The organism is Sulfitobacter sp. G5_S2_6_S6 (genome assembly GCF_054968505.1).
This window is the reverse complement of the sequence record NZ_JBQKUI010000002.1, coordinates 226236-282918: the sequence shown is the minus strand read 5'-3', so window position 1 is coordinate 282918 and position 56683 is coordinate 226236. Positions and strand designations below refer to the sequence as shown.

General features: G+C 60.1%; 55 protein-coding genes (2 of these 55 only partly in view). 32 read left to right on the top strand and 23 right to left on the bottom strand.

The annotated features are described in order from the left end of the window. The 4 genes from ACTRWK_RS05410 to ACTRWK_RS05395 all read left to right on the top strand — a co-directional run. Positions 1 to 1013, top strand: partial view of a carbon-nitrogen hydrolase family protein gene (locus ACTRWK_RS05410; RefSeq protein ID WP_009825643.1) — the 3' portion only. Its footprint begins 94 nt before the window's first position; 1013 of the gene's 1107 nt are visible here — the last part of the coding sequence; its start codon lies beyond the left edge, outside the window; it ends in the stop codon at positions 1011 to 1013. An 83-nt stretch (positions 1014 to 1096) separates the two neighbouring features. Next, on the top strand, positions 1097 to 3835 hold the full coding sequence (locus ACTRWK_RS05405) for an aminotransferase class I/II-fold pyridoxal phosphate-dependent enzyme (RefSeq protein ID WP_005850610.1): 2739 nt from the start codon (positions 1097 to 1099) through the stop codon (positions 3833 to 3835). 23 nt (positions 3836 to 3858) lie between these two features. Next, positions 3859 to 5319 carry a biotin carboxylase gene (locus ACTRWK_RS05400; protein WP_005850608.1) on the top strand — a complete coding sequence of 487 codons (1461 nt, stop codon included), beginning with the start codon at positions 3859 to 3861 and terminating at the stop codon, positions 5317 to 5319. An 18-nt stretch (positions 5320 to 5337) separates the two neighbouring features. Beyond that, complete coding sequence (locus ACTRWK_RS05395) at positions 5338 to 6312, top strand: C45 family autoproteolytic acyltransferase/hydolase (RefSeq protein ID WP_037965586.1); 975 nt, start codon at positions 5338 to 5340, stop codon at positions 6310 to 6312. A gap of 66 nt (positions 6313 to 6378) precedes the next feature. Here the strand turns inward: ACTRWK_RS05395 and ACTRWK_RS05390 are convergent, their stop codons facing one another. Then, complete coding sequence (locus ACTRWK_RS05390; protein WP_064217270.1) at positions 6379 to 6939, bottom strand: type 1 glutamine amidotransferase domain-containing protein; 561 nt, start codon at positions 6937 to 6939, stop codon at positions 6379 to 6381. Between the two features lie 166 nt (positions 6940 to 7105). Here ACTRWK_RS05390 and ACTRWK_RS05385 point away from each other — a divergent pair, with 166 nt between their 5' ends. From ACTRWK_RS05385 to ACTRWK_RS05355, 7 genes are all read left to right on the top strand, one after another. After that, positions 7106 to 7753: a paraquat-inducible protein A gene (locus ACTRWK_RS05385; RefSeq protein ID WP_005850602.1), complete on the top strand. Its 648-nt coding sequence runs from the start codon at positions 7106 to 7108 to the stop codon at positions 7751 to 7753. Positions 7754 to 7764: 11 nt separating this feature from the next. Beyond that, positions 7765 to 8370, top strand: coding sequence for a paraquat-inducible protein A (locus ACTRWK_RS05380; protein WP_009825638.1), 606 nt, complete (start codon positions 7765 to 7767; stop codon positions 8368 to 8370). Continuing rightward, on the top strand, positions 8363 to 10447 hold the full coding sequence (locus ACTRWK_RS05375; RefSeq protein ID WP_235183731.1) for an MlaD family protein: 2085 nt from the start codon (positions 8363 to 8365) through the stop codon (positions 10445 to 10447). Before ACTRWK_RS05380 ends, ACTRWK_RS05375 begins: the two co-directional genes overlap by 8 nt. A 3-nt stretch (positions 10448 to 10450) precedes the next feature. Further along, a complete protein-coding gene (locus tag ACTRWK_RS05370) occupies positions 10451 to 11014 on the top strand; it encodes a PqiC family protein (protein WP_289081375.1) in 564 nt (187 codons plus the stop codon). Positions 11015 to 11233: 219 nt separating this feature from the next. Continuing rightward, on the top strand, positions 11234 to 13369 hold the full coding sequence (locus ACTRWK_RS05365; protein ID WP_289084196.1) for a GumC family protein: 2136 nt from the start codon (positions 11234 to 11236) through the stop codon (positions 13367 to 13369). A gap of 112 nt (positions 13370 to 13481) precedes the next feature. Beyond that, on the top strand, positions 13482 to 14495 hold the full coding sequence (locus tag ACTRWK_RS05360) for a hypothetical protein (protein WP_009825634.1): 1014 nt from the start codon (positions 13482 to 13484) through the stop codon (positions 14493 to 14495). An 18-nt stretch (positions 14496 to 14513) separates the two neighbouring features. Beyond that, on the top strand, positions 14514 to 16076 hold the full coding sequence (locus tag ACTRWK_RS05355; RefSeq protein WP_289081373.1) for a phosphate ABC transporter substrate-binding/OmpA family protein: 1563 nt from the start codon (positions 14514 to 14516) through the stop codon (positions 16074 to 16076). A 3-nt stretch (positions 16077 to 16079) separates the two neighbouring features. On the opposite strand, the gene ACTRWK_RS05350 is transcribed toward ACTRWK_RS05355, so the two are convergent. The 4 genes from ACTRWK_RS05350 to dnaK form a co-directional block, all read right to left on the bottom strand. Continuing rightward, positions 16080 to 16667 carry a hemerythrin domain-containing protein gene (locus ACTRWK_RS05350; protein ID WP_184583630.1) on the bottom strand — a complete coding sequence of 196 codons (588 nt, stop codon included), beginning with the start codon at positions 16665 to 16667 and terminating at the stop codon, positions 16080 to 16082. 64 nt (positions 16668 to 16731) lie between these two features. Beyond that, the gene (gene radC, locus ACTRWK_RS05345) at positions 16732 to 17493 is read right to left on the bottom strand and encodes a RadC family protein (RefSeq protein ID WP_005850587.1); all 762 of its coding nucleotides are present in this window, start codon (positions 17491 to 17493) and stop codon (positions 16732 to 16734) included. Positions 17494 to 17600: 107 nt separating this feature from the next. After that, positions 17601 to 18758 carry a molecular chaperone DnaJ gene (dnaJ, locus tag ACTRWK_RS05340; protein WP_289081372.1) on the bottom strand — a complete coding sequence of 386 codons (1158 nt, stop codon included), beginning with the start codon at positions 18756 to 18758 and terminating at the stop codon, positions 17601 to 17603. A 77-nt stretch (positions 18759 to 18835) separates the two neighbouring features. Beyond that, entirely contained in the window at positions 18836 to 20743 is a 1908-nt protein-coding gene (gene dnaK / locus ACTRWK_RS05335; protein ID WP_005850585.1) for a molecular chaperone DnaK, read from the bottom strand. A 208-nt stretch (positions 20744 to 20951) separates the two neighbouring features. Between dnaK and ACTRWK_RS05330 the strand changes: the two genes are divergently transcribed. Next, positions 20952 to 21554: an alpha-ketoglutarate-dependent dioxygenase AlkB family protein gene (locus ACTRWK_RS05330; RefSeq protein ID WP_037942528.1), complete on the top strand. Its 603-nt coding sequence runs from the start codon at positions 20952 to 20954 to the stop codon at positions 21552 to 21554. A 2-nt stretch (positions 21555 to 21556) separates the two neighbouring features. Here the strand turns inward: ACTRWK_RS05330 and ACTRWK_RS05325 are convergent, their stop codons facing one another. Further along, positions 21557 to 22381, bottom strand: coding sequence for an ABC transporter permease (locus tag ACTRWK_RS05325; protein ID WP_005850582.1), 825 nt, complete (start codon positions 22379 to 22381; stop codon positions 21557 to 21559). 112 nt (positions 22382 to 22493) lie between these two features. Here ACTRWK_RS05325 and cysQ point away from each other — a divergent pair, with 112 nt between their 5' ends. The 8 genes from cysQ (at position 22494) to ACTRWK_RS05285 (ending at position 31597) form a co-directional block, all read left to right on the top strand. Further along, positions 22494 to 23291 carry a 3'(2'),5'-bisphosphate nucleotidase CysQ gene (gene cysQ / locus ACTRWK_RS05320; protein WP_168592987.1) on the top strand — a complete coding sequence of 266 codons (798 nt, stop codon included), beginning with the start codon at positions 22494 to 22496 and terminating at the stop codon, positions 23289 to 23291. Continuing rightward, positions 23291 to 24091, top strand: a complete 801-nt coding sequence (locus ACTRWK_RS05315) for a 3-deoxy-manno-octulosonate cytidylyltransferase (RefSeq protein WP_289081371.1) — start codon at positions 23291 to 23293, stop codon at positions 24089 to 24091. The genes cysQ and ACTRWK_RS05315 overlap by 1 nt, the downstream gene beginning before the upstream one ends. A gap of 281 nt (positions 24092 to 24372) precedes the next feature. After that, positions 24373 to 25272, top strand: coding sequence for a UTP--glucose-1-phosphate uridylyltransferase GalU (galU, locus tag ACTRWK_RS05310; protein ID WP_005850578.1), 900 nt, complete (start codon positions 24373 to 24375; stop codon positions 25270 to 25272). Positions 25273 to 25296: 24 nt separating this feature from the next. Next, on the top strand, positions 25297 to 26280 hold the full coding sequence (galE, locus tag ACTRWK_RS05305; RefSeq protein WP_009825625.1) for a UDP-glucose 4-epimerase GalE: 984 nt from the start codon (positions 25297 to 25299) through the stop codon (positions 26278 to 26280). Then, positions 26277 to 27314, top strand: a complete 1038-nt coding sequence (locus ACTRWK_RS05300; protein WP_462843814.1) for a glycosyltransferase family 2 protein — start codon at positions 26277 to 26279, stop codon at positions 27312 to 27314. Before galE ends, ACTRWK_RS05300 begins: the two co-directional genes overlap by 4 nt. 172 nt (positions 27315 to 27486) lie before the next feature. After that, a complete protein-coding gene (locus ACTRWK_RS05295) occupies positions 27487 to 28473 on the top strand; it encodes a glycosyltransferase family 2 protein (RefSeq protein WP_009825623.1) in 987 nt (328 codons plus the stop codon). Continuing rightward, positions 28470 to 30167 carry a DUF5927 domain-containing protein gene (locus ACTRWK_RS05290; protein WP_340261439.1) on the top strand — a complete coding sequence of 566 codons (1698 nt, stop codon included), beginning with the start codon at positions 28470 to 28472 and terminating at the stop codon, positions 30165 to 30167. The genes ACTRWK_RS05295 and ACTRWK_RS05290 overlap by 4 nt, the downstream gene beginning before the upstream one ends. A gap of 2 nt (positions 30168 to 30169) precedes the next feature. Beyond that, a complete protein-coding gene (locus ACTRWK_RS05285; protein ID WP_289081369.1) occupies positions 30170 to 31597 on the top strand; it encodes a sulfotransferase family 2 domain-containing protein in 1428 nt (475 codons plus the stop codon). A gap of 6 nt (positions 31598 to 31603) precedes the next feature. Here the strand turns inward: ACTRWK_RS05285 and ACTRWK_RS05280 are convergent, their stop codons facing one another. The 15 genes from ACTRWK_RS05280 to pcaF all read right to left on the bottom strand — a co-directional run bounded on the left by ACTRWK_RS05280 (position 31604) and on the right by pcaF (position 44095). Further along, positions 31604 to 32068: a PTS sugar transporter subunit IIA gene (locus ACTRWK_RS05280; protein WP_005850566.1), complete on the bottom strand. Its 465-nt coding sequence runs from the start codon at positions 32066 to 32068 to the stop codon at positions 31604 to 31606. A gap of 42 nt (positions 32069 to 32110) precedes the next feature. Further along, positions 32111 to 32677 carry a ribosome hibernation-promoting factor, HPF/YfiA family gene (gene hpf, locus ACTRWK_RS05275; protein ID WP_005850565.1) on the bottom strand — a complete coding sequence of 189 codons (567 nt, stop codon included), beginning with the start codon at positions 32675 to 32677 and terminating at the stop codon, positions 32111 to 32113. A 249-nt stretch (positions 32678 to 32926) separates the two neighbouring features. Further along, positions 32927 to 33685 carry an LPS export ABC transporter ATP-binding protein gene (lptB, locus tag ACTRWK_RS05270; RefSeq protein ID WP_005850564.1) on the bottom strand — a complete coding sequence of 253 codons (759 nt, stop codon included), beginning with the start codon at positions 33683 to 33685 and terminating at the stop codon, positions 32927 to 32929. Continuing rightward, positions 33685 to 34179 (bottom strand): LptA/OstA family protein, encoded by a 495-nt coding sequence (locus ACTRWK_RS05265; protein WP_005850563.1) that lies wholly within the window; start codon positions 34177 to 34179, stop codon positions 33685 to 33687. The genes lptB and ACTRWK_RS05265 overlap by 1 nt, the downstream gene beginning before the upstream one ends. Continuing rightward, positions 34176 to 34784, bottom strand: coding sequence for an LPS export ABC transporter periplasmic protein LptC (lptC, locus tag ACTRWK_RS05260; RefSeq protein ID WP_037942544.1), 609 nt, complete (start codon positions 34782 to 34784; stop codon positions 34176 to 34178). Before lptC ends, ACTRWK_RS05265 begins: the two co-directional genes overlap by 4 nt. A gap of 6 nt (positions 34785 to 34790) precedes the next feature. Continuing rightward, positions 34791 to 35753: a KpsF/GutQ family sugar-phosphate isomerase gene (locus ACTRWK_RS05255; RefSeq protein WP_064217285.1), complete on the bottom strand. Its 963-nt coding sequence runs from the start codon at positions 35751 to 35753 to the stop codon at positions 34791 to 34793. Continuing rightward, positions 35750 to 36364, bottom strand: a complete 615-nt coding sequence (locus tag ACTRWK_RS05250; RefSeq protein WP_005850559.1) for a ribonuclease D — start codon at positions 36362 to 36364, stop codon at positions 35750 to 35752. Before ACTRWK_RS05250 ends, ACTRWK_RS05255 begins: the two co-directional genes overlap by 4 nt. Positions 36365 to 36419: 55 nt before the next feature. Beyond that, positions 36420 to 37190, bottom strand: coding sequence for a PaaX family transcriptional regulator C-terminal domain-containing protein (locus ACTRWK_RS05245; protein ID WP_037942547.1), 771 nt, complete (start codon positions 37188 to 37190; stop codon positions 36420 to 36422). After that, positions 37180 to 39204, bottom strand: a complete 2025-nt coding sequence (gene paaZ, locus ACTRWK_RS05240; protein WP_289081368.1) for a phenylacetic acid degradation bifunctional protein PaaZ — start codon at positions 39202 to 39204, stop codon at positions 37180 to 37182. The genes ACTRWK_RS05245 and paaZ overlap by 11 nt, the downstream gene beginning before the upstream one ends. Before the next feature lie 10 nt (positions 39205 to 39214). Next, entirely contained in the window at positions 39215 to 40279 is a 1065-nt protein-coding gene (locus ACTRWK_RS05235) for a 2Fe-2S iron-sulfur cluster-binding protein (RefSeq protein ID WP_462843813.1), read from the bottom strand. A 3-nt stretch (positions 40280 to 40282) separates the two neighbouring features. Continuing rightward, the gene (gene paaD / locus ACTRWK_RS05230) at positions 40283 to 40750 is read right to left on the bottom strand and encodes a 1,2-phenylacetyl-CoA epoxidase subunit PaaD (protein ID WP_462843812.1); all 468 of its coding nucleotides are present in this window, start codon (positions 40748 to 40750) and stop codon (positions 40283 to 40285) included. Beyond that, on the bottom strand, positions 40744 to 41466 hold the full coding sequence (gene paaC / locus ACTRWK_RS05225; protein ID WP_462843827.1) for a 1,2-phenylacetyl-CoA epoxidase subunit PaaC: 723 nt from the start codon (positions 41464 to 41466) through the stop codon (positions 40744 to 40746). Before paaC ends, paaD begins: the two co-directional genes overlap by 7 nt. Before the next feature lie 53 nt (positions 41467 to 41519). Then, the gene (gene paaB, locus ACTRWK_RS05220; RefSeq protein WP_005850550.1) at positions 41520 to 41864 is read right to left on the bottom strand and encodes a 1,2-phenylacetyl-CoA epoxidase subunit PaaB; all 345 of its coding nucleotides are present in this window, start codon (positions 41862 to 41864) and stop codon (positions 41520 to 41522) included. A gap of 5 nt (positions 41865 to 41869) precedes the next feature. Continuing rightward, entirely contained in the window at positions 41870 to 42862 is a 993-nt protein-coding gene (gene paaA, locus ACTRWK_RS05215) for a 1,2-phenylacetyl-CoA epoxidase subunit PaaA (protein WP_009825611.1), read from the bottom strand. Positions 42863 to 42892: 30 nt separating this feature from the next. After that, on the bottom strand, positions 42893 to 44095 hold the full coding sequence (gene pcaF, locus ACTRWK_RS05210; RefSeq protein ID WP_037965533.1) for a 3-oxoadipyl-CoA thiolase: 1203 nt from the start codon (positions 44093 to 44095) through the stop codon (positions 42893 to 42895). Between the two features lie 252 nt (positions 44096 to 44347). On the opposite strand from pcaF, the gene serB reads away from it, so the two are divergent. After that, positions 44348 to 45223 carry a phosphoserine phosphatase SerB gene (gene serB, locus ACTRWK_RS05205; RefSeq protein WP_005850546.1) on the top strand — a complete coding sequence of 292 codons (876 nt, stop codon included), beginning with the start codon at positions 44348 to 44350 and terminating at the stop codon, positions 45221 to 45223. Positions 45224 to 45285: 62 nt separating this feature from the next. Here serB and ACTRWK_RS05200 read toward each other — a convergent pair whose 3' ends face one another. Further along, positions 45286 to 46266 carry an asparaginase gene (locus tag ACTRWK_RS05200; RefSeq protein ID WP_289081365.1) on the bottom strand — a complete coding sequence of 327 codons (981 nt, stop codon included), beginning with the start codon at positions 46264 to 46266 and terminating at the stop codon, positions 45286 to 45288. 179 nt (positions 46267 to 46445) lie between these two features. Here ACTRWK_RS05200 and ACTRWK_RS05195 point away from each other — a divergent pair, with 179 nt between their 5' ends. The 3 genes from ACTRWK_RS05195 to ACTRWK_RS05185 all read left to right on the top strand — a co-directional run bounded on the left by ACTRWK_RS05195 (position 46446) and on the right by ACTRWK_RS05185 (position 48747). Then, on the top strand, positions 46446 to 46976 hold the full coding sequence (locus ACTRWK_RS05195; RefSeq protein WP_005850544.1) for an invasion associated locus B family protein: 531 nt from the start codon (positions 46446 to 46448) through the stop codon (positions 46974 to 46976). Between the two features lie 192 nt (positions 46977 to 47168). After that, positions 47169 to 48344: a dual-specificity RNA methyltransferase RlmN gene (gene rlmN, locus ACTRWK_RS05190; protein ID WP_037942562.1), complete on the top strand. Its 1176-nt coding sequence runs from the start codon at positions 47169 to 47171 to the stop codon at positions 48342 to 48344. A gap of 190 nt (positions 48345 to 48534) precedes the next feature. Continuing rightward, entirely contained in the window at positions 48535 to 48747 is a 213-nt protein-coding gene (locus tag ACTRWK_RS05185; protein WP_005850541.1) for a hypothetical protein, read from the top strand. A 15-nt stretch (positions 48748 to 48762) separates the two neighbouring features. Here ACTRWK_RS05185 and ACTRWK_RS05180 read toward each other — a convergent pair whose 3' ends face one another. Further along, a complete protein-coding gene (locus ACTRWK_RS05180; RefSeq protein WP_168593084.1) occupies positions 48763 to 49614 on the bottom strand; it encodes an LOG family protein in 852 nt (283 codons plus the stop codon). Between the two features lie 152 nt (positions 49615 to 49766). Here ACTRWK_RS05180 and dapD point away from each other — a divergent pair, with 152 nt between their 5' ends. The 8 genes from dapD to ACTRWK_RS05140 form a co-directional block, all read left to right on the top strand. Further along, on the top strand, positions 49767 to 50594 hold the full coding sequence (gene dapD, locus ACTRWK_RS05175) for a 2,3,4,5-tetrahydropyridine-2,6-dicarboxylate N-succinyltransferase (RefSeq protein ID WP_005850539.1): 828 nt from the start codon (positions 49767 to 49769) through the stop codon (positions 50592 to 50594). A 61-nt stretch (positions 50595 to 50655) separates the two neighbouring features. Further along, positions 50656 to 50910 (top strand): GlsB/YeaQ/YmgE family stress response membrane protein, encoded by a 255-nt coding sequence (locus tag ACTRWK_RS05170; RefSeq protein ID WP_005850538.1) that lies wholly within the window; start codon positions 50656 to 50658, stop codon positions 50908 to 50910. 61 nt (positions 50911 to 50971) lie between these two features. After that, the gene (locus tag ACTRWK_RS05165; protein WP_005850537.1) at positions 50972 to 51310 is read left to right on the top strand and encodes a hypothetical protein; all 339 of its coding nucleotides are present in this window, start codon (positions 50972 to 50974) and stop codon (positions 51308 to 51310) included. A gap of 139 nt (positions 51311 to 51449) precedes the next feature. Further along, entirely contained in the window at positions 51450 to 52595 is a 1146-nt protein-coding gene (dapE, locus tag ACTRWK_RS05160; RefSeq protein ID WP_289081364.1) for a succinyl-diaminopimelate desuccinylase, read from the top strand. Continuing rightward, positions 52592 to 53014, top strand: coding sequence for a GNAT family N-acetyltransferase (locus ACTRWK_RS05155; protein WP_289081363.1), 423 nt, complete (start codon positions 52592 to 52594; stop codon positions 53012 to 53014). Before dapE ends, ACTRWK_RS05155 begins: the two co-directional genes overlap by 4 nt. Continuing rightward, the gene (locus ACTRWK_RS05150; protein ID WP_289081362.1) at positions 53011 to 53613 is read left to right on the top strand and encodes a TIGR04282 family arsenosugar biosynthesis glycosyltransferase; all 603 of its coding nucleotides are present in this window, start codon (positions 53011 to 53013) and stop codon (positions 53611 to 53613) included. The genes ACTRWK_RS05155 and ACTRWK_RS05150 overlap by 4 nt, the downstream gene beginning before the upstream one ends. 3 nt (positions 53614 to 53616) lie before the next feature. Further along, positions 53617 to 55896, top strand: coding sequence for a ribonuclease R (gene rnr / locus ACTRWK_RS05145; protein ID WP_289081361.1), 2280 nt, complete (start codon positions 53617 to 53619; stop codon positions 55894 to 55896). 123 nt (positions 55897 to 56019) lie between these two features. Beyond that, a protein-coding gene (locus ACTRWK_RS05140) for a lytic murein transglycosylase (protein ID WP_289081360.1) crosses the window boundary here: on the top strand, positions 56020 to 56683 show its 5' portion. The gene runs 596 nt beyond the window's last position; 664 of the gene's 1260 nt are visible here — the first part of the coding sequence; it begins with the start codon at positions 56020 to 56022; its stop codon lies off the right edge, out of view.

Here is a 56683-nt window from a genome sequence, read left to right as displayed (position 1 = left end):
CGCGTTTTCCCTGGACCCAGATGGTCCTGTTTTCCGAGCTGGCCCCCTTTGGCCCGCTTGACCGGTTTGCATTGCCCCCCGAGAATGAAACGCTCGAGGTGTTTCAGGCCGCTGCACGCAAGCACCGTGTCTGGCTGATCCCCGGCTCCATGTTCCTCAAGAACCCCGAGGACGGGCGCGTGTACAACACTGCCGTTGTGATCAACCCCGAGGGCGAGATCATCCGCCGCTACGCCAAGATGTTCCCGTTCCGGCCCTATGAATCCGGCATCGCGGCGGGCACCGAATTCTGTGTGTTCGACGTGCCGGAAGTCGGGCGTTTCGGCTTGTCGATCTGCTATGACATGTGGTTCCCCGAAACCACGCGCCAGTTGACCAGCCAAGGCGTCGAGGTTCTGCTGACACCGGTTCTGACCGGCACCACCGACCGTGACGCAGAGCTGGCGATTGCCCGCGCGACCGCGGCGCAGTTCCAGTGCTATGTCTTTGCAGTCAACGGTCTGGGCGCAGGTGGCGTCGGTAAATCGCTGGTCGTCGATCCGACATCGATGGTCCTGCACCAGTCCGCCGGTCAGGAAGACATGTTCCCGATCGAAGTCGATCTGTCGATGGTGCGTCGTCAGCGCGAAACCGGCATGAAGGGTCTGGGGCAGGTCCTTAAATCCTTCCGCGACCGGTCTACCGACTTTTCGATCTATGACCGTTCCAGCGGGACAGACGCCTATCTGAACACGCTTGGCCCGCTTGAGGTGCCCCATCAGGGGACCCGCGCCGGTCTGCACGTCGATGTGCCCGCGCAGCGGGTGCCGGACGCGCCCGTGTTCAAAGGGCATGAAACAACGACACCTGCGGTTCAGCCGGGCTTTGCCCCCGAACCGCTACCAAATCCAACGGCGGGGACTGCCAATATCACGGCCCCTGCCGAAACACCTGTGGCTCCGGCTGCAGCGACACCAAATCCACCCGTAAAGCCCGGTGATCTGCCGGGCAGCGGGCCGACATCTAGCGGCTAGGCTGAGGCGTTCAGGTCCGGCGCTTTTCAAAAGTGCCGGACACCGGGATGCAGCAGTCGACCGCCCAAAGCGGAGTACGATTGATGCATTCTATGAACGATTATTCGTCGGCAATTCAGCTGAGGTCCGACCGATGGAGCGCGCTGCGTGAAGCGGCGAGCGGCCTGACCCGCGCCACCACAGCCAAGGAAATCGAAGCCCTGCGCAGCAAATGCGCCGCGCTGTTTGACTCCCTGTCGCTGATCGAACCCTATTGGGCCTTTCCGGGCATGGCGGCGTTCGAACACCTGCAACGGATGCTGAATAACAACAGCTTTGACGACATGGCCTTTGCGGTGAACCGCATCACGCGGGCGCTGACAACAGGGGCCTATCGCCGTCGCACCATCCCGCTGGAACGCGACAGCATCGATCACGACGAGCATGACGACGAGGCGATGCTGTCCCCCGAGGCGCGGGCGCTGACCAAACCGTATTTCGAGGTGCTGATCGTCGATGATGTGAACGACCAGCAAGAGCGCTGGCTGAAATCCAACGTCAGCCGGATGCGCCGCCCCGAAGACCCGTTCCACTACGAAGCCGTGGTGGTCAAATCCATCGAAGACGCGCTGATCGCGGTGCTGTTCAACCATAATATCCAGGCCATCGTTGTGCGCCCGGGCCTGACGCTCAAGTCCAAGATGGACGAGACGATACTGGTACGCTACCTCGCCCGCGCTGGTGGGCAGGAGGAGATCGACAAGCTCCAGCCCGAGAACTACGGCCCCGAACTTTGCCGCATGATCGCCAAGGTTCGTCCCGAGCTGGACGCCTATCTGGTGACCGAACGGTCGGTCGAGGATATCGCGGGTCTGGATCTGGGGATCTGCCGTCGGGTCTTTTATAACCAAGAAGACTTTATGGAGCTGCATCTGAACATTTTGCGCGGGGTGCAGGCGCGGAACAAATCGCCCTTCTTCACGGCGCTTGTCGAATATTCCAAACAGCCCACGGGCGTTTTCCACGCGATGCCGATCAGCCGCGGCAAGTCGATCACGCGGTCGCATTGGATTCAGGACATGGGCGCGTTCTACGGGCCGAACATCTTTTTGGCCGAAACCTCTGCCACCTCTGGCGGGCTGGACAGCTTGCTTGAACCCCACGGGCCGATCAAGGAGGCGCAAGAGCTTGCCAGTCGCGCCTTCGGGTCCAAGCAGACGTTCTTTGCCACCAATGGCACTTCGACCTGCAACAAGATCGTGGTGCAGGCTCTGGTGCGCCCCGGTGACATCGTGCTGGTCGACCGCGATTGCCACAAATCCCACCACTACGGGATGGTGCTGGCGGGGGCGCAGGTGTGCTATCTTGATAGCTATCCGCTGAATGAATATTCGATGTACGGTGCCGTGCCCCTGCGCGAGATCAAGCATCAGCTTCTGGCGCTCAAGGCCGCGGGCAAGCTGGATCAGGTGCGCATGTTGCTGCTGACAAACTGTACCTTTGACGGGCTGGTCTATAACGTCGAACGGGTGATGGAGGAATGTCTGGCGATCAAGCCCGACCTCATTTTCCTGTGGGACGAGGCGTGGTTCGCTTTTGCCCGTTTCAACCCGACCTACCGCCAGCGTACGGGCATGAACGCAGCCAATACGCTGCGCGCGCGGTTCAAGTCGGACGACCACCGCATCGCCTATGAAAAGCAGCAGGCTGAACTGAAGGATGCCGACGACGAGACGCTGCTGAACACGCGTTTGATCCCTGCGCCGGATTCGCGGGTGCGGGTCTATACCACGCAATCGACCCATAAAACGCTGACCTCCCTGCGGCAGGGATCGATGATTCACGTGAATGATCAGGACTTTAAGGGCGAGGTCGAACAAAGCTTCCACGAAGCCTATATGACCCATACCTCAACCTCGCCGAACTACCAGATCATCGCCTCGCTTGATGTGGGGCGACGACAGGTAGAGCTTGAAGGCTTCGAATTCGTGCAGCGCCAGATCGAGGCCGCTTTGTCCATGCGTCGTGCGATTGCCGACCACCCGCTGCTGAGCAAATACTTCAAGGTGCTGACAGCGGGCGACATGATCCCCGAGGAATACCGCGAAAGCGGGGTGACCAGCTATTACCATCAGGAACAGGGCTGGACCGATATGTGGGACTGCTGGGAGAAAGACCAGTTCGTCCTCGATGCCAGCCGCGTGACGCTGCTGGTCGGTGGGACGGGCTGGGACGGTGACACGTTCAAGACCGATATCCTGATGGATAAATACGGCATCCAGATCAACAAGACCTCGCGCAACACGGTCTTGTTCATGACCAATATCGGCACCACGCGGTCCAGCGTCGCCTATCTGATCGAGGTGCTGGTCGAGATCGCGAAATCGCTGGATGACCGTCTGGATGACGCCAGCAAGATGGAGCGTCGGTCTTTCGACAACCGCGTCGCCAACCTGATGGAGAACTACCCGCCGCTGCCGGACTTCAGCCGCTTTCACGAGGCCTTCCGCAACGACGATGTCACCTCCGAAGGGGATATCCGCACGGCGTTCTTCCTCGCTTATGACGAGAAGAACACCGATTACCTAGAGTTGAACGGCACGCTGAAAGAGGCGATGGACGCCAACCAGACGGTCGTGTCCGCCAGCTTTATCATCCCCTATCCCCCCGGCTTTCCCATCCTCGTCCCCGGACAGGTGGTAAGCCAGGAAATCCTGTCGTTCATGCGGAATTTGGACGTCAGCGAAATCCACGGTTACCGCCCCGATCTGGGGCTGCGCGTCTTTACGGATGCGGCGCTGAAACGGGTGCGCAAGAAAAACCTGTCGTCTTCACCTGACTAAGATTAAGCAAAGGACCAAATATCATGACAACGACTGTTCTCAAGAATATCTCGGAAATTCGCCGGTTCTTTCACCGTAACGAAGACCCTGTTTACTTTATCTCGGCCACGAACTTTAACCTTCTTGGTCTCGATGAGTGGGTGAAAAACTTTAAGTATATCTGCTACATCGACTGCTACGGCGGCAAGCACCCCAATGTGTTCTGCCCCTCGGAACAGCCCCACGCTGAATTCCAGAGCATCGAAGACATCAACAACTATCTGTTGCAGCACAAAGAAGTCATCGATTTCGTCAAGCGGCGCGGTGGCAAGCCCAAGTTCGTGTTCCTGATGTTCGACGAGGAAACCGAACGCCTGTCGAAAGAACTGGGGGCGGATGTCTGGTTCCCCAAGGCCAAGCTGCGCCAAAAGATGGACAACAAGATCGAAACCGTGCGGATCGGCAACAAGGCCGGTGTGCCGTCGGTGCCGAATGTGCTGGCCGAGGTCAAGGATTACGAAGACCTCAAGAAGACCTGCGAGAAGGCCGGGATCGGTCACGATCTGGTGCTGCAATCCGCCTTTGGTGACAGTGGCCACACGACGTTCTTTATCAAGTCCGAAGCAGACTTCCGCCGTCATGAATCCGAGATCGTCGGCGAGGGCGAGATCAAGATCATGAAGCGGATCGACTGCCGCGGTTCCGCGATCGAGGCTTGTGCCACCAAAGAAGGGACGATCGTTGGCCCCTTGATGACGGAGCTGGTCGGTTTCAAGGATCTGACGCCCTATCGCGGGGGCTGGTGTGGCAATGAAATCCTGTCGACCGCCTTCCCGCCCAAGGTCCGCCAGAAAGCGCGCGAGCTGACCTATAAGTTCGGCGAACAGCTGCGCAAGGAAGGCTATCGCGGCTATTTCGAGCTCGACTTCCTGATCGACAAAAAGACCGGTGACATCTGGCTGGGCGAGCTGAACCCGCGCATCACGGGCGCGTCGTCGATGACGAACCACGCCGCCTTTGCCCATGCGGATGCGCCCTTGTTCCTGTTCCACCTGCTGGAATTCAGCAAGAAGAAGTTCAATCTGGATGTTGAAGAGCTGAACAACCGTTGGGCCGACCCCGAGATGATCGACGGCTGGAGCCAGATGGTGATCAAACATACCGAAGACAGCGTCGATATCTGCACCGAAGCGCCCGAAACAGGCATTTACAAGATGCTGGAAGATGGCCGCGTTGTGTTCGACCGTTTCGATTATCACCGTCGCGCCGTGGAGTCCGAGAACGAAGCGTTCTTCCTGCGCATCCTGCAACCGGGTGATTACCGCTATGAAGGGGCCGATATTGGCATCCTTGTGACCCGCGGTCGGTCGATGACGAAGTCTTTCCAGTTGAATGAGCGCGCGAAAAAGTGGATTCACGGGATCAAGCAATCGGTGAACGGTCGTCCTCTGCCCGTCGCAGAGGCGGGTCCGGCGATGTCTGATCCGGCGTTCAAAATCCTCTAAGCACCGAAAGGGCAGCACATGCTGTGGCGTGCCATTTCAGAAGAACTGCCCGGTCCCAAATGGGCCGGGCTTTTCGCCGAATACTGGCCTCACTACCGTAAATGGTGGCTGAAGGAGGGCGAGCCCGCGCGCCCGACCTATGCCGAATGTCGTCGTGCGCTCAAGGCGCATATGCCCGACCTCATCCCGCTGTACGAAGATCTATGTGATCAGGCGGGCGGGGGTGATCTGGCGGCAAGGTTCCTGAGCTTTTACTGCCCGCCGCCCTATCTGTCGGGATGTAGTCAGGCGGTCTGGGGCGGCAAGGAACCTGTCATGGTGCGCAATTATGACTATAACACCAACGCTTTCGACAGTCTGGTGCTGCACACCGGCTGGAAGGGGCGCCGCGTGATGGGCACCTCTGACGGGTTGTTCGGGCTGGTGGACGGGGTGAACGACGCGGGGCTGTCGATATCGCTCACCTTTGGGGGCCGTCGTGTGGTGGGGGTGGGCTTTGGCGTGCCGCTGATCCTGCGCTATGTGCTGCAAACCTGCGAGACTGCCGAGCAAGCGGGCGAAATTCTGGCACGTGTGCCGACCCACATGAGCTATAACGTCACCGTGCTGGACCGCAAACGCAAGTATCTGACGGCGCTGATGGCACCGGACCGGCCTGCGATCATCACCAAGGCAGCGGTGGCGACCAACCATCAGGAAAACGTCGAATGGATCAGCCATGCGCGCTTTACGGCGACGGTTGAACGCGAGAGATATCTGCTGCAACGGTTGCGGTTTCACCGTGATCCGGAAGAGAAATTCATCAACACGTTCCTGAAACCGCCGCTCTATTCGCACCAGTTCAACGCAGGCTTCGGCACGCTTTATACCGCTGTCTATCGCCCCCGCAAACGCGAGATGGAGCACCGCTGGCCCGGAACCGTCTGGCATCAGAAGCTGGACGCGTTCGAGGAAGGGTCGCGCAACGTCCTGATGCCGGGGGTTGTGGCGTAACTCTATCCCTGCACACGAAAAAAGGCGGGGCACATACCCCGCCTTTGTGTTTCGCTGTAGCCTGATTCAAGCGGCTTTGCGGTTGTGTTCACCTTCTTCGACTTCCTCGACGATCTTGGCGATAAACGCATCCAGATCTTCCGGGGAGCGGCTGGTGATAATGCCTTGGTCCACGACGACTTCGCTGTCCTCGTAATGCGCACCGGCGTTTTTCACATCCGTCGCGATCGAGGCGTAGGAGGTTGCGGCGCGGCCCTTGATGATGCCAGCTTCGATCAGCAGCCAAGGGGCGTGGCAGATCGCGGCAACGGTCTTGCCTGCGTCAGCAAAGCTTTTGATCAGCGATACGGCGTCCTTGTTGGCGCGCAGCAGGTCGGGGTTGATCTGACCGCCGGGCAGGACAATCGCGTCATAGTCATCAACAGTGACATCCGACAGGGCTTTATCGGCAGCAACTGTGTTGCCCCAGTCGTCCTTGTCCCAGCCCTTGATGTCTTTGCCATCAGGGGTGGCAACATGCACCGTGGCCCCTTTGGCTTTGAGGTCATTCAACGGGCGCTCCAGCTCGGATTGCTCGAAACCATTGGTGGATAGGATCAGAATTTTCGCGTCTGTGATCTGTGTCATTAGAAAGCTCCTTTCATGTTCGCTATCTTCACCGACACAACAAAGACATTGCGCGAATGTTCCAGCGCTGGAACCTGCATTGACGGGATTCCGCCGATGCCCAGAATGAACTTTTCGTGTCCAGAATTCGATACACACGGTTTGTGATCTCCTTTATACCGAGGGGATGAAAGACACCGTCGACCCTGCACCATCCGTCAATCTGGAGGAGATCATCGTCTGCCCCCAATGCGACGCCGTGTATCACCTCAAGGTGCCCAAGGTCGGCGAGAAGGCGGTTTGCGAACGGTGCCATACCGTGTTGATCGAACCGCGCAAAAAGGCGGGGCTGAAGATCATTGCCATCGCCATTGCCACCTTTGTTCTGATCCTTGGTGCGACGTTCTTTCCGTTTCTGGATATTGATGCGGCGGGCAACAAGAACTCTGTCTCTGTGATGGACGCGGCGCTGGCGTTTTCCAGCGGGCCGCTTTTGCTGCTGTCGCTGGCGACGGCTGCCTTGATCATGCTGGTGCCCTTGGCGCGGGTGATGCTGACGCTTTATGTGCTGGTGCCCATCGTGCTGGACCTGCCGCCCGCACGCCACGCAATGCAGGCGTTCCGCCTGTCGCAAGCGTTGCAACCGTGGTCGATGGCCGAGATTTTCGCGCTTGGCTGTGCCGTGGCGCTGGTGAAGATTGCCGATCTGGCGACTGTGGGGTTTGGGCCAGCTTTCTGGATGTTTTGTGGTTTGGTTGTTCTGATTGTGGCGCAGGACAAATTCATGTGTAAATGGTCGGTATGGAATTCGCTGGAAAATCCCAAAAAATCCTAAGCGCCCGCGAAATGGGGTTGGTGGCCTGCACACGGTGTACCCGTGCGTGGCCTATCGGCACGCCTGTCTGTCAACGCTGCGGCCACAAGATGCTGTCGCGCGACTTTGGCAGTATGCAGCGGGTCTGGGCGTTCTGGGTCGTGGGGCTGATGTGCTATATCCCCGCCAATATGTACCCGATGCTGAAAACGCGGACCCTGTTTCAGGTGGATGAAAGCACCATCGTCGGCGGTGCGGTCGAACTGGCGCATCACGGCTCTTACGGTATTGCCTTTATCATCCTGCTCGCGTCGGTCGCGATCCCGCTGGCCAAGTTCTGGGCAATCGCTTATCTGGCGGTCAGCGTTAAGACGCGTAATGCGGCGGCACATCGGTCGCGCCATGTGATGTATGAAATTGTCGAGTATATCGGCCGCTGGTCTATGATCGATATCTTTGTGGTTGCGATCCTTTCGTCGCTGGTGCAACTCAAAACCCTTGCGACCATTAACCCCGGCCCTGCGAGCATGTTTTTCGCCTTGTCGGTCATTTTTACCATGCTTTCTGCACAGGCCTTCGACTCCAGACTGATCTGGGACACGAATGCTTTCGATGGGGATCCCGATCAACATGTCTGACACGCCACCCGAGGTTAAGGTTAAATCCGCGCGCAAACTGTTCCTGAGCGGCGCGTCGATCGTCTGGATCATTCCGATCCTGGCGTTGGTTGCGGCTTTGGGCGTTGCGTTCAGCAGCTATAATTCCCGCGGTCCTGTGATTTTTGTCGAATTTGACAAAGGCGCCGGCATCAAGGCGGGCGAGACCGAATTGCGTTACCGTGACGTGACCGTTGGCCGGGTCGAGGAAGTCGGCTTTACCACCGGTCTGGGCAAGGTCGTCGCGTCGATCCGCGTGGACAAGAATGTGGCCCCCTTTATCGACGCCAGCGCGTCCTTCTGGATCGTCCAGCCCGAGGTTTCGGCGCAGGGGATCTCGGGGTTGGGTACGGTGCTCAGCGGCGTCTATATCGAGGGCAGCTGGAATGACGAAGTAGGCGATTTTGCCGAACGGTTCGTCGGGTCGGATTCGCCACCGTTGATCCGCGCCGGGCAATCCGGTCTGCAAATCGCCTTCCGCACCGTTGGCAACGGCACCCTGACCGATGATGCCCCGATCCTGTATCGCGGGATCGAGGTGGGCCGTCTGGGCAAGGCAGAGATCGCCCCACGCGGGAACTTTGCCATCGTAGAGGCGCTGATTTACGAAGAGCACCGCAACCTGATCAACAGCAGCACACGCTTCTGGGACAGCTCTGGTTTCAGCCTCTCCCTTGGGCCAGGTGGTGCCGAGATCGACTTTCAGTCCATTGCGACGCTTATCGGGGGCGGGGTGACGTTTGATACATTCGTTTCCGGCGGCGACCGCGTGCAAGACGGCACCGTATTCGACATTTTCCCAAGCAAGGAAGACGCCCGCAGCGCGGTTTTCAACGCCTCGGAAGTCGAGCCGCTGCTGATCAACGTGATCTTTGATGAAAACGTCTCCGGACTGGCCGTCGGCGCCCCTGTCGAGCTGAGCGGTCTGAACATCGGCGAGGTCGACTCCCTTGCCGGTATCGTGGATTACGACCAGTTTGGTGACAGCCGCGTGCGGTTGAACGTGACGCTGGCCATCCAGCCCGCGCGGCTTGGCCTGCCGGGGGATGTATCTGCCGAAAGCGCGCTGGCGTTCTTGCAGGACCGTGTTGTGAACGGTCTGCGCGCGCGGCTTGCCTCTGCCAGCCTGTTGACCGGTGGTTTGAAGGTTGAACTGGTGGTGGTCGAAGACGCGCCAAGCGGGCGTCTGGTGGCCGCGGGCGAAAACTTCCCTGTTATGCCCACGACCAAGAACGAAACATCAGATGCCGCTGCCACTGTCGAAGGTGTCTTTAGCCGCATCAACAACCTGCCCATCGAAGAGCTGTTGAACAGCGCCATCGGTCTGATGAATTCGCTACAGGCTTTTGTTGGCAGTGACGAGCTGCAACAGACCCCGCGCGATGTCCGCACGTTGATCAACGAGGTCACGGGGCTGGTATCGTCGGACTCGGTGCAGAATATCCCCGTATCGCTGAACGCCACGCTGCTGCGTGTCGAGACGCTGGTCGCGACACTCGAGGAAGAGCAGATGGCGAAACGTCTGCTGGATGCGGTTGACTCCGTCTCGGAAGCCGCCACATCCTTCAGCACCTCGACCGAGGGCGTGCCCGAACTGGTCGAAGAGATGCAGGCCGTCGCTGCCAAGGCAAGCGAGTTGGAACTGCAACAGCTGGTGGACGAGTTGACCGCGCTGACCCGCTCTGCCGATCAGGTGATTGGTACGCCGGACGCCGTGGCGCTGCCCGGATCGCTGAAAAACGCCTTGGACGAGCTGAACTATACGCTGCAGGAACTGCGCGAAGGCGGCGCGGTCGAGAACGTGAACCAGACGCTGGCATCAGCGCGTAACGCGGCGGATAATATCGCGGTGTCGGCACAAGACCTGCCACAGATCGTGAACCGTCTGTCGACCCTGTTCACGCAGGCAGAGCGTACAATTGAAGGGTACAACAAGGGTGATCAGATCAGCCGTACCGCACAAGAAACCATGCGTGATATCCAAAAAGCAGCCGATGCGCTTGCATCCTTGGCGCGCACCATTGAACGTAACCCCAATTCATTGTTGCTGGGACGGTAAAATATGAACGTTGTAAAAAGTATCGCAAGCCTTGGTCTCGTGGCCTTTCTTACCGCTTGTGGATCCGCAGATCGCTATGCCGTGGACATGCCCCCGGTCACAGAGCAGGTGAGCATCCGCTTCAACTCGGTCGAAGTGCGTGATGTATCGCTGCCCAGCTATGCGGCTGCCGATGAAATCCACGTGCGCAAATCGAACGGTACGTTGGTGAGCTCTTCCGACGAACTTTGGGCGGATTCGCCCGAACGGGCCGTCGCCTTGGAATTGAGCGAGAACCTGTCGCGCCTCACCAACCGTCGGATCGCATCCGAGCCTTGGCCATTCGAAGCCTACCCCGATGCCCGGCTTGAGCTGCGGTTCAGCGAATTGCTGGCCGCTGAAACAGGCCAGTTCCGCGCCTCGGGCCAGTATTTCGTCGCCGTATCCACCGGAGGAAGCGAACGATCGGGGTTGTTTGACCTGACCGTAGCTTTCGACCCCAAGGGGGGACCCGCCGCCATTGCAGCGGCACGCGGGCAACTGATCCTTGATTTGGCCAGCTACATCGCCAAGAATGGACTAAAGTGACGTAATTCCAGCGCGATTTCCCGATAGGGGACAATTTTACACGACTTTTGATTGAATTTTTTTCATAAGGATTTAGCAAGGCCGCCATCACCCTTTGGGCGCAATCGCATAACAGGCAGACCTTCTTCATCTCATGCCCGTTGACGCTACCTGCGATACCGCGGGCATCTTGCCTGATACATTACTTTTAGCCAGTTCTGGCCATGATCAACGGACCACATGCATATGATGAACCAAAGCCAATCGAACTTTTCCGGGCCCAGGGACGAAGATGACGACACCATCGATCTTGGCGCGCTGATTGGTACGTTGTGGCGCGGCAAACTGATTATCGCTGCTGTCACACTGATTTTCATGCTGCTGGCGGGGTACTATGCCTATGGCGTGGCTGTGCCGACCTATCGGTCCACCGCGGTTGTGGTTCTGGACACCAAAGAAGACAGCATCGTGGACCTGCAGGCTGTGGTTGGCGGGTTCTCCGGCGATAGCACCGAGGTCAATACAGAGGTTGAGGTACTGCGGTCCCGTGGGTTGGCGGGCAAAGTTGTCGACCGGCTGAACCTGATTGATGACCCAGAGTTTAACGGCGAACTGCGCGAACCATCCATGATCGGTGGCATGATCTCTGGCCTCAAGGGGATGCTGTCTTCGGGGGCACCCGAAGAAGAGTTGGACCCCGAGCTTCAGAAAGCCAAAACCCGCGATGCGGTTGTGCAGGCTTTGCTGAACAAGGTCTCGGTCTCTAATATCCGCCAAAGCCTTGTGTTCAACGTCACGGCTGAAACAGAATCTCCGGTTAAATCTGCCCAGATCGCGAATACGATTGTTGAACTGTACATCCTCAACCAGATCGAAGTGAAATTCGAGGCGACGGAAAAAGCGACTGAATGGCTAAGCAACCGTGTGTCCGAGCTTCAGATCGAGCTTGAGAATGCCGAGAAGAAAGTATCCGAATTTACGGCGCGCACCCAACTGGTTTCGATCGAGGGCCTGCAAGCGCTCGAGCGTCAGATAAAAGAACTCCGTGACCGCATTGATGGTGCCGCCTTGACCCGCGAGGCGCTTCAAACACGCCTTGCTGACCTAGAGGCCGCGCAAACGCCCGATGAAAAGCTCGACGCCGCGCAAGACGCCGCACTGACGCGTATCTTTAGCAACGGGCTGTCGTCGGAAACGAACCAGACGGCATTTGACCTCCGGTTTGATACGGTGATGACACGGGTTCGGGCTGATCTGGTGCGCAGCACGCAACAACTCGAAGCGCTGCGCAACTCGGAAGAAGAGCTTGGGGAGCAGTTGGCCTCGCAAGGGCAAGACCTGATTGAGCTGCAACAGCTGACCCGTGAATCCGAAGCAACGCGTCTGCTGTATGAATATTTCCTGACCCGCCTCAAAGAGACCTCTGCCCAAGAAGGCATCCAGAAGGCCGACAGCCGCATGCTGTCCAGCTCGGTCGTGCCAAATTCACCAAGCGCGCCGAAGAAATCGCAGATCATTGCGCTGGCGATGATCCTCGGGGCGATGGTCGGCTCGGGGCTCGTACTGCTACGCGAATTCAGAACTCGCACGTTCCGCACCGCGAACGAGCTTGAGCAACACACCGGCTATACCGTGATCGGGCAGATCCCGCTGATCCCTTCGCGTCACCGCAAGGACACTCTCAAGTATCTGTCGGACAAGCCAACGTCTGCCGCCGCCGAAGCGATCCGCAACCTGCGCACCTCGTTGATGCTGTCGAACCTCGATAAAAAGCCGCAGGTCATCGTATCGACCTCATCCATCCCGGGGGAGGGGAAGACCACCGTCTCGCTGTCGCTGGCGAAATTCCTGTCCGGTCTGGGCAAATCCGTCCTGCTGGTCGAAGGCGATATTCGCCGCCGCACGCTGAACGAATACTTCCCCGATATGCCGCGCAACGGTATCGCGTCTGTCCTGAACGGCGATGTGAAATTCGCCGATGCGATCCATACCCCAGACGGTTTTGGCGCGGATGTTCTGGGCGGCGAAAAGACCAATGTGAACGCGGCGGATATCTTCTCCTCCGATCGGTTCAAATCCTTCATCTCCGAGATGCGCGATCAGTATGACTTCATCATCATCGACACGCCGCCTGTGCTGGTTGTGCCGGATGCACGTATCATCTCGCAGAATGCCGATGCGATCCTGTTCTCTGTGAAATGGGACAGCACGAACAAAGGTCTGGTCGAGGAATCCATGCGCTTCTTCCACAACTCGAACCAGCGGATCACCGGTCTTGTGCTCAGCCAGATCGATGAGAAGGGCATGAAACGCTATGGCTATGGCGGCGAATACGGTGCCTATGGGGCCTACGGCAAGGGCTATTACGACAGCTAAGCAAGGCTTGGGCATGCCTCAAAACTGCCCAAATCTTTCCCCTCAAGGGTCATAACAGGGCCGCTCTGCTGGGCGATATTCATTGGGAAGTTATCCCAGTGAGGACCCCCAGATGGCACGTATGAAAGAGATCGCAACAGCTGCTGGCACGCTCGCCTGCGCTTTGGGCATCGGCTACGTGATGCAAAGTTCTGACGCTGCGACAGCCCGCTATGGCTCTGACGCCGCTGTGAAAGAGCAAGAGCTACGCCGGCTAAGCAACGAGAATGCCGTGCTCGAGGTCGAAGACATCGTCCTCACCTCGGCCGAGTTCAATGCAGCCCCGCTGGAGCCCACGGTGGAGCTGCCCGATTCTGCCCCCGTCATGTTGGCCGCTGCAAGCGCGGACGAACCGATCTCTCGCCCAGTTTCCGCCCCAATTGCGACGGAACCAGCGGCCACACAGACCTGCGATATCACCGCGAACGCGCGCCCCGTCGCGGCAGCTATGGTGAACCTGACACTGGCGGCACCCTGCATGCCAAACGAACGGATCACAGTGCATCACAGCGGTATGATCTTTACCCAAACCACATCTGACACCGGCGCGCTGGACATTACCGTTCCGGCGCTTGCGCAGGATGCGACCTTCGTCATTGCTTTCGGAAACGGCGAAGGCGCGATTGCGGATGCGAAGATTGATGATCTGGCCGAATTTGACCGCGTGGTTCTGCAATGGAAGGGCGACACGGGTTTCCAGATGCACGCCCGCGAATTCGGGTCCGACTATGATGGTTCGGGCCATGTCTGGGCTGGCAAGCCGCGCAGCGTTGCCTCCGCGATCACCGGTGAAGGCGGATTTATGACTGTGAACGGCGACCTCAGCGCGGCAGAGCCACTGGTGGCCGAGGTGTACACATTCCCCGCTGCGATGGAAAACGCCGATGCCCGCGTTGCGCTGACCGTGGAAGCCGAAGTGATCCAGGCGAACTGCGGCCAAGAGATAGAGGCGCAATCGATCGAACTGCTTGGCGATGCCACGCTTAGAACGCGCGACCTAAGCGTCGCAGTGCCGGATTGTGATGCGGTCGGCAGCTTTCTTGTGTTGAATAATCTGCTCCAAGACATGAAGGTTGCGGGACACTAACGCAACGCTTGGGGTCTTATGATCACGATTATACGTGCGGCGGTTCTCGCCGCACTTTTCTTATGTTCGGCGACGCTGTCCGCAGGGGCGCAGGATGTCGCGCTGTCCTCCCGTGATGGCAAGATTGAACTAAGCGGCACCTTGCTCGGCTTTGATGGCGAGTTCTACCGCGTCGAAACCGAGTATGGCGAGCTGACGGTCGATAGCACCGGCGTTCAATGCGAAGGGCCGGGCTGCCCCAATCTGGACCCTTTCGTCGCCGAGCTGCAGCTTTCGGGTTCGGCCACGATGGGTGAAGTGTTGATGCCTGCCTTGATCGACGGGTTTGCGCAGCGCAACGGCTATACCGCTGTGCGCGAGGATGAAGACGAACACCGCTTTACCTACCGGTTGATCGACGAAAAAAACGAACAAACCGTTGCACTGTTCATGTTTCGGGCAAGCAACAGTGACGAAGGCTTTGCCGATCTTCTGGCAGATGAGGCTGATATCGTGATGTCCCTGCGCGAAATGCGCCCTGAAGAGCGGGTCCGCGCGCGCGAGGCGGGGTTGGGTGATATGACGGGCCTGAACCGCAGTCGCGTGCTGTCGCTTGATGCTGTTGTGCCGGTGGTGTCGGCCTCGAACCCGGTCAAGCAGATCTCTCCGTTGATGCTGGCGCGGGCCTTTGCGGGGAAGGTGACCAACTGGCAGGCGCTTGGCGGGCCGGACGCACCCATTGATCTGCACCTGCCCGACACCAGCAGCGGGCTGGCACAAGCGATCAGTGATCAGGTGATGCGGCCCGCGACGCTGAAGTTCACCGACGATATCACCCGCCATGCCCGCCCTGCCGATCTGGCGGAAGCGGTGGCAAACGACAGTTTCGCGCTTGGCATCACCAGCTATGCCGAACAACGTGATACCGATGTGTTGACGCTCTCTGGCAGCTGCGGCTTTGCGCTCGATGCCTCGCGCCGCACCATCAAGACCGAAGATTACCCGCTGACCGCGCCGATGTTTCTGTACTTTCCGGCCCGCCGTCTGCCGCAGGTGGCGCGTGAGTTTCTGGCCTTTACCCGCAGCCCTGCGGCGCAGATCGTGATCCGGCGCGCGGGGTTTGTGGATCAGACGCCCGAGGAGATCCCCGTCGAGGATCAGGGCAACCGATTTACAAACGCGATTGCTGTCGCGGGGCCCGAAATCACGCTTGAGGAACTACAGCGGATGAATGCGGCATTGAAGCCCATGGCGCGGCTGTCGACCTCTTTCCGGTTCGAGGCGGGATCGGTGCGTCTGGATGCACAATCGCGGTCAAACGTGCAGCAACTCGCCCGCGCGCTCGAGGTGGGGCAGTACGACGCGCGCCGTTTGTTGTTCGTGGGGTTCAGTGACGGGCAGGGCGCGTCTTTCGCCAACCGTGACATCGCGCTGCGTCGGGCAGAAGCCGTGCGGCAAGCGGTGATCACCGCGGCGGTGACCGCCAATCTGGAACGTGTGACGCTGGATCTGGACGCCTTTGGCGAGGCGATGCCAATGGCCTGTGATGATACCGCATGGGGGCGTCAGGCCAACCGGCGGGTAGAGGTCTGGGTGCGCTAAACCCTAGCGAAACTGGGGCGGGGCGTATTTCAGCAGCACCGGCACGACCAGTTCTTCCTCGTCGATCAGATGGCGGTTCAGCATGGGTTTGAACGCATCCAGCCGCTGTTTCATGGCCGCGGTACTGTCCAGGAAACCTGCCGCGTCCCCCTCATGGCGCAGGACGGTATTTGCCGTCTCGGCCAGATCGTTCAAAATACCATCAAGACTGTGGTGGTCGCGATCCAAAATATCGAACCCCTGCGCCGCACCTCGGTCAAGCTGCGCCATCACCGGAAAATACTGGGCATCCTCGATATGGTGATGACCGTGCAGCTCGTTGATCAACATCCCGCCGAAACGCGACAGTTTGCGTTTGTAGGTCTCGGGCGGCTCGACGCGGTCCATCGCCAGTTGCGCGTCCCCCTCCATCTGGTCCAGCAGACGGCGGAACATCATATGACGATCCAACCAGAACGCGATCAGGCGGGAGTAATTCGGGTTCTCCTCCCAACCGTCGCGCGGGAAGGCTTTGATCAACGCACGCAGCGGATCGGGCAGGCCATCGCGCTGCATCAGGGAAAGCGGGTCGGGGGGCGGCGTATTGGACATAGGCCAAAGCTAGTGCCGGGGGGTGATCCGGTAAACTGCGCAAATTCGAACACGACAGTTGCGCTTATAAGTACCCTTCGCTGCGAAAACTAAGCTCGCGTGATTTGCCGATGATCAGATGGTCGTGCAGGGTCAGCCCAAGGGCGCTGCAGGCTGCGAAAATCTGCTGCGTCATGTCGATGTCGGCTTGCGATGGGGTCGGGTCGCCCGAGGGGTGGTTATGCACCAGAATAAGCGCGCTGGCGTTCAGTTCAAGCGCGCGTTTGGCGACTTCTCGCGGGTAGACGGGGACGTGATCGACAGTGCCCTTGCCCTGTTCCTCATCGCCGATGACGACGTTCTTGCGGTCCAAATAAATGACGCGGAACTGTTCGGTTTCGCGGTGCGCCATCGTAGTGTGGCAATAGTCAAGCAGAGCGTCCCAGCCTGAGAGCACATGCTGCCGCATCACCCGTGAGCGGGCCATACGGTGGGCTGCGGCTTCAATCACCTTAAGCTCGACAATCACCGCGTCGCCCACGCCCGAGATATCCCTAAGCCGTGGTTCAGGCGCGGTGATCACGCGGTTGAAGTCACCGAACCTGTCCATCAGCGCGCGGGCCAGCGGTTTGACATCACGGCGTGGGATGGCGCGGAAGAGCACCAGTTCAAGCAGTTCATAGTCCGGGATTGCGGCGGCACCGCCCTGCATAAAGCGTGCGCGCAAACGTTGTCGGTGATCCGCTATATACGAAGGCTGTTTGCCCGATGCGGGCGGTGCGGGCACCGCTTCGTCCCCCAGAAAAGGCAGGCGCGGGTCAGAAAAGTGAGCGTTGTTGCGTCCCATTGGCCCAGCTTGCGGCCAAAGAGGTTATCATTCCGTTAACGCGGGCAGGGGCGGAAACAAAAAGGGCGGAGCCTGCGGCCCCGCCCGATGTTTTGTATGCTCAGGTCTTACCCTTTCATCGAATCCCAGAAGGATTTCACCGACGAAAAGAAGCTGCTGCTTTCAGGATTGTTGTTGGAGGATTCCGTTTCGAACTCCTGCAACAATTCCTTTTGGCGGCTGGTCAGGTTCACCGGCGTCTCGACTGCCAGTTCGATGATCATATCGCCTGTACCACCCCCACGCAGCGGGGGCATACCCTTGCCGCGCAGACGCATCTGGCGACCGGACTGGCTGCCCGCCGGGATTTGCACGCGGCCACGACCACCGTCGATCGTTGGCACCTCGATGCTGCCCCCAAGGGCGGCGGTGCTCATCGAAACGGGAACGCGGCAGAACAGGTTTGGCCCGTCGCGTTCGAACAGCTTGTGGTCCTGCACCTCGATAAAGATGTACAGATCACCCGACGGCCCGCCGCGCATGCCTGCTTCGCCTTCGCCGGCCAGACGGATACGTGTGCCGGTTTCAACGCCCGCAGGGATGTTCACCGACAGCGCACGGTCTTTTTCAACACGCCCGGCACCGCGGCAGGATTTACAGGGGTTCTTGACGATCTGGCCCATGCCCGAACAGGTCGGACAGGTGCGTTCGACCGTGAAAAAGCCCTGCTGAGCACGGACCTTGCCCATACCGGAACAGGTGGGGCAGGTGGTCGGCTCTGCGCCGCCTTCTGACCCGGAACCGTTACAGGAATCGCAGGCCACAGAGGTGGGCACGTTGATCGACTTCTGCATGCCCCGATACGCATCTTCGAGCGTAATCCCGAGGTTATAACGCAGATCGGCACCGCGTGCGGCACGGCGTCCGCCGCCGCCCCGCTGGCCACCCATGAAGTCGCCGAACAGGTCGTCAAACACGTCAGAGAACGCCGAAGAGAAGTCGCCCTGACCGCCGCCGCCAAAGCCGCCGCCACGATGGCCACCGCCACCGCCCATACCCCCTTCAAAGGCCGCATGACCATACCGGTCATAGGCGGCTTTCTTTTCGGGATCTTTCAGGACTTCGTAAGCTTCGTTCGCTTCTTTGAACTGGGCTTCGGCATTGGGGTTGTCGGCATTGCGATCGGGGTGCAATTCCTTGGCTTTGGTGCGGTAGCCCTTTTTGATCTCGTCGGCAGAGGCACCTTTAGCGACGCCGAGCGTCTCGTAGTAATCACGTTTGGCCATGAATTAGCTCCTACGCTGGAACGTGACGGGCCGGCCCGGCAAGCGGACCGGCCCCTTCAGTGGTTCCGTGGGCGTGCTTACGCGCGCTTGTTATCGTCCAGATCTTCGAAATCGGCATCGACGATATCGTCGTCACCTTCGGGTGCATCCGCAGCCGGGGCAACGTCTTCGTTTTCGTCCTGAGCCGCCTTGTAGATGGCTTCGCCCAGTTTCATCGCTGCTTCGGTAACGTTCTGGATACCGTTGTTGATCTTATCAACATTGTCAGTTGCCAGTTCGTCGTTCAGTGCAGCAATGGCCAGTTCGATCGCTTCGACGGTGGTCGGGTCAACCTTGTCAGAATGCTCTTCCAGCGACTTCTCGGTCGAGTGGATCAGCGATTCCGCCTGGTTTTTCGCCTCGATCAATGCGCGGCGCTCTTTGTCGGCGTCGGCATTTTCTTCGGCGTCTTTCACCATCTTTTCGATATCCGCATCGGACAGACCGCCGGATGCTTGGATCGTGATCTTCTGCTCTTTGCCTGTGCCTTTATCCAGCGCGCCTACGGCAACGATACCGTTTGCGTCGATGTCAAAGGTCACTTCGATCTGGGGCATACCGCGGGGTGCGGGTGGGATGCTTTCCAGATTGAACGCGCCAAGGATCTTGTTGTCCGCAGCCATTTCACGCTCCCCTTGGAAGACGCGGATGGTCACGGCGCTTTGGTTATCCTCAGCGGTCGAGAAGACCTGCGACTTCTTCGTCGGGATCGTGGTGTTGCGGTCGATCAGACGGGTGAACACGCCACCCAGCGTTTCGATACCAAGGCTCAGCGGTGTCACGTCCAGCAGAACAACGTCTTTGACGTCGCCTTGCAGAACACCGGCCTGAATGGCCGCACCCAGGGCAACAACCTCGTCAGGGTTCACACCCTTATGGGGCTCTTTGCCGAAGAACTTGGTCACTTCCTCGATGACGCGCGGCATACGGGTCATACCGCCGACCAGAACGACTTCGTCGATCTCGGATGCGGAAACACCGGCATCTTTCAACGCGGCTGCGCAGGGCTTCATCGACGCTTTGATCAGGTCACCAACCAATTGCTCCAGTTTGGAGCGGGTCAGCTTCATCACCATGTGCAGTGGCGAGCCATCTTTGCCCATCGAGATGAACGGCTGGTTGATCTCTGTCTGGCTTGCGCTGGACAGTTCGATCTTGGCCTTCTCTGCCGCTTCTTTCAGACGCTGCAGCGCCATCTTGTCTTGGGTCAGGTCGACGCCGTTGGTCTTTTTGAATTCATCCGCAAGGTAGTTCACGATGCGCATGTCGAAGTCTTCACCACCCAGGAACGTGTCACCGTTGGTGGATTTCACTTCGAACAGGCCATCGTCGATTTCAAGGATGGTCACGTCGAATGTACCGCCGCCAAGGTCATAGACCGCGATGGTTTGCGTGTCTTTCTTGTCCAGACCATAGGCCAGGGCCGCCGCTGTCGGTTCGTTGATGATCCGCAGCACTTCCAGACCGGCAATCTTGCCCGCGTCTTTGGTCGCCTGACGCTGAGCGTCGTTAAAGTAGGCAGGCACAGTGATCACGGCCTGGGTGACTTCCTCGCCCAGATAGGATTCCGCTGTTTCCTTCATTTTGCCAAGGATGAACGCAGAGATTTGCGAGGGGGAGTATTTCTCGCCCTTGGCTTGTACCCATGCGTCACCGTTCCCACCGTCCATGACGGTGAAGGGCAGGTTCTTTTTGTCCTTGGCCAGATCCGCGTCGTCATTGCGACGGCCGATCAGGCGTTTCACGCCGAAAATTGTGTTGTCGGGGTTGGTAACCGCTTGCCGTTTGGCAGGCTGTCCAACCAGACGTTCGTCGTCTGTGAACGCAACGATGGAGGGCGTGGTGCGCGCGCCTTCGGCGTTTTCGATAACGCGAGGCTGGCTGCCGTCCATGATGGCGATACAGCTGTTTGTCGTTCCTAGGTCGATACCAATAACTTTGGCCATGTTTGATCCCTCTTTTACTCAAGGCGATGACACGAAGCGCAGGCCCGTTGTGGCACCTTTGCCCCGATCTTTTTCACCAAAGGCCGGATGCCTTTAGCGGTTCTCGGCGTATATAAGGAGCAGATATGGACCCTGCAACCGTTGCATGAGAAAGGAGAGGCGGATTCTGCGTGGATTTTTCGCGAAAGCAGGCAAGAAGGGCGTTTAGATGACGATATTGCGGTTACGCGGCTTCGAAATTCACAAATCTTACCTTACGTTGTCGGCGCAGCGCGGGCTGCTGGATGCCGTGCGCGGCGTTGTCAAACAGGTGCCGTTCTTCCGACCGGTCATGCCAAGCGGGCAGCAGATGTCGGTGCGTATGACCTCCGCGGGGGACTACGGCTGGCTGTCCGATACGCAGGGCTATCGCTATGCGCCAACCCACCCCAACGGCACCCCGTGGCCTGCGATCCCGCCCGAGGTGTTGGCGATCTGGAATGACCTGACGGGGTTGGAACGGCAGCCGGAGTCCTGCCTCATCAACTATTACGCGTCAGACGCGAAGATGGGCCTGCATCAGGACAAGAACGAGACGGATTTCCGCTGGCCGGTCGTGTCCATCTCGCTTGGCGACGAAGGAATGTTGCGCGTCGGCGGTCAGAAGCGCGGTGGCAAAACCGACAGCCTTTGGCTGCAATCGGGCGATGTCGTCGTCATGGGCGGCGAGGCACGGCTGAACTATCACGGGATCGACCGCATTCGTGCGGGGTCTTCGACGCTGTTGCCCAAGGGCGGGCGGATCAACATCACGCTGCGGGTCGTGACCTGAGCCTAGCGTCGCGCGCTCCAGCTCGCGGAGGCATGTTTACGGGTGTAGAATTCACCCATCAGCCCGATCACCATCAGGACCACACCGACCCAAACCGCATATTCCCAGTTACTGTAGCGCGGGTTGTAGTTGATAAACGCATATCCGCGCGCCTGGTCGATGACGTGGAACAAGGGGTTCCAGTCAAACATGGCCAGCATGAAGGACGGCAGCGAATTGGCCAGAAACATCTTGCCCGAGGCGATCATATTCGCCCGCTGGTAAATCGTCGTGAAGATCTGTGTAAAGGCCGGTGCCCAGGGTTTGATGGCCAGCAGCACCATTCCCACGGCCACGCCCGTAAACCACGCGATCATCAGCATGAACATCACGCCCGACGGGTCGTAGATCACCACCGGATTGAAGGCGAGGTGATAGACCGACATGATCAGGATCAGCGATAGCATCTGAATATACAGCGCGCCCAAGGCCGCCGCAGCCAGTGCGATCATCGTGGTCATCGGCGCGTGTTTCATCATCGCGCTCGCCGGTCCCTCGGCAGCGGCGACGGCGGCAACCGTTTTGGTGTGCACCATGAACAGAAAGATGCCGGTCATGATGTAGATCACGAAATCGCCCCGAATGGCCGCCCCGCGCATCCCCAGAACCGAGAACATGACATAGAACACGCCAACAAAGATCACCGCTTGCAGGATGTTGATCCCGATGGCGGCAAAGGCATTGTTGTGCTGCTTGCGCACAGAGCGCACGACGGAGTGGTAGACGAGTTCGAAGAAGTTAACGGCCGAGCGGAAATTGCCCGTGTTGGTGCGCCTTGGTTGAAACATCGTAAAGCCTCTTTGTGACGTACCCTCGCACGGAATTCTTGCTGTTCCGTCAAGGCGCAATCATAAGGGGTTTGCGCAAAGTAATCAACGAAACTGAAAAGGCCGCGACATTATGGATTATGAGCAACTGGTAACGGTGATGCGCCGTTTGTCGATCGAAGCAGGCGACAAGATCATGGAGATTTACGGCGCGGATGATTTCGAGGTCAAAACCAAATCCGACGAAAGCCCCGTGACCATTGCCGACGAAGCGGCGGACAAGATCATCTCGGACGGGCTGCGCGCGGCGTTCCCTGATGTGATGCTTGTCACGGAAGAGCAGTCGGCCACCCATTCGGCGTCGGGCGATACATTCCTGATCGTGGACCCGCTGGACGGCACGAAAGAGTTCATCAACCGTCGGGGTGATTTCACCGTGAACATCGCGCTGGTCGAAGGCGGCGTGCCGACACGCGGTGTGGTCTATGCCCCCGCCCGTTCGCGCATGTTCTTCACGCTGGCCGATGGCAGCGCGGTCGAGGAAACCGGCGATTTCCCAAAAGACAGCATGGGCCCTGTGCAGCCGATATCAGTCTCTACGCCGGATAATGCCGCGCTGATGGTCGTCGCGTCCAAGTCGCACCGCGATCAGGCGACCGATGACTACATCGCGAAATACAATGTGCGCGACATGAAAAGCGCGGGCTCGTCGCTGAAGTTCTGCCTGATCGCCACGGGCGAGGCGGATCTGTACCCTCGGGTCGGGCGCACGATGGAATGGGACACGGCTGCAGGCCACGCGGTTCTGACCGGCGCTGGTGGGGCCGTTGTGCGCTTTGACGACCTGACCCCGCTGACCTACGGCAAAGCCGATTTCGCCAACCCCTTCTTTATCGCCCATGCACCGGGCGTTGATCTGAAAGCCTCCTGATGTCGGTTCTTATTGTCATTCCCGCCCGCTATGCCTCCACCCGCTATCCGGCGAAACCGCTGGCGCTGTTGACAGGGGCGAGCGGTACGGCACGCAGCCTGATCGAACGCAGCTGGCGTGCTGCCTGCGAGGTTCAGGGCGTCGACAAGGTCGTTGTGGCCACCGATGATGATCGCATCAAGGACGCCGCCGAAGCCTTCGGGGCCGAGGTGGTGATGACCTCGGTCGACTGTGCCAACGGGACAGAGCGTTGCGCCGAAGCCCATGCGGTTCTGGGCGGTGGCTATGACATCGTGGTGAACCTGCAAGGCGACGCGCCGCTGACACCGCACTGGTTTGTCGAAAGCCTTGTGCAGGGTCTGCAAGGCGACCCTGATGCCGGGATCGCGACGCCGGTATTGCGCTGCGATGGCGCGGCGTTGAACGGGCTACTGGCCGACCGCAAAGCAGGTCGGGTGGGTGGCACCACCGCCGTTTTCGCAGCGGATCATGCGGCGATGTATTTCTCAAAGGAAGTCGTGCCGTTCACGTCGAAAACCTATGAGGATACCGATGCCACGCCGGTGTTTCACCACGTGGGCGTCTATGCCTATCGCCCCGACGCGCTGGCGGCCTATCCGTCATGGACGGTCGGCCCGCTTGAACAGCTTGAGGGGTTGGAGCAGCTGCGCTTCATGGAAAACAGCCACAAGGTGCTCTGCGTCGAGGTCGAGGCCAAGGGCCGCCAGTTCTGGGAGCTGAACAACCCCGAAGATGTGCCAAAGATCGAAGCGATGATGGCCGAGATGGGGTTGGCGTAACCGCACCGCCCCACCGCCATCACCAATATTGCGGTGGGGCGTGCAACCTGTAATGAATAAAGCCACAGCGATCCGACGTTTTGATTTATTTAACGAAAACGGCGGATAAGGCGCAAAGATGTGCAAGCTGCGGCATAAAGGAGCTTTTGACCGCAAAATCAGCAAGAAGCCGCCATATTTTAGGCGCTGCCCATATTTAGGGCTGGCAGCATGGTGGTTTGCAATTCAATGAGCGCTAACTCGGTTATCCGCACGTAAATGTATAAAGGCGACGATTTCACATGGCTAAGAAAGTAACAAAAGCGATTTTTCCGGTGGCAGGTTTGGGAACGCGGTTTTTGCCCGCGACGAAATCTGTCCCCAAAGAGATCATGACCTTGGTCGATCGCCCGCTGGTGCAATACGCCATCGACGAGGCCCGCGCGGCGGGCATCAAGGAATTCATCTTTGTTACCTCCCGCGGCAAGGGCGCGCTGGAAGATTACTTTGACCATTCTCCCGTGCTGGAACAGGAACTGCGCTCCAAGGGCAAGACAGAGCTGATGGAGATCCTGAAAAGCACCAATATGGACAGCGGTGCCATCGCCTATATCCGCCAACACAAAGCGCTTGGTCTGGGCCACGCGGTATGGTGCGCCCGTCGTCTGATCGGCAATGAACCCTTTGCGGTGATGCTGCCCGATGACGTGATCGCTGCCGACAAACCTTGCCTGCAGCAGATGATCGAAGCCTATAACGAGACCGGCGGCAACATGGTTGCGGCGATGGAAGTGAACCCTGAAAAATCCTCCTCCTACGGGATGCTGGACATCGACGAGGGTCAAACCGATGGTGAACTGGTCAAGGTGAAGGGCATGGTCGAAAAGCCCAAAGCTGAAGACGCGCCGTCGAACCTTGCCGTAATCGGCCGCTATATCCTGTCGCCAAACGTGCTGAAAAACCTGAACCAACTGAAGTCCGGCTCGGGCGGGGAAATCCAGCTGACCGACGCCATCGCAGCAGAGCTGACGCAAGGCAATGATGTCTATGGCTACCGCTTCAAGGGCCAGCGTTTCGACTGCGGCTCCAAATCCGGTTTCCTGCAGGCGACCGTGTCCTTCGGGCTGGCGCGTGAAGAGCTGCGCGATGATCTGCGTGCGTATCTGCAAGACATCATGCAGGGTGAAACCGCAGCGCAATAAGCGCTGGACGATAGGGACGGGCGTATGGCGAATATCTTGGTCACCGGCGGTGCGGGCTATATCGGGTCGCACGCGTGCAAGGCACTGGCCGCCGCAGGGCATACCCCCGTCACCTTCGATAATCTGGTCACCGGCTGGCGTGACGCAGTAAAATTCGGCCCGTTCGTGCAGGGCGACCTGCTGAACCGCGCCGAGATTGACGCCGCGTTTGAACAATACCAGCCGGTCGCTGTCATGCATTTTGCCGCGCTTAGCCAAGTGGGCGATAGCATGAAACAGCCCGGCACCTATTGGCGCAACAACGTCGAAGGGTCGCTGAATCTGATCGAGGCGACGGTCGCCGCAGGCTGCAAACACTTCGTCTTTTCGTCCACCTGTGCGACCTATGGCGATCAGGACAATGTCGTGCTGGATGAAAATAGCGCGCAGCACCCGATCAACGCTTACGGGGCCTCCAAACGCGCGATCGAAGATATCCTGCGCGACTTCGAGGCGGCTTATGGCCTGCAAAGTGTGATCTTCCGCTATTTCAACGTGGCCGGTGCCGACCCCGAAGGGGAGGTCGGCGAATTCCACCAGCCCGAGACACATTTGATCCCGCTGATGCTGGACGCCATCGACGGTAAACGGGATGCGCTGACAATCTTTGGCACCGATTACGACACGCCCGATGGCACCTGCATTCGTGATTATGTGCATGTCTGCGATCTGGTGGATGCCCATGTTCTGGGGCTGAACTGGCTGCGAGAGGATAAGGGCAGTCGCGTGTTCAATCTGGGCACCGGCACCGGGTTTTCCGTGCGCGAGGTTGTGGAACACAGCCGCGAGGTTACCAACCGCGCCGTGCCCATGACCGAAGGCGACCGGCGGCCGGGCGATTGCACCAAGCTGGTCTCGGGCTCCGTCCGCGCCGAGACAGAGCTGGGCTGGCGGCCCACACGGTCGACCCTGCAGCAGATGATCACCGACGCGTGGAGATGGCACCAGACCGGCCACTATAGCGCATGACCGACAGCGCCGCTGTTCCCGCGTCGCGAGGGGCCCGGCTATGGGGTGCCTATCGGATGCGGTTGAAACGGCGGCGGCTGCTGTGGCGTGCGTTGCGGTCGCGGCATCAGTTGAAAGCGCCAACGCGGCCCGCCATTCCGCGCGACGGCGTGCTCGCCTTTGTCGTGCTGCGCAACGAGTCCGCGCGGCTTCCGTATTTTCTGGATCACTACCGCGATCTTGGCGTTGCGCATTTTCTGATGATCGACAATGGCAGTGACGATGGCAGTACCGAAATGCTGGCGGCACAGCCCGATGTGACCCTGTGGCAAACCTCTGCCAGCTATCGCGCGTCGCGGTTCGGGCTGGACTGGCTGAACTGGCTGCTGTGGCGGCATGGGCACGGGCGCTGGTGTCTGACCGTCGATGCGGACGAGCTGCTGGTCTATGACCAGATGGAGACGCGGAAACTGCCCGCATTGACCGATCAACTTGAGCGTAAAGCGCGCAAAGGGTTCGGCACGCTGATGCTGGATATGTTCCCGAAGGGCCCATTGGGCGCGCAGCTCTATGCCCCCGGCCAAGACCCTGCGCAGGTGCTGGATTGGTTCGACCCCGCCCCCTATCGGGCGCTACGTCAGTGGCCGATGAACAATCTCTGGGTGCAGGGTGGTGCCCGCGAACGGGTTTTCTTTGCCGATCGTCCCACGCAGTCACCGACGTTGAACAAGATACCGCTGATCCGCTGGCATCGGCGCTATGTCTATGTGAATTCGACCCACTCCCTCCTGCCGCCCGCGCTGAATGACATCTACGATGGGCCGGGGGGGAAGACGGCCTCGGGGGTGTTGCTGCACAGTAAGTTCCTGCCAGAGATCATTGCGAAGTCCCGTCAGGAAAAGGCACGGGGGCAGCATTTTCACAACCCAGCACAGTTTGATGGTTACTATGACCAGATCGCCGACGCCCCTGATCTGTGGCACGCAGATGCGCGGCGCTATACCGGGCCGGCGGATCTGGAAGACTGCGACCTGATGCGCAGCCCCTGGGCCTGATATTCCCCGGCCTGACCGTCATTCCGGCAACGCGTAACTGTTTCAAAGTACGTTGTTTATGAACACGGCCCATGACATATTGGCTTGGAACCTGATGGAATGAAGGCCCTAGGCTGGCGGGGCATTCCGCGCAGGGTATGGAGAACACGTGAGCCTTTGGGATTCTTACAAGATGCGCGTGCGGCGCAAGCGGCGGTTGATCCGGGCGCTGCGCAAGTCGTCCGAGCTGACACATGTTCAGGACAACACCAGCGCCATCCGTCCCGATGATGTCTTGCTTGTCTGCACCATGCGGAACGAGAAAATCCGGCTCCCGTATTTCCTGGAGTATTATCGAGAGCTGGGGATCAACCACTTTCTCTTTGTCGATAACGGGTCCGACGACGGCAGTGCCGATTACCTGCGCGGGATGAAGGATGTCTCTGTCTGGCATACGGATGCCAGCTATCGGCGGTCGGGGTTCGGTGTCGACTGGATGAACTACCTCAAGCGCAAATACGCGCACGGGCATTGGGTGCTGGTGGTCGATCCGGATGAATTCTTTGTCTATCCGTTTTGCGATACGCGGCCGGTTCAGGCGCTGACCGACTGGCTGGACAACTGCGAGATCCGCAGCTTTGGCGCGATGCTGCTGGATGTCTACCCCAAGGGACGGCTGGGGGATGAACCCTATCAAGAGGGGCAGAACCCGATGGAGATCGCATCGTGGTTCGACAGCGGCAACTACGCGATCTCGCGCAATGCCAAATATGGAAACCTGTGGATACAGGGCGGGCCGCGTGCGCGGGTATTTTTCAAACACAAGCCCGCCAAGGCCCCCGCGCTGAACAAGGTGCCCTTGGTCAAATGGGACCGGCGCTATGCCTATGTCAGTTCCACCCATATGCTGCTGCCGCGCGGGTTGAACCGTGTCTATGACGAATGGGGCGGAGAGAAAGCATCAGGCGTGCTGCTTCATGCCAAATTCCTGGATACCTTTAGCGCCAAGGCGGCAGAGGAACTTGTGCGCGGCCAGCACTATGCCAAATCCATCGAATACAAGACCTATGCCAACAACCCCGACCAGAACCCGCAGCTGTGGGGCAAGTGGTCCGAGAAATATATCAACTGGCGCCAGCTCGAGATTCTGGGGCTCATGTCCAAGGGGAACTGGGCATGAGCGTCGGGATTGTCATGCTGGTCCACACCGCCCTTGGCCGCGCCGAACAGGTCGCGCGGCATTGGGCGGCGGCGGGTTGTCCGGTGGTGATCCACGTCGATAAATCGGTGCCACGCCAGACCCATGATGCTTTTGTGCAGGCGCTCGCGGATGTGCCCGCGCTGGTGTTCAGCAAAAGATACCGTTGCGAATGGGGGACATGGGGGCTGGTGGCCGCCTCGCAAACCGCGTCCGAGATGATGCTGAACCGCTTTCCGGATGTGCGCCATGTATATCTGGCATCGGGGTCATGCCTGCCGCTGCGTCCGGTGAAAGAGCTGATCGACTATCTTGCCGCCCGCCCGCGCACCGATTTTATCGAAAGCGCCACTACAGCCGATGTGCCCTGGACCGTTGGCGGGCTGGACGAAGAACGTTTTACCATGCGTTTTCCCTTCTCGTGGAAACGGCGGCGCTATCTGTTCGACAGGGCGGTGGCGGTACAGCGCTTTATCGGGCTCAAGCGGCGTATCCCCAAGGGGGTCGTGCCGCATATGGGGTCGCAATGGTGGTGCCTGACGCGGCAAACCCTGTCGGCGATCCTGCAAGACCCGAAACGCGCCGCCTACGACGCCTATTTCCGCCACGTCTGGATACCGGATGAAAGCTACTTCCAGACGCTCGCGCGGCTGTATTCGACCCAGATCGAAAGCCGGTCGCTGACGCTGTCCAAGTTCGATTTTCAGGGCAAGCCGCATATCTTTTACGACGATCACCTCCAGCTTTTGCGGCGGTCCGATTGCTTTGTCGCGCGCAAGATATGGCCCAAAGCGGACAGGCTCTACGAGGCGTTCCTCACCGATGAGGCGGGTGCCATGAAGCGGACAGAGCCAAACCCCGGCAAGATTGACCGTGTCTTTGCCAAAGCGGTTGAACGGCGCACGCGGGGGCGGGCGGGGCTCTATATGCAAAGCCGCTTCCCCAACGAAGATTGGGAAAACGGCGTCACTGCCGCGCCCTATTCCGTGTTTCAGGGCTTTGTCGAGCTGTTCGAGAACTTTGAACCCTGGCTCACCAAATCCACCGGCGCGCGGGTGCATGGCCATCTGTTCGCACCGGATCGCGTGCATTTTGCCGATGGGCAGAACTCGATCAACGGGGCGCTGAGTAATAGCGCCAAGATACGCGACTATGACCCCAAGGCGTTTCTGACCAATCTGATCTGGAACACCCGTGGCGAACGTCAATGCTTCCAGTTCGGCCCACAGGACAATCAGGATATCGTCTGGAACATCGCCAAGGATCCGAATGCGCAGGTGTCGGTGATCACCGGGGCTTGGGCTGTGCCGCTGTTCCGGTCCAATCAGGATTTCGCCGACATTCGCCGCACCGCCGCCGCGTTGCAAAAGATCGAAAGCGAACACATGAAGGTGCTGCGGTCGCATTACGCCAAGGCGCGGGTGCGTATCTGGACGATGGCCGAATTCATCGAAGCCCCGATGGAGCCGCTGCAAAGCATTCTGGACGAGATCGGGCAGGTCAAAACCGGTCGTCTGTCCGAGGTGCCAAAGATGGCGGATCTCACCGGCTTTGGCCAATTCCTGCAGAACCTCAAGAACCAGGGGATGCACCCCTATCTGATGGGCGACTTTCCCGTTGAACGTGGCATGTCGGCCCCCCAGAAACCGCCGCGCAAACCCTATCTGGTGCAATAAATATGAGTTCTAAATTCAAAAGCTTTGTCGTCTTTGCCGAAATGCGCACGGGCTCCAACTTTCTGGAGAGTAACCTGAACGCCTTTGACGGGATCACCTGCCACGGCGAGGCCTTCAACCCGCATTTTATCGGCTACCCCAAAAGCACCGAGATTTTGGGCATAGACCAGCAGACACGGGACGACGACCCGACAAAGCTGCTGGTTGCGATACGCGACAAGACCAAGGGCATCGGCGGGTTTCGCTATTTCCACAACCACGACCCGCGCGTGCTGGACCCGCTGCTGGAAGACGACACCTGCGCCAAGATCATCCTGACGCGCAACCCTGTCGAAAGCTACGTCAGCTGGAAGATCGCGCGCAGCACCGGTCAGTGGAAATTGACGGATGTGAAAGCGCGGAAAAAGGCGCAAGCCGACTTTGACGAAGAAGAATTCTCGGACCACCTAGAGGCGCTTCAGGCGTTCCAGCTGACACTGCTGAACCGGTTGCAGACGCTGGGGCAGACGGCGTTTTACGTGGCCTATGAGGATCTGCAAAGCGTCGAGGTGATGAACGGTTTGGCGCGGTATCTGGGCGTGGATCATCCGCTAGAGGCGTTGGATAAAAGTCTGAAAAAGCAGAACCCCGACCCGATCTCGGCCAAGGTCAGCAATTATGACGATATGCTAGATGCCCTTGGCCGGATGGATCGCTTCGACCTGACCCGCACCCCGAATTTCGAACCCCGCCGCGGGCCGGTGGTGCCGTCCTATGTCGCGGCGGCCGAAGCTCCGTTGCTTTATTTGCCCTTGCGCAGCGGGCCAGAGCCGCAGGTGCTGGACTGGATGGCGGCGCTGGATGGTGTCGCGCGGGACAAGCTGCAAACCAAGTTGAACCAGAAACAGTTACGCCAATGGAAGCGCCGACATCCCGGTCACCGCAGTTTCACCGTGCTGCGGCATCCGGTGGACCGTGCGCATGACGCGTTCTGCCGGCACATCGTGACCACGGACAAAGGCAGCTACCCGCAGCTGCGCACGACGTTGATCAACCGCTACAAGCTGCCGCTGCCGAAAGGCGAACCGGACCACAGCTATGACGCCGATGCGCATCGCGCGGCGTTCAAGGCGTTTCTGACTTTCCTCAAGGGGAATCTGAACGGGCAGACAGCAATCCGTGTGGATCAGGCGTGGTGCACGCAGGCGCAGGCGGTACAGGGTTTCGGCGAATTCGCCTTGCCCGACCGGATCATCCGCGAGGACGCGCTCGCCGCAGAGCTGTCAGCCTTGGCGCAAAGCGTCGGGGTGCAACCGCCCGCAGCCTTGCCCGAGCGACCCGCAACCCACCCCTATGCGCTGGCTGACATCTATGATGCCGACATCGAAAAACGCGCATCCGACGCGTACCAGAGGGACTATATGATGTTCGGGTTCAAAAGCTGGGGGTAGCGCCGCTTAGGCGGCCTGCGTTGCCTGTGCTTCGGTCAGGATCGCGTAAAGCGTGGCAGGGTCCGGGTTGGCCCGCAGCTTAGAGCAGACAGAGGCATTGCGCAGTGTGCGCGACACCAGCGCCAGCGCCTTGAGGTGTTCGACACCCGCGCTTTCAGGGGCAAACAGGGCAAAAGCGATATCGACCGGCTGGCGGTCGACCGCGTTGAAATCGATCGGCTTGTCGAGAAGCACAAAGGCCCCCAGCACATTGTCCAGACCTTCAAGCCGCGCGTGGGGCAGCGCGACCCCGTGGCCCACGCCTGTCGGACCAAGGGATTCGCGCGTCATCAAGGCTTCGACCACCGCGGCGGCTTTCAAGCCGTAAGCATTATGCGCCAGCTCCCCGATATCGTGGAGCAGGCGTTTCTTGCTTGAGGCCGATGTGAGGACTTTGACAGCCCCCGGCTTTAGGAGTTTCGCAAAATTCATTCTGCTCGCTCTGTTCTCGGCCGCTGATGGGTCCGGTTTGTGTTACGACGGATCGATCCAGCCGATGTTGCCGTCATCGCGACGGTAGACAACGTTTACGCCTTCTTGACCGTCTTTGCGGAAGACCACGACAGGCGTTCCCGAAATTTCCATCTGCATCACAGCTTCACCCACAGACAAGGTCGCGATCTTGGTCTGCATTTCCGCGATGATCATGGGTTGGAGTGTTTCGGGTTCCTGCGCGTCTGAATCGCTTTCTGAGGCGAGGATATACGAGGATGCACCGAAAAGTTCAACCGGTTGCGCACGCTCGCGATGGTGATCTTTCAACCGTCGCTTGTAGCGCCTCAGCTGCTTTTCCATCTTTGCTGCACATGAATCGAAAGATCCATAGATATCAGTAGCATGCGCTTTCGCTGACGCCGTAAGGCCAGTCGATAGGTGCACCGTCGTTTCGCAGACGAACTCGTGACCGGATTTGGAAAAGATGACATTCGCGTCCGTCGGACGCTCAGCATACTTCTGGACAGCTTCGCCCAATTCCGTTTTCACATGCGTTTGCAGGGCTTCGCCGATGTCGATTTGTTTGCCACTGATTTGGTACCGCATAAATTCTCCTTGTTCTTATGATCCGGACAACACCATAGGCCGCATAAAATGCGGTAAAGGTGGGGTCAGATGCGGGTGAATGACGATGCGACGAGTTTGAGAGACACCATCCCTTTGGGAAGGGGGGGATGCAGCACAAACATGATACGCCGTCTCGCCATAGTCCTATTGAGCGCGTGATTGGGCCGCGTTGTCAAATGAATCCGGCGCATGGATGTGCGGAAACTAGCGCAATATGTCTGTAGTTGATTAGGAAATGCGGAAGTTATCGCCCAGGTAGACCCGGCGCACATTCTCGTTCTGCACGACCTCTTCGGGGGTGCCGGACATCAACACAGTGCCTTCGTGCAAGATGTAGGCACGGTCCACAATATCCAATGTTTCCCGAACGTTATGGTCGGTGATCAGCACGCCGATGCCGCGCTTTTTCAGATCGGCAACCAGATGGCGGATGTCATCCACCGAAATCGGGTCCACGCCCGCAAAGGGCTCGTCGAGCAGCAGGTATTTGGGATCGGCCGCCAGACAACGGGCGATTTCCACGCGGCGACGCTCCCCGCCTGACAGGGCCAAGGCAGGCGCACGGCGCAGGTGTTCGATGGAAAATTCCGACAGCAAGGCTTCAAGCCGTTCACGCCGCCCGCGCGCGTCAGAGATAGAGATATCCAGAATCGCCGAGATATTGTCTTGCACGCTCAGCCCGCGAAAGATGCTCATCTCTTGCGGGAGGTAGCCGATGCCAAGCTGTGCGCGGCGATACATCGGCAGGGTGGTGACGTTCTTGCCATCAATCGTGACAGTGCCGCCTTCGGGCATGACCAGCCCGGCCACGGCGTAAAACGTGGTCGTCTTGCCGGACCCGTTCGGCCCCAGCAGGGCAACAACCTCGCCCCGGTTCAGCTCCATCGAGAAGTCGCGGATCACAGTTTTCTTGCGGTAGGATTTACGCAGGTGTTCGATGCGCAGACCGCTTGCGCCATCCGTGACCGTCAAATTCGGGGAAGACATCAGTTGTTGCTACCCGTTTGCAGGATCGTTTTCACGCGGCCGGACATCTGCGCCGTGCCGTCCGACAGCTTGACGCTCATCGTGTCAGAGCTGAGCGCATTGCGCCCTTGGGTCAGCAGCACGTTCCCCGACATCACGATCGTGCCTGTGTCGATGTCGTAATCCGCGCGCTCTGATTCGGCGGCGTCCTTGCCCGAGACAAGGGTCACACCGCCCGTCGCTTCAAGCCGCGCGATGCCTTCGGCCTCTGCACGGTACACAACCAGAACGCGTGCGGCGGACAGGCGCATCTCGCCCTGACCGATCAGCACATTCCCAGTGAAAACAGCCGATCCGTCCCCTTGATCGACTGAAAGATTGTCGGCGGTCACCTCGACGGGCAGGCCGGTATCCTGACGGATCGACCCAAAGGCCACATTGGTCCCTTGTGCGGCGATTGGCATCGCGGAAAGGAGCAGGAAAACGGGCAGCAGTAGGTGTTTCACGTGCGTCACTCTGATTTGGATTTCGGTTTGTATATCAGCTTCACCCGGTTTGTGAAAACCAATTGGGGGGCGGTTTGTTCATCTGTTTGCGTTATCGACATGGCACCAGCCTCCAGCGTACCACCTGGAGTAGTGCCGTGGACCGCGCCCGGCGACTGGATATTCAGCCCCGACAGTTCTGACGTGATCTTTTCGCTTTGCAACCGGTATCCGGTCGAGGTCGTCAGGATCACCTTGCCCAGCAGATCGGCCACGTCCTCGGCGATGTCAAAATCGGCGAGATCCGATTGCAGGCGAAAGGTCGATCCCTCGGGGGTGTTGATCGTCGCACGCAGGTTTTCGGCGTGGTTCATGCCGGTCTGCCCGTCGGGGCGGGTGAGCACATCGGCATAGAACGACAGCTCGTCCCCCTCTGACGTTGCGCCGGTAAAGAAGGGGCCGGTGATCTGCTGGTCGCGCAGGCGATCTTGCACCTCTTTCTCGGCAAAGGGGATGGCCTGCCCGGGATCAATCGCGCGCGACAGCAGGAACAGGGTCGACAGCAGGCCAAGCGCTGCCAAGGGGAACAGCACCTTGAGCCAAGAGATCAGCCTTGTGTAACGGTCCCCCTGCATCGCGCCCTAGCCCAGACCGACGCGTAGGCAGTCGTGGATATGCAGCAGACCCGCGGGGACGTCCCCTTGGGCGGGGTCCAGCACCAGCAGACAGGTGATCTTGCGGGCGTTCATGATGCCCACGGCCTTTTCCGCCAGCGCGTCGGGTGCGACGGTGACAGGGGTCGGCGTCATGACTTCGCGCGCGGTTTTGGACATCAGCCCGTCAAGGTGACGCCCCAAATCGCCGCTGGTGATGATACCGGCAAGCGCGCCGTTGCTGTCGGTGACAATCACCACGCCAAAGGATTTACTGCTCATCGCCATCAGCGCGTCGGACATCGGGGCATCGACCTGCACCAGCGGAAGCGCATCGCCCGTGTGCATCAGATCAGCGACGCGGCTAAGCCGTGCGCCAAGTTTGCCACCGGGGTGGAATTCGCGGAAATGTTCGGCGGTGAAGGCGCGGTTTTCCATCAGGGCAATCGCCACAGCATCCCCCATCGCCAGTGTCATCGTGGTCGATGTCGAAGGCACCACGCCGGTCCCGCAGGCCTCTGCCAATTGCGGCAGTTCCAGAACCACGTCGCATTGCGCGCCAAGGCTGCTTTGCGCGCGGCTGGTGATGCCGATCAGCGGGATGGAAAAGCGGCGCGAATAGGCGATCAGATTGGCCAGCTCCGGCGCTTCGCCCGAGTTCGAGATCGCAAGCACCACATCATCGCCAGTGATCATCCCCAGATCGCCGTGGCTTGCCTCGGCAGGGTGGACGAACTGCGCGGGCGTGCCCGTGCTTGCCAGCGTTGCGGCGATCTTTTTGGCGATATGGCCGGATTTGCCGATGCCGGTGACAATCACCCGCCCACGGGTCGCGACCAGCAGGTCGATGGCCTGACGAAAACGGTCGTCCAGACTGTCGGCCAGTTGTTCAAGCGCTTGGGCTTCGGTGCGGATGACGCGGCGGGCGGTATCTAGGAAAGGTGTGGTCATGCGTGTGCAAAAATATCCGTTTCGGGCCAGCCGTCCAAATCGAGTTGGGCACGGGTTGGCAAAAATTCAAAGCACGCTTGCGCGAGCTCGATGCGTCCTTCGCGGATCAACATCTGGTTCAGCACGTCGCGCAGCTTGTGCAGGTGCAGCACGTCCGAGGCGGCATAGTCGATCTGCGCTTTGGTCAGCGTCTCGGCACCCCAATCACTGGATTGCTGCTGTTTGGAGATATCGACGCTCAGCAGTTCTTGGCAGAGTTTGGCAAGCCCGTGGCGGTCGGTATAGGTGCGCACAAGTCGGCTGGCGATCTTGGTGCAATAGACCGGCGCGGCCTTGGCCCCAAAGGTGTTCAGCAAAGCGGCGATGTCAAACCGGCCATAGTGGAACAGCTTGAGCACATGCGGGTCTTCAAGCAGGGCACAAAGATTAGGGGCCTCGGTCTGGCCCTTGGCGATCTGGACCAGATGCGCGTTCCCGTCACCGCCGGACAACTGCACCACACACAGCCGGTCACGGTGCGGATGCAGCCCCATGGTTTCGCAATCGATCGCGACCATCGGTCCAAGGTTCAGCCCGTCGGGCAGGTCATTTTGGTAAACTGTATTTGTCATGCCCTCCCTATATCCCGACGGCGCGCGTTGGGAAAGCATCGCTTTCTGCGCGGCCTCAGGCGGTGGCGATTTCCGGCAGGTCGGGGCGTGGATAGGCCGCGAGCAGGGCAGCAACCCTTTGATGCGCGACCAGACCGGCCCAATCATCGCGGATCAGCGGACGCGGCAGCGCGGGGTGCTTCAGCGCAAGGCGGCGCCAATTATGCACGATCAGGCAGCGCAGGGTCGCAATTTGCAACGGCGTTAGCGTGTCGGCACCAGCAAGATCGCGCGCGACATGGTGCAAGGCGTCTGACAGCTGCGCATAGCTTTCGGCAAGGGAGGCAGGCTCTAGCTGGCGTTTCATCCAGTCGGGGGCAGCCTGACCGGGCAGCGTGGCGGCATCTTTCGGCACAGGCAGGGCGGCGTCCCCGACATATAGGCGCGGCATCAACGTGGTGAACCCCGCCTTTTCCAGCGGGCCGGTCTCGGCGTCATCTGTCACGACCATTAGCCAGTGCTCGGGCAGATCGTCAGGCGTGGCGTAGATCCGGCCACTGGCCGCCTGACTTTGGGCGCGGCCTTGGGGTGTCAGGCTGTGATGGCTGATCCGCCCGTGTTTCTCGGACGCGATCCATTTGTCCTTGCGCAAACGATGCAGAGCCACGCGCGCGGCCTCGGGACGGACGTCCATCGCCGACATGATCGCCGACAGCACCGGCCCGCCGATGATCTGCCCTTCCTGTCGGGCCAGATCACCAAAGAGACTGATCATCAAAGACCAGACGCGCTGGCCGCCAAGGTCTTTCAGTGGGGCGATCGCAAGGTCAAAGTCGTCAATAGGCATTCATCGTCAGCAATTCATACTCGGCCACGGCGGCATCATCCTGATTGGTCAGGGTCACGTGCCAGCGTACCTCACCGTATTCGTCATTGCGAGGCGTCTTTGCCTTGACGCTAAGCCGGACCTTGATGCTGTCGCCCGCCTGCACCGGTGCCATAAAGCGCAGGTTGTCCAGCCCGGTATTCGCCAGCACAGGGCCGGGGTCAGGCTGCACGAACAGCCCTGCGGCAAAGCTCAGCAACAGATAGCCATGGGCAACACGGCCCGGAAAGAACGGGTTCGCCTTGGCGGCGGCGTCATCCATATGCGCGTAAAACGTATCACCGGTGAAATTGGCGAACGTCTCGATATCCTCCAGCAACACGGTGCGGCTGGCAGAATTGAAAGTCTCGCCCAAATCCAGCGCGCCAAAGCGGCGGGTGAACGGGTGGTCGCGGTCCGAAATCTCGGTCGCGCCGGGCACCCATTGCTTGCCGATGGCGGTCAGAATATCGGGGCTGCCCTGAATGGCGGTGCGCTGCATATAGTGCATGACGCCGCGCACGCCGCCCAGTTCCTCGCCGCCGCCTGCGCGCCCCGGACCCCCGTGGACCATATGGGGCAGGGGGGCACCGTGGCCCGTCGCCTCGGCCATCGAGTCGCGGTTGTTGAAATAGAGCCGCCCGTGAAACGCGCCTGCGCCCATCACCATGTTGCGTGCGGTCTCGCCGTCGCGGGTGATGATGGATGCGACCAGTGACCCTTTGCCTTTGTTCAGCAGCGCGATGGCGTGATCGGTGTCGCGGTAAGGCATGATGGTGGACACAGGGCCAAAAGCCTCGGTGTCGTGCACATGCGTGGCGGCATCGGGATCGGCGCAGTGGAACAGCATCGGCGGGACAAAGGCCCCTTTCTGGGCATCCGCCCCCTCGACCGCAAAGGCATCGGGGTCGCCAAAGACACGCGTCGCCTCTGACCCGATCAGGGCGGCTTTCTCGAGCACGTCGCGGCGCTGCGATTGCGAAACAAGCGCGCCCATTTTGGTGCCTTCAAGACGGGGATCGCCGATGGTGACTTTGGCCAGCCGGTCCGACAGCGCGGCGATCAGCGCATCCACATGGGGTTGCGGTACCATGATCCGGCGGATGGCGGTGCATTTCTGCCCCGCCTTGGCCGTCATCTCGCGCTGGACCTCTTTCACAAACAGATCAAACTCGGGCGTGCCGGGGCCCGCATCAGACCCTAACACAGAGGCATTGAGGCTATCCTGTTCAGACGCGAACCGGACGGAGCGTTCGACCAACACAGGATTGCTGCGCAGTTTCAGCGCGGTTTCGGCAGAGCCGGTAAAGCTGACGACATCCTGACAATCGAGGTGGTCCAGCATAACGCCCAAGCCCCCCGTCACCAACTGTATCGCGCCGTCTGGCAGAATGCCGGATTGGATCATCAGGCGGAAACAGGCCTCGGTCACCTGACAGGTGGCGGTGGCGGGTTTGACGATGGCAGGCACCCCGGCCAGCAGCGTCGGGGCGAGCTTTTCCAACATGCCCCAAACGGGGAAGTTGAAAGCGTTGATATGCACTGCAACGCCCTGCAACGGCGTGCAGATGTGGCGGCCCATGAACTGACCCGCGCGGCCCAGCTGTTCGGCGGGACCATCAAGATAGACCTGATCATCCGGCATCTCGCGGCGACCTTTGGCGGCGTAGACCTGCATCGTGCCGATCCCGCCATCCACATCGATCATGTGGTCAGCCTGCGTGCCACCTGTGTCGAACGACAGCTCGTATAGGCTCTGTTTATGGTCATTGAGATACAGCGCGACGGCCTTGAGCATCCGGGCACGGTCGTGAAATGTGAGCTTGCGCAGGGCAGGGCCGCCGATGTCACGGGCATAGGCCAGCATCGTCTGAACCTGCAGCGCGTCATTGCCGGCTTGGGCGATCACATCGCCGGTGATAGCACTTGCGATGTTGCGTGCACCGGCGCCGGGGTTGATCCATTGTCCGGCGGCAAAGCTTTGGATATCGCGCATATTGGGCCCCTTAGTGATGGTCGTAGTCAATGAAAAGCGTGTCGCTCAGCGGATAGCTTTGGCAGCTCAGCCGGTATCCGCGTTCAACTTCGTAGTCCTCAAGCGCGTGGTTCGACAGCATCTCGACCTCGCCTTCGGTGACCTTGCACATGCAGGTCGAACAGACCCCCGCCTTGCAGGCAAAGGGCGCATCAAGGTTATTCTCTAGCGCGGCATCCAGCACCGACTGCCCCTTGGCCATGGTAAAGCTGTGCTGCGCGCCGTCGATTTTCACGGTTACCTGCGTTTGCGCCTGACCTTCGCTGCGCTTGGCCATTTCCTGTTTCGCCAGACGGCCCTGTTGGCTTTCGCTGAACAGTTCGAACTTGATCTGTTCAGGCTCTAACCCGTGGGTTTTCAGGGCATCCGCGATGGCCAGCATCATCGGCTCCGGCCCGCAGATAAAGGCCATGTCCATGTCCGACACTTCGATCCAGGTCTTGAACAATTCGGCGCATTTATTCTGGTCTACACGGCCGGTGAACAGGTCGATGTCCTGGCCGCTTTCCAGCATGTGAATGACGCTCAACCGGCCCATATAGCGGTTCTTGAGATCCTCCAGCTCTTCGCGGAACATGATCGTGTTCACAGCGCGGTTGGCATAGACCAGCGTAAAGGTCGATTTGGGCTCGCGTTTCAGCACCGTCTTGAGGATCGACAGCACGGGCGTGATCCCCGACCCGCCGGCAAAGCCAAGGTAATTCCGCGCGCGATCAGGCTCTAACCCGGCGGAAAACGTGCCTTGGGGGGGCATGGCATGCAGCGTATCCCCGACCTTCAATACCTCGTTCGCAAAGGTAGAGAAGGCACCGCCATCGACCCGCTTGATCCCCACTTGCAGCACGCCGTCATCCAGACCGGCGCAAATGGAATAGTTGCGGCGCAGCTCGGTCCCGTCGAAATCCTGTTTGAAGGTCAGATACTGACCCTGCTTGAAGGCAAATGCCTTTGGGTCTTCGGGCTGCAGGGTCAAGACCACCGCGTCGCGGATGGTGCGGTGAATATCAGTCACTAATAAGGGGAGGAATTGGCTCATGGGTCAGATACACTTAAAATAATCGAAGGGTTCCAGACAGTCGGTGCAGCGCCATTGCGCCTTGCAGGGGGTCGATCCGAACTGGCTGATCTTTTCCAGATGCGTCGATTGGCACCGGGGGCAGCGTTCGGGGCCACCTGCGGGTTGGGGCGGGGCGATGCCGTAGCTTTCCAGCTTGGCGCGGCCCGCCTCGGTCATCCAGTCAGAGGTCCAGGCAGGCGAAAGTTGCCGCTTTAGAGCCAGTTTTTCGATCCCGTGCCCGCGCAATGCCGCTTCGATATCAAGGTTGATGATCGTCGTCGCGGGGCAGCCGGAGTAGGTCGGCGTCACCGTGATCTCTAGCGTGTCATCCTGCCATTGCACATCGCGGATGATCCCCAGGTCGGTCAGCGAGATTACCGGAATCTCGGGGTCCGGCACGGCGTGGAGCCAGCCCCAAACAGTCTCTAACGAAGGCTTTTCGACTACCATGTCGCATCCGGGTAGGCGCGTTGCAGCCATTGCATCTGCGTCAGCATATGCCCCAGATGTTCCGAATGGCGTTTACCGGATTTGCCGCCGCGATGCCCGAAATCGCTTTCGGGCCGTGTCAACGTGGCGGCGGTGAAGACATCGTTCACCAAAGTATCATAGGCGGCGCGCAGGGAGGCAGGATCGGGCGCGATGCCCGTCGCGACCATAGCCTCGTCCACGGCGTCCGCGACGAACATTTCCCCGACATAGGGCCACAACAGGTCCAACGCGTTCTGCATGCGGCGGTGGCTTTCCTCGGTGCCGTCGCCAAGGCCGATCACCGTGTCTGTCGCGCGCTCCAGATGGTAGGTCACCTCTTTGCTCGACTTTTCCGCGATGGCGGCGATCTGTGCATCGCTGCTTTCCATCAGGGCGGTCAGCTGCGACAGGTGCCATGCGTCAAACAGGAACTGGCGCATGATCGTCTGGCCGAAATCGCCGTTGGGCTGTTCGACCAACAACAGATTGCGGAAATCCCAGACGTCACGGTGAAAGGCAAGCCGATCCGCATCGCGACCCGCGTCTTCGACCTTACCCGCCAGATCCAGCCAAAGCGTGGTTTGGCCGATCAGGTCCAGCGCGGTATTCGCCAGCGCGATGTCTTCCTCCAGCACGGGGGCGTGGCCGCACCATTCCGAGACGCGGTGTCCCAGAACAAGGGTGTTATCCCCCATCCGGCATAAAAATTCGAACAAATCACCTTTGTTAGGGTCTATATTTGCCGTGCTCACATCGCCCCCACTTCGTCTGGAATGTCAAAGAAGGTGGGGTGGCGGTAGACTTTGTCGTTGGCGGGCTCGTACAGCGGGCCTTTTTCCTCGGGCGAGGAGGCGGCGATATGGGCGGCCTCGACGACCCAGATGCTCACGCCTTCGTTGCGGCGCGTATAAACATCGCGGGCATTCTTGATCGCCATTTCGGCGTCAGCGGCGTGAAGCGACCCGACGTGGCGATGGCTCAGCCCGTGCTGACCGCGAATGAAAATCTCGAACAGGGGCCATTCATCGGCGCGCGCCTTGCCGTGGTCGACCGCTTGGGTGCCGGGGTAGGGTTTTGCTTCTGGGCTGCTCATCTTGCTTACTCCGCTGCCAGTTTCGCGGCGCGTTTCTTCGCCGCATGTGCCATCAAACCGTCCCGCACCCACGCGCCGTCGTCCCACGCCTTGTTGCGCGCGGCGAGCCGTTCGGTATTGCAGGGGCCATTGCCCTTGAGCACGTCAAAGAATTCGTCCCAATCGGGCTGGGTAAAGTCGTAATGCCCGCGTTCCTCGTTCCATTTCAGATCGGGGTCGGGAACGGTGAGGCCCAGATACTCGGCCTGCGGGACACATTCATCGACGAACTTCTGACGCAGTTCGTCGTTGGAGTTCATCTTGATCTTCCACGCCATCGATTGCGCCGAATGGACAGAGTTTTCGTCCGACGGGCCAAACATCATCAGCGCGGGGCCCCAGAAGCGGTTGAGCGCGTCCTGCGCCATCTTGCGCTGCGCGTCTGTGCCCTTGGCCATCTTCATCATGATGTCGTAGCCCTGGCGCTGGTGGAACGATTCCTCTTTGCAGATACGCACCATCGCGCGGGCATAGGGGCCGTAGGATGTGCGTTGCAACGGCACTTGGTTCATGATCGCGGCCCCATCCACGAGCCAGCCGACAGCCCCCATATCGGCCCATGTCAGGGTCGGATAATTGAAGATAGAGCTGTATTTCATTTTGCCCGACAGAAGGTCGCGGGTCAGCTGGTCACGGCTGACCCCCAGTGTTTCGGCAGCACAATAGAGATACAGACCGTGGCCTGCCTCGTCCTGCACCTTGGCGAGCAGGATCGCCTTACGCTCCAACGTCGGGGCGCGGGTGATCCAGTTGCCTTCTGGCAACTGGCCCACGATTTCCGAATGCGCGTGCTGGCCGATCTGCCGGATCAGGTTCTTGCGATACCCCTCCGGCATCCAGTCTTTCGGTTCGATCTTGCCGCCCGCATTTATCCGTTCCTGAAAGGCGCGTTCCTGCGGATCCATCTCTTCGAGAGATTTGACACCTTGGCCGGTGGATTTGATCATCTGTGCATACATCGTTCAGATCCTTTCAGGGGGATAATTGCGTTAAGCGCGTTCGAGGATGATGGCGACGCCTTGGCCGACGCCGACACACATGGTGCACAGCGCATAGCGGCCGCCTGTGCGTTTCAACTGCAGGGCTGCGGTCATGACCAGACGGGCACCGGACATCCCCAACGGGTGACCGATGGCAATCGCGCCGCCGTTGGCATTCACATGAGGCGCATCATCCGCCACGCCAAGCGCGCGCAATGTGGCGATCCCTTGCGACGCGAATGCTTCGTTCAGTTCGATCACATCCATCTGGTCGATGGTCAGACCTGCGCGGGCCAGAACTTTCTGACTGGCAGGAACAGGGCCGATGCCCATGACGCGCGGCTCAACACCGGCGGCAGAGATACCGACGACGCGTGCAATCGGGGTCAACCCGTGCTGCGACGCCGCCGCCTCAGAGGCCATCAGCATCGCCGCCGCGCCGTCGTTGACGCCAGAAGCATTGCCCGCGGTCACGGTCAGGTCGGGGCCGTTGATCGGGCGTAGCTTGGTCAGCGCTTCAATCGTGGTGCCGGGGCGCGGGTGTTCGTCGCGGTCAAAGACAATCGGGTCGCCCTTGCGCTGCGGGATCGACACGGGGGTGATCTCGTCGGCGAAAACACCGGCCTTGTCCGCCGCTTCCCAGCGGTCCTGACTGCGCTTGGCAAAGGCGTCCTGATCTTCGCGGCTGATATCATAATCCGTAGCCACGTTATCGCCGGTTTCGGGCATGGATTCGACGCCGTATTGCGCCTTCATCTTGGGGTTCACAAAGCGCCAGCCAATGGTGGTATCATAGACAGCGTTGTTGCGCGAGAAGGCGGTTTCCGCCTTGGGCATCACGAAGGGCGCGCGAGTCATGCTTTCGACACCGCCGGCAATCGCCAGATCCATGTCGCCGGCCTTGATCGCGCGGGCCGCGACGCCGACCGCATCCATGCCAGAGGCACACAGACGGTTGATCGTTGCACCGGGCACATCGACCGGCAGGCCGGCCAGCAGGGCCGCCATACGGGCCACGTTACGATTGTCTTCGCCGGCCTGGTTGGCACAGCCAAAGATCACGTCATCGATTTTGGACCAATCCAGATCAGGATTGCGGGCCATCAGTGCGGCAATCGGTGCCGCTGCCAGATCATCGGCGCGGACCGATGACAATGCGCCGCCAAAGCGGCCGATGGGTGTGCGCTGCGCGTCACAAATAAAAGCGTCCATGAAAGTCTCCCTTGGTTGACGAGCGTAGGGATAGTCGCGATTCGACGCAACTTAAATGTTACCTGACATTTTTCAGTTTTCATATTTTGTAACATAAGGGCGGACAAGATAACGCGCAAGGAGGTCTGTTCGGGCCGCTTTGGCAAGGCGCGCAACCTTCCCCCGCAGGAGCGCTGGAACAGGGGTGGAAACCCCGTTAAAACAATGCGCAAGATGCGCCCCAGACTGATTTGACCCGAACGGACCTGACCCATGCATAGTGTGACCCTGCTAACCTCCCCTCAACGCCCGCAGCTTGAGGCGTCGCTGGTCGATGCTGTGCGCAACGCATGGGGCGGCGGGGATGCTGTCTGGCTTGCTCCGGACGAGGCGGCGGGCTTTGACATGAAGCGGATGCCGGGCAATCGCTGGGATGTCTGGGCCGAATGTCAGGGGATGGGGGTCGATCTGGTGATCACCCCGTCGGAAGGCCGCCGCAAGAAGATGCTGCTGGCGGACATGGACAGCACCATGATCCAGCAGGAGTGTATCGACGAGCTGGCAGATGAAGCCGGGGTCGGGGACCGCGTCAAAGATATCACCGCCCGCGCCATGAACGGAGAGCTTGATTTCAACGCTGCCCTGCGCGAACGGGTTGGTCTGTTAAAGGGGCTGGACGAGGCGGTGATCACCCGCGTGCTGGCCGAACGGATCACCCATATGCCCGGCGGCAAGACCCTGATCGCCACGATGAAGGCAAATGGGGCCTATGCGGCGCTTGTGTCGGGCGGTTTCACGGCGTTCACCGCCGCCGTGGCAGAGGCGCTTGGCTTTGACGAGAACCGCGCGAATACGCTGATCGCATCGGATGGCGTGCTGACGGGCGACGTTGGCGTGCCGATATTGGGCAAACAGGCCAAGGTCGATGCGCTGGAACAGATCACCGCGCGCCTGGGGCTGTCAGAGGATGACGTGATTGCCGTGGGAGACGGGGCAAACGATCTGGGCATGCTGGCGCGCGCGGGCATGGGGGTGGCGCTGCACGCCAAGCCCGCCGTGGCGGCGGAATGTGACGTGCGGATCAACTTTGGCGACCTGACGGCGCTGCTTTATGTGCAGGGGTACGCCAAGGACGAATTCGTCATCTAGGCGCGCAAACTGCATGGGGCGCTGCCCCATACCCCGGGATTTTTAACCATTTGGAAACGACGTTACGCAAAGCCAGCGGCAGGTTTGAGCGTGCCCGTGATGATGCCGCGCCGGTTTTCTATCGGGGCATTGCGGTATTTCAACGCTTCGGGGTGGTTCGGATCGAGCGCGCCGAGTTTGACCAGGATCGAGGTGATCGCGCATTCGGCCGCGCGTTTGGTGCCACAGGCCGCCTTGAGAGCCACGCCGATGTTCTGATCCGGCAGGATCGCGATGAAGAACCCCTCGGCCCCGGTTTTGAGCGCGACCTTGCCGTTCATCGCGCGCATCAGATTGGTGCAGGCGCGGGTCTCGCCGGCGACAAGGTCGGGGTGCAGGCGCATGGCCTGATGCAGCCGCGCCTCGGCCGACCCATCGGGAGCAGCGGCGAAATGCGCCATCGCTCGGGCCATACCATGTAGCGTAGTTGCAAAATTCGGGACAGAGCAGCCGTCGATCCCGAAGCCGGGCGAGGTGGTGCCGGTCACACGCTCGAACGCCTCGAGACAGGCGCGTTGCACCGGGTGGTCCGGCTTTTCGTAATCCGCACTGCCGCCCATATGGGTGTTTACGGTCAGGAACCCTGCGTGTTTGCCGGAACATTCATGGTGGATCTGGCAAGGCTGCGTGCCGGAACACACCAGCGCATTGCGCGCGGCCTCGTCACCGGGAACTGCCGTGCCGCAGCGAAAGGCGCTGTCGTCCAGCCCCAACGTCTTGAGCCAGTCAGAGATGATGCCCACATGCAAATCCGCCGCCTGATGGGACGCGCAGGCCAGCGCCAGATGTTGGGGCCCAAGGCCATAGGCATCGGCGGCACCGGACTGGATCAGGGGCAGCGCCTGGATCATCTTGGCAGAGGAGCGCGGCAGGATCACCGTGTCGGGATCGCCCCAAGCCTGCAGGATCTGACCGCTGCTATCACAGACCACCGCATGACCCGAATGCACGCTTTCCAGAAACGGACCACGCCAGATTTCAGCAAAGGGGGCTGCTTGGGTCATGAATTATCCTTTTCGTTGGCGAATTCCTGCCAATCAGGGTTTCGTGTGTCGCCTGTTTGCCGTTATTATGCTTGTTGACGAGAGAAATACAGTTCCTTTGATCAAGAGCGCCTCCCGAAGGGCTGCCATTGGGGAATTGTTGTGATGTTGAGGTTAATGGCGGCTGGAGGCCCAGGTAGATGATGAACTTTAGGACGATTGGTTTTGCGGCGGCGCTGGCGGGTCTGAGCGCAGGCAGCGTTTTCGCGCAAGCGCAAAGCACGAACCGCGTGGCAGCAGAGACGGACTGGAGCGTATTCGTCGAAGACAACCCGACCGAATGCTGGGGCGTGTCCACGCCGAAAGAATCCGTAAACTCCCGTGATGGTCGCGTTGTGGCGGTGAACCGTGGCCAGACCCTGCTGATGGTCTTTTACCGTCCAAGCGCGGGGGCCAAGGGGCAGGTGGCCTTTACCGGCGGCTATCCCTTTGCTTCGGGGTCGACGGTCAACATGAACATCGGCGGCACCACGTTCGAGCTGTTCACCGAAGGCGAATGGGCTTGGCCTGCGACCACCGAGGACGACAACAAGATCATCGCCGCGATGAAACGTGGCGCGGATGCCAAGCTGACGGGCCGTTCCGGGCGTGGGACGCAGACCGAGGACACGTTCTCGCTTCTGGGGTTCACAGCTGCGGTTGAAGATGCGGCCAAACGCTGCGGCGGCTAGGTTTTTCCGCCTGAACTGATCGCAAAGCCCTGCCATTGGCGGGGCTTTTTCACACCAAGGGTTTGGTCGATAAATCGGCCATGACGGGCGAAGCTATGCACTCAGCCCGGCCCAGCAATGCGGCGTTTCCTTTTGATTTAGGGAAAAATCCCTATATAGAGCGCTCAAACCCCTGCACACCGGAGAATCCCCATGTCTGCGACCGCGCCGATTACTCAAGATGTCATGACCATTCCGCGTAAGCAGGCGGAGGGGCCGGTGAACCTTGTCGGGTTGACCCGTGATGCCATGCGCGCCGCGTTGATCGCGGAAGGCACGCCGGAGAAACAGGCGAAGATGCGTGTGGGGCAGATCTGGCAGTGGATCTATCAATGGGGCACCCGCGATTTTGCCGATATGACCAACCTATCGAAAGCCTTCCGTGCCGAGCTGGCCGAGAAGTTCGTGATCGAGGTGCCCGAGGTCGTGACCAAACAGGTGTCCGAAGACGGCACGCGCAAATATCTGGTGCGCATCGCGGGCGGTCATGAGGTCGAGGTGGTGTATATCCCCGAAGAGGGGCGCGGCACCTTGTGCGTCAGCTCTCAGGTCGGCTGCACGTTGACCTGTTCCTTCTGTCACACTGGCACGCAAAAGCTGGTGCGCAACCTGACCGCGGCCGAGATTATCGGGCAGGTGATGGTGGCGCGGGATGATCTGGGCGAATGGCCCGTGCCCGGTACGCTGACCGATGCGCCGCGGCTGTTGTCCAACATCGTACTGATGGGCATGGGCGAGCCGCTGTATAACTTCGAGAATGTGCGCGACGCGATGAAGATCGCGATGGACCCCGAGGGGATCCAGCTGTCGCGCCGCCGGATCACCTTGTCGACCTCCGGTGTTGTGCCAGAGATCGCGCGCACCGCCGAAGAGATTGGCTGCCAGCTGGCTGTATCTTTCCACGCCACCACGGACGAGGTACGCAACAAGTTGGTGCCGATCAACAAACGCTGGAACATCGCCGAGCTGATCGAGGCGCTGCGGGCCTACCCCAAGGTCAGCAACTCTGAACGGATCACGTTCGAATATGTCATGCTGGATGGTGTGAACGATTCAGACGCCGATGCGCATCGTCTGATTGAATTGATCCGCGGTATCCCCGCCAAGATCAACCTGATCCCGTTCAACGAATGGCCCGGCGCGCCGTATAAGCGGTCGTCGAACAACCGCATTCGCGCGTTCTCCGAGATCGTGTATCAGGCAGGCTACGCCTCGCCCGTGCGTAAACCGCGGGGTGAAGATATCATGGCGGCCTGCGGTCAGTTGAAATCCGCGACAGAGCGCGAACGCAAGTCCCGCAAGCAGATCGAGGCTGACGCGGGGATGTAACTGCCCTTAATTCAACGTGAAATCCACGATGCAGCCGTCCCGATTGGGGCGGCTGTTTGCATTTCAAGGCGTTTGATTGTGGCGGGGTCACCCTGAAATGACCTTGGCCCCGCCACATTTAAGCAGAAATTAAGTCATGATCGCCCAGAATATTGTTTCCATCGACAACACAATCAGGAGCGATACTGCGATGACTGTTATTATCAAGAACGACGCCTTTATCACTGCCGATGTACTGGCGCTTGTGACCCGCGAACGCGAAAGCGCCTTGTCCTACCGCGAATGGAAACATCGTCTGGCCGGCTATGGCTATGGGGTACGTGACACGGACCACGGGTCCGTTCTGGAAACGCTGCCGCATCACGTTGAGGTCTGTGTGCTTCCGGCCGATCTTTGCGCCTGATCTGACCGGAACCTTTTATTTTGAACGCCCGGGGACTTCCTTTCGGGCGGGGGCTGTATCCCAGTTCTCGATCAGCTTCATCGCCTCGTCGGCGGTTTCAACGAATTGGAACAGGTCCAGATCCTGATCAGAGATCGTGCCCGCGTCTGCCAGCGCATCCCAGTTGATGATCTTTTCCCAGAAGGCACGGCCGAACAGCAGGAACGGCACGCGGCTCATCCGGCCTGTCTGGATCAGGGTCAGCGTCTCGAACATTTCGTCCAGCGTGCCAAAGCCGCCGGGGAAGACACAGATCGCCCGCGCGCGCATCAGGAAATGCATCTTGCGGATCGCGAAGTAGTGAAAGTTAAAGCACAGCTCCGGTGTGACATATTCATTCGGGGCCTGTTCGAAGGGTAGAACGATGTTCAGCCCGATAGATTGCCCGCCGGCGTCGACGGCACCGCGGTTGCCAGCCTCCATCACGCCGGGGCCACCGCCAGTGACGATCACGTTGTCTTGCCCGTCACTCTCCATCGATTTCAGCGTCATCAGCCGCGCGAATTCGCGGGCCTCGTCATAGAAATGGGACAGATCGGCCAGTGTCTTGGTGCGGGCCTTGTCTTTATGGGCAGGGGCGGGAATACGCGCGCCGCCGAACAGGACGATGGTGGATTTCACACCATGGGCGTCCAGTTCCATCTCGGGCTTGAGCAATTCCAGTTGCAGCCGGACGGGGCGCAACTCCTGACGGCACATGAAGTCGTCATCGGTAAAGGCCAGCCGGTATGCCGGGGCGCGCGTTTGCGGCGTGTCGGGTACATCCTGCGCGGTGGCGCGGTCGTCGCCGGCCTTGCGCAAGGGGTGGCGTTTGGATTCGGTCATCATACTCTCCGGTCTGTGCGGGCGACGGGCGCCCTTTGCTGCAACATGCCTGCCTTTGCCGCAAATGACCACGCCATCCGACGTCATTGCACCACAGCCCCGACGACTGTATAGCCAAGCGCAACATTTGACCCTCATTCGCCGGAGCTACACCCATGTCGAACGCCCAACTTGAAACCGCCATCGAAGCCGCCTGGGACGCCCGTGACACGATCACTTCGGCCACCACCGGCGAAACACGTGACGCGATCGAAGACACGCTGGCCGCGCTGGACAGCGGCAAGCTGCGCGTTGCCGAAAAGATGGAGAACGGCGACTGGCATGTGAACCAATGGGCCAAGAAAGCGGTCCTGCTGGGCTTCCGTATCAAGGATATGGAACAGCAAGACGGCGGCCCGCAGGGCAGCGGCTGGTGGGACAAGGTCGATAGCAAGTTCAAAGGCTGGAACGACGCCGACTGGAAAGAGGCAGGCTTTCGTGCCGTGCCCAACTGTGTCGTGCGCAAATCGGCCTATATCGCGCCGGGCGTCGTGCTGATGCCGTCCTTTGTGAACATTGGTGCCTATGTCGACAGCGGCACAATGGTTGACACATGGGCGACCGTCGGGTCCTGCGCGCAGATCGGCAAGAACGTCCACCTGTCGGGTGGCGTTGGCATCGGTGGCGTGCTCGAGCCCATGCAGGCCGGCCCGACAATCATCGAAGACAACTGCTTTATCGGTGCGCGTTCCGAGGTGGTCGAAGGCTGTATCGTCCGCGAAGGCTCCGTTCTGGGGATGGGGGTCTACATCGGCCAGTCGACCAAGATCCTCGACCGTGAAACCGGCGAAGTCTTCTATGGCGAAGTGCCGGCGGGGTCGGTCGTTGTGGCGGGGTCCATGCCGTCGAAGAACGGTGTGCACCTTTATTGCGCCGTGATCGTGAAGCGCGTCGACGAAAAGACCCGCTCCAAAACCTCGATCAACGAGCTGCTGCGCGACTAAGGGAACCTTTTCACAGACCTGTGAGTTCACTCTATGAAACAAGATTTATGGAGAATTGGAAATGACAGGTCTGGGTTGGTTCGCAGCAATAATCGTCGGTGGTCTGGCCGGTTGGATCGCGGAAAAGATCATGAAGTCCGATATGGGGCTGATCATGAACATTATTCTGGGGATCATTGGCGCGATCGTTGCCAACTTCCTGCTGATGACAATCGTCGGTGCGACCTTGGGTGGCTGGATTGGTCAGCTGGTCGTCGGCGTCATCGGGGCCTGCCTGTTGATTTGGGTCACACGTTTGGTACGCGGACGTAGCTGACCCTTTTCAGACGACACAGAACACGATAGGGCTGCCGCATCTTAATGCGGTGGCCCTTTTTATGTCTGACCAGAAGAAACCCAAGAAACCGTCACGCCAGCAGGTCTATACGCTGCTAGTCGAGATTGGCCGCAAAGAGGGCGACGGCCTGCCGGACAAGGCGACGGGCGCTGCGCTGATGTGCTTTGCCTCGGGTATCGACGAAGCGGAAGCCGTGCGCGAGACGGTCGCCATCCTGAAACAGGCCGATACCAACCCGCTGGACGTGACCGGATATGGCACGATTGCGGACCGCGAGGCCGAAGGCCACGAGATTGACGAAGACGAACGGGCCTTGATGGCGCGGGCGCTGGACGAAAACTCTGTCATTATTGCGCAGATGACGCCCTTCTTCGACTAAGGTTCCTGCGCGGCTTTGCAGCGCTGGCGTGGGCTATGTGGCTCACCGCTTTGTGTATTTCCGCGCTGCCCCTTGGCTTTGGTGCATTTTCCCCACAAATGTAGGGCGACACCGCGACACACGCCGAAGGAGCCCTGATATGTCCAGCATCGATCCCGTAGACCTGACCGCCAAACTGGTGCGTTGCCCGTCGGTCACCCCCGCAGACGGGGGCGCGCAAGACGTGTTGTTCGATCTGCTGACCGAGGCGGGGTTTGACTGTGCCTGGGCGGACCGTGGCGGGATCAAGAACCTCTTTGCGCGTTGGGGCAACAAGGGTAACACCCGCAGCTTTGGCTTTAACGGTCACACCGATGTCGTGCCCATCGGGAACGAGGCCGACTGGACGATGCCGCCCTTTGGCGCAGAGATCAAAGACGGCATCATGTACGGGCGCGGCACCACCGATATGAAATCCGGTGTGGCAGCCTTTACCGCCGCGGCCATCGACTTTGTCCGCGATACGCCCCCGGATGGGTCCATCGTGCTGGCAATCACCGGCGACGAGGAAGCCGAAGGCATCGACGGCACCCGAGCTTTGCTGGATTACATGCAAGAGGCGGGCGAACGGATGGATGTTTGTCTGGTGGGGGAGCCGACATGTCCGAACAAAATGGGCGAGATGATCAAGATCGGGCGACGCGGGTCGCTGAACGCGCATTTTCGCGTGATCGGCAAACAGGGCCATGCGGCCTATCCTCACCGCGCCAATAACCCGATGCCTGCGATGATGCGGCTGATGGATCAGCTTGCCTCGCATCAGCTGGACGAGGGGACGGACCATTTCGATCCCTCCACGCTGGCGATTGTCACCGTGGATACCGGCAACCCCGCGACCAACGTGATCCCCGCTGAAACCCGCGCGACGGTGAACATCCGTTTTAACGACAAGCATTCGGGCGATAGCCTGACCACTTGGCTGGAGGAACAGGCCGCCGCGATCCGCGACAGCTTTGGCGTGCAGGTCGAGCTAAAGGTCAAGATTTCGGGCGAGAGCTTTATCACGCCACCGGGTGAGCTGTCTGATCTGGTGTCCAAAGCGGTGCAGGCAGAGACGGGGGTGACGCCCGAGCTATCCACCTCTGGCGGGACGTCGGATGCGCGGTTCATGAAGCACCATTGCCCTGTGGTTGAATTCGGGCTGGTTGGTCAGTCCATGCACGAGGTCGACGAAAACGTCGACGTGGCGCAGATCCACCAGCTCAAATCCATCTATACCCGCATCCTGAAGGACTATTTCGCATGACCGCCCATATCGCCGTGACCGAAGACCTCGCCAGCTGTCACCTGCTGCGCCGGATCGTCTTTATCGAAGAGCAGAACGTGTCGGAAGCCGATGAAATGGACGAACGCGACGATGATGCGACGCATTTCCTTGCCACCGAGGAAGAGCTGCCGATCGGATCGGCGCGGATGCATATCAAGGGTGATACGGCCAAGATCGGGCGCGTATGTGTGATCAAATCCCACCGCGGTACGGGGCTTGGCGCGGCGTTGATCCGCGCGGCGGTAGACGAGGCGCGCAAGGATCCTGCCGTGCGCTTCGTGAAGCTCGGCGCGCAGTTGCATGCTTTGGGGTTCTACGAAAAGCTGGGGTTCGTGGCGCAGGGGCCGGTCTTTGACGACGCCGGCATTGATCATCGCGAGATGGTGCTGTCGCTTTGAACCGCACGCTGGTCATCATGGTGAAAGAGCCGCTGCCGGGGCGGGTCAAGACGCGGCTTGGCCGTGATCTGGGCATGACCGCTGCCGCGTGGTGGTTCCGGCATCAGACCCGCGCGTTGATCCGCCGTGTGCAAGACCCGCGCTGGCAGGTGGTGCTGGCGGTCGCGCCGGATCGGGCGGGGCTGTCCAGCCGTGTCTGGCCCGCGCATCTACCGCGCTGGCCGCAGGGGCGCGGTGATCTAGGCGACCGTATGGGCCGTATGCTGCGTGCCGCGCCCGCGGGGCCGGTCTGTGTCATCGGGGCGGATATTCCGGGTGTGACCGCGGCGCGGGTGGCCGATGCGTTTCACGCGCTCGGGTCGCATGACGCGGTGTTCGGGCCTGCACCGGACGGGGGCTATTGGCTGGTCGGGCTGAAACGCGCCCGCCCCGTGCCGCCGCGCCTGTTTGAAAACGTCCGCTGGTCCACGGAGCATGCGCTGGCCGATACCGTCGCCACGCTGCCCGATCACCGCATCGCACAGGTCGCCACATTGCGGGACGTGGATACAATCGACGATTTGCCCATGACGAAGCGGGGTGCGCGTGCTACCTCGTGAAGCATGAGCAAAATACCTTCAAAGCCCGAGATCCTTGACTGGATCGCCGAAAACCCCACTCTGACCGCCAAGCGTGACATCGCCAAGGCGTTCGGCATCAAGGGGGCGGCCCGGATCGATCTGAAACGCGTGCTGAAAGAGCTGGAGGCCGAAGGCCATCTGGAAAAGCGCAAGCGCAGCTATCAGGACCCTGACCGCTTGCCGCCGGTGTCTGTGTTGCAGGTCACGGGGCCGGACAAGGATGGTGATCTGTTTGCCAAACCGATGGAGTGGCAGGGCGAAGGCGTGGAGCCCGTGGTGCTGGTGATCCCCCGTGCCTCTGACCCGGCCTTGGGTGCGGGCGACCGTATTCTGGCGCGGTTGACGCTGGTACAGGCGCAAGACCACCACTACGAGGCGCGGCTGATCCGCCGCATCGGGGCGAACCCGCAGCGGGTCTTGGGCATCTTCCGCAAGACCACAGAGGGCGGGCGCATTGTGCCCATCGACAAAGGGTCCGACAAGGAATGGTGGGTGCCCGGAGACGCGACCCACGGGGCCAAGGATGGCGAGCTGGTCGAGGCGGAGCAGGCCGGACCAAAGGCGCGCATGGGATCGCCACGGGCGCGTATCGTTGAACGGCTGGGGGACCCGTCGGTGCCCAAGGCTGTGTCCCTGATCGCGATCCACCAGCATGGTATCCCCGACGACTTTCCTGACGACGTGATGGCGCAGGCCGATGCCGCGAAACCAGTGGGCCTGAAAGGGCGCGAGGATCTGCGCGACCTGCCCCTGATCACCATCGACCCGTCGGACGCGCGGGACCATGATGACGCATGCTATGCCCATGCTGACGAAGACCCCAAGAACGAGGGCGGCCATGTCGTCTGGGTCGCGATTGCCGATGTGGCCGCCTATGTCACCCCCGGCTCTGCGCTGGACCGCGAGGCGCGCAAACGGGGCAATTCCACCTATTTCCCCGACCGTGTGGTGCCGATGCTGCCCGATCGTCTGTCGGGGGATTTGTGTTCGTTGCACGAAGGCGTGCCGCGGGCCTGTATCGCTGTCCGCATGGTGCTGGATGCGGCGGGCAACAAGATCGGCCATAGCTTCCATCGCGGGCTGATGCGCTCTCCCGCTTCGCTGCACTACGAAGAGGTGCAGGACGCGATTGACGGTGCCCCCAATGACCGCACCGGCCCGTTGCTGGATGCTGTGCTAAAACCGATCTACGCCGCCTATGCTGCCTTGAAAGCCGCCCGCGCCGAGCGTCAGCCGCTGGACCTTGACCTGCCCGAGCGGCGGATCGAGCTGGACAAGGACGGCACCGTGAAATCGGTGAACTTCAAGGACCGGCTGGATGCGCACCGCTTGATCGAAGAGTTCATGGTGCTGGCCAATGTCGCCGCCGCCGAAACTCTGCTGTCCAAGAAAACGCCGCTGCTGTATCGCATCCACGAAGAACCGTCTCCCGCCAAGCTGGACGCCTTGCGCGAAACCGCGCAGGCGGCGGGCTATACGCTGGCCAAGGGACAGGTGCTGCATACGCGCCATCTGAACAAGCTGCTGAACGATGCGGCGGGCACTGATGATGCCGAGCTGATCAACCTGTCGACCCTGCGGTCGATGACGCAAGCCTATTACGGGCCTGCGCATATCGGGCACTTTGGTCTGGCGCTGCGGTCCTACGCGCATTTCACCTCTCCGATCCGGCGCTATGCGGATTTGATCGTGCACCGCGCGTTGATCACTGCCCATGGCTGGGGCAATGACGGGCTAAGCCAGCATGATATCGAGGATATCGAACAGACCGGCGCGCATATCTCGGACACGGAACGCCGGTCGATGATGGCAGAGCGCGACACCACCGATCGCTATCTCGCGTCCTATCTGTCGGAACGTGTGGGCAATGAATTCTCGGGCCGCATCAGCGGCGTGGCGCGATTTGGAGCCTTTGTGAAGCTGGACGAAACCGGTGCCGACGGGCTGCTGCCCATGCGGTCGCTGGGGCGCGAGTATTTCCATTTCGACCAAGAAGCCGGCACGCTGATGGGGTCGGATACGGGCATGATCATCTCTGTCGGGCAGCGTGTCACCGTGCGCCTGTCAGAGGCGGTCCCGGTCACCGGGGGCATCGCGCTGGAGCTGTTGACGCTTGAGGGTGACGCCCTGCCCAAGGGCGGCCAAGGGGTGCGGCGCGGACGCGGTGGGCCTGCGGGCCGCACCAACCCCAAGCGCAAGGGTGTCAAAGCCAAGCGCAAGGCGGATAAGGTGAAACGCAAGGTCAAACGCACACGACGCTGACCCCAGAACGGGAACACGAGGCAGGAACAGGCAGGCAGTAACACGCACAGCGGGCAACTCCGCCTTTCTGGGCGCGGCGTTTGACGCTAGGCTTGCAGCGTGATGCTGGGGAAGGGCGCGGGAATGGAACTGCTGAAAATTGGCGCATTGGTTGGCGGGGTGACACTCTCGGTGACGGCTGCCACAGGTGCTATCGCTGCGGGGGCCGAGGGTACTGCGCGCCCACCCGCCATGGTGCAAAAGCCGGGCAACGCGGCAGGATTGCAGGACTGGGTGACCGCCTTCCGTGCGCGTGCCTTGGCCGCAGGGATCGACGGTGCGGTCTTTGACCGCGCGATGCAGACCGTGCGCTATGACCCGCAGGTCATCCGCCGCGACCGCAACCAATCCGAATTCACCAAAACAATCTGGGCCTATCTGGAGACCGCGACCTCTGATCTACGGGTCACCAACGGGAAGAAGGCGCTGGCCGAGCAGGCCGACGCGCTATCCCAGATCGAAACGCGCTATGGCGTCGAGAAAGAGATCGTCACCGCGATCTGGGGGCTGGAAAGCGCCTATGGCACCTTTAGGGGCAGCGATCCGGTGCTCAGCTCGCTGGCGACATTGGCCTATGACGGACGGCGGAGGGCGTTCTTTGAAGGGGAGCTGCTGGACGCGCTGCGGATCTTGCAGGCGGGCGATACCACGCCCGCGAGGATGCAGGGCAGTTGGGCTGGTGCGATGGGTCACACGCAGTTCATGCCCTCGTCTTTCCAGCAATATGCCGAGGATTTCACCGGCGATG

Coding starts and splice junctions, on each gene's coding strand:
- ACTRWK_RS05405 (WP_005850610.1), top strand. CDS start 1,097: ATGCATTCTATGAACGATTATTCGTCGGCAATTCAGCTGAGGTCCGAC.
- ACTRWK_RS05400 (WP_005850608.1), top strand. CDS start 3,859: ATGACAACGACTGTTCTCAAGAATATCTCGGAAATTCGCCGGTTCTTT.
- ACTRWK_RS05395 (WP_037965586.1), top strand. CDS start 5,338: ATGCTGTGGCGTGCCATTTCAGAAGAACTGCCCGGTCCCAAATGGGCC.
- ACTRWK_RS05390 (WP_064217270.1), bottom strand. CDS start 6,939: ATGACACAGATCACAGACGCGAAAATTCTGATCCTATCCACCAATGGT.
- ACTRWK_RS05385 (WP_005850602.1), top strand. CDS start 7,106: ATGAAAGACACCGTCGACCCTGCACCATCCGTCAATCTGGAGGAGATC.
- ACTRWK_RS05380 (WP_009825638.1), top strand. CDS start 7,765: ATGGGGTTGGTGGCCTGCACACGGTGTACCCGTGCGTGGCCTATCGGC.
- ACTRWK_RS05375 (WP_235183731.1), top strand. CDS start 8,363: ATGTCTGACACGCCACCCGAGGTTAAGGTTAAATCCGCGCGCAAACTG.
- ACTRWK_RS05370 (WP_289081375.1), top strand. CDS start 10,451: ATGAACGTTGTAAAAAGTATCGCAAGCCTTGGTCTCGTGGCCTTTCTT.
- ACTRWK_RS05365 (WP_289084196.1), top strand. CDS start 11,234: ATGCATATGATGAACCAAAGCCAATCGAACTTTTCCGGGCCCAGGGAC.
- ACTRWK_RS05360 (WP_009825634.1), top strand. CDS start 13,482: ATGGCACGTATGAAAGAGATCGCAACAGCTGCTGGCACGCTCGCCTGC.
- ACTRWK_RS05355 (WP_289081373.1), top strand. CDS start 14,514: ATGATCACGATTATACGTGCGGCGGTTCTCGCCGCACTTTTCTTATGT.
- ACTRWK_RS05350 (WP_184583630.1), bottom strand. CDS start 16,667: ATGTCCAATACGCCGCCCCCCGACCCGCTTTCCCTGATGCAGCGCGAT.
- radC (WP_005850587.1), bottom strand. CDS start 17,493: ATGGGACGCAACAACGCTCACTTTTCTGACCCGCGCCTGCCTTTTCTG.
- dnaJ (WP_289081372.1), bottom strand. CDS start 18,758: ATGGCCAAACGTGATTACTACGAGACGCTCGGCGTCGCTAAAGGTGCC.
- dnaK (WP_005850585.1), bottom strand. CDS start 20,743: ATGGCCAAAGTTATTGGTATCGACCTAGGAACGACAAACAGCTGTATC.
- ACTRWK_RS05330 (WP_037942528.1), top strand. CDS start 20,952: ATGACGATATTGCGGTTACGCGGCTTCGAAATTCACAAATCTTACCTT.
- ACTRWK_RS05325 (WP_005850582.1), bottom strand. CDS start 22,381: ATGTTTCAACCAAGGCGCACCAACACGGGCAATTTCCGCTCGGCCGTT.
- cysQ (WP_168592987.1), top strand. CDS start 22,494: ATGGATTATGAGCAACTGGTAACGGTGATGCGCCGTTTGTCGATCGAA.
- ACTRWK_RS05315 (WP_289081371.1), top strand. CDS start 23,291: ATGTCGGTTCTTATTGTCATTCCCGCCCGCTATGCCTCCACCCGCTAT.
- galU (WP_005850578.1), top strand. CDS start 24,373: ATGGCTAAGAAAGTAACAAAAGCGATTTTTCCGGTGGCAGGTTTGGGA.
- galE (WP_009825625.1), top strand. CDS start 25,297: ATGGCGAATATCTTGGTCACCGGCGGTGCGGGCTATATCGGGTCGCAC.
- ACTRWK_RS05300 (WP_462843814.1), top strand. CDS start 26,277: ATGACCGACAGCGCCGCTGTTCCCGCGTCGCGAGGGGCCCGGCTATGG.
- ACTRWK_RS05295 (WP_009825623.1), top strand. CDS start 27,487: ATGCGCGTGCGGCGCAAGCGGCGGTTGATCCGGGCGCTGCGCAAGTCG.
- ACTRWK_RS05290 (WP_340261439.1), top strand. CDS start 28,470: ATGAGCGTCGGGATTGTCATGCTGGTCCACACCGCCCTTGGCCGCGCC.
- ACTRWK_RS05285 (WP_289081369.1), top strand. CDS start 30,170: ATGAGTTCTAAATTCAAAAGCTTTGTCGTCTTTGCCGAAATGCGCACG.
- ACTRWK_RS05280 (WP_005850566.1), bottom strand. CDS start 32,068: ATGAATTTTGCGAAACTCCTAAAGCCGGGGGCTGTCAAAGTCCTCACA.
- hpf (WP_005850565.1), bottom strand. CDS start 32,677: ATGCGGTACCAAATCAGTGGCAAACAAATCGACATCGGCGAAGCCCTG.
- lptB (WP_005850564.1), bottom strand. CDS start 33,685: ATGTCTTCCCCGAATTTGACGGTCACGGATGGCGCAAGCGGTCTGCGC.
- lptC (WP_037942544.1), bottom strand. CDS start 34,784: ATGCAGGGGGACCGTTACACAAGGCTGATCTCTTGGCTCAAGGTGCTG.
- ACTRWK_RS05255 (WP_064217285.1), bottom strand. CDS start 35,753: ATGACCACACCTTTCCTAGATACCGCCCGCCGCGTCATCCGCACCGAA.
- ACTRWK_RS05250 (WP_005850559.1), bottom strand. CDS start 36,364: ATGACAAATACAGTTTACCAAAATGACCTGCCCGACGGGCTGAACCTT.
- ACTRWK_RS05245 (WP_037942547.1), bottom strand. CDS start 37,190: ATGCCTATTGACGACTTTGACCTTGCGATCGCCCCACTGAAAGACCTT.
- paaZ (WP_289081368.1), bottom strand. CDS start 39,204: ATGCGCGATATCCAAAGCTTTGCCGCCGGACAATGGATCAACCCCGGC.
- ACTRWK_RS05235 (WP_462843813.1), bottom strand. CDS start 40,279: ATGAGCCAATTCCTCCCCTTATTAGTGACTGATATTCACCGCACCATC.
- paaD (WP_462843812.1), bottom strand. CDS start 40,750: ATGGTAGTCGAAAAGCCTTCGTTAGAGACTGTTTGGGGCTGGCTCCAC.
- paaC (WP_462843827.1), bottom strand. CDS start 41,466: ATGGGGGATAACACCCTTGTTCTGGGACACCGCGTCTCGGAATGGTGC.
- paaB (WP_005850550.1), bottom strand. CDS start 41,864: ATGAGCAGCCCAGAAGCAAAACCCTACCCCGGCACCCAAGCGGTCGAC.
- paaA (WP_009825611.1), bottom strand. CDS start 42,862: ATGTATGCACAGATGATCAAATCCACCGGCCAAGGTGTCAAATCTCTC.
- pcaF (WP_037965533.1), bottom strand. CDS start 44,095: ATGGACGCTTTTATTTGTGACGCGCAGCGCACACCCATCGGCCGCTTT.
- serB (WP_005850546.1), top strand. CDS start 44,348: ATGCATAGTGTGACCCTGCTAACCTCCCCTCAACGCCCGCAGCTTGAG.
- ACTRWK_RS05200 (WP_289081365.1), bottom strand. CDS start 46,266: ATGACCCAAGCAGCCCCCTTTGCTGAAATCTGGCGTGGTCCGTTTCTG.
- ACTRWK_RS05195 (WP_005850544.1), top strand. CDS start 46,446: ATGATGAACTTTAGGACGATTGGTTTTGCGGCGGCGCTGGCGGGTCTG.
- rlmN (WP_037942562.1), top strand. CDS start 47,169: ATGTCTGCGACCGCGCCGATTACTCAAGATGTCATGACCATTCCGCGT.
- ACTRWK_RS05185 (WP_005850541.1), top strand. CDS start 48,535: ATGACTGTTATTATCAAGAACGACGCCTTTATCACTGCCGATGTACTG.
- ACTRWK_RS05180 (WP_168593084.1), bottom strand. CDS start 49,614: ATGATGACCGAATCCAAACGCCACCCCTTGCGCAAGGCCGGCGACGAC.
- dapD (WP_005850539.1), top strand. CDS start 49,767: ATGTCGAACGCCCAACTTGAAACCGCCATCGAAGCCGCCTGGGACGCC.
- ACTRWK_RS05170 (WP_005850538.1), top strand. CDS start 50,656: ATGACAGGTCTGGGTTGGTTCGCAGCAATAATCGTCGGTGGTCTGGCC.
- ACTRWK_RS05165 (WP_005850537.1), top strand. CDS start 50,972: ATGTCTGACCAGAAGAAACCCAAGAAACCGTCACGCCAGCAGGTCTAT.
- dapE (WP_289081364.1), top strand. CDS start 51,450: ATGTCCAGCATCGATCCCGTAGACCTGACCGCCAAACTGGTGCGTTGC.
- ACTRWK_RS05155 (WP_289081363.1), top strand. CDS start 52,592: ATGACCGCCCATATCGCCGTGACCGAAGACCTCGCCAGCTGTCACCTG.
- rnr (WP_289081361.1), top strand. CDS start 53,617: ATGAGCAAAATACCTTCAAAGCCCGAGATCCTTGACTGGATCGCCGAA.